A 57,671-nucleotide genomic window follows, 5' to 3' on the forward strand; every position below is an offset into this window, starting at 1 on the left:
CCGCCGCCCGCTCGGCCTCCCCCCGGCGCGAGAACCCCAACCGCGCCCGCTCATGACCCAGATAGATGTTCTCGGCCACACTCAACCCGTCCACCAGGTCGAGCTCCTGATAGATCGTGGCGATGCCGAGGGCCATGGCCGCGGTGGGCGGCGCCAGCCGTACGGGGGTGCCGTCGATGAGCACCTCGCCCTCGTCGGGCGCGTGCGCGCCGGAGAGGGTCTTGATGAGCGTTGACTTCCCGGCGCCGTTCTGGCCGAGCAGGCAGTGCACCTCGCCGGCTCTCACTTCCAGATCGACGCCGTCCAGCGCACGCACGCCGGGGAACTGCTTGACGATCCCCCTCATTTTGAGCAGGGGGTGCTCGTCTCCCATGGGGTCTCCCAACGATGTCAGTTGGCGGAGTAGACGTGATCGCTGATCAGTCGGGTGGCGCCGATGACACCCGCGGTCTCTCCGAGTTCGGAAAGCACGATCGGCAGGTTGCCGGTGGCGAGCGGCAGCGAGCGACGGTAGACGACGCTCCTGATCTCCGCGAGCAGCACGTGGCCCAGCTTGGCCACGCCACCCGCGATGATCACCAGTCCCGGGTTGAAGAAGCTGACCAGGCTGGCCAGGACCTGGCCCACCCGTCGTCCGCCGTCGCGGATCAGCCCGATCGCCCCGGGGTCGCCCTGCGCCGCCGCGGCGCCCACGTCCTCGGCCGTCAGCGTGCCCGCGGCCGCGAGCCGTTCGGCCAGGTACGGCGAGCCGCCCGAGCGGGCCACCTCGACCGCCTCCCTGGCCAGCGCCGCTCCGCCGAAGTAGGCCTCCAGGCAGCCGGAGTTGCCGCAGGAGCAGACCGGGCCGAGGTCGTCCACCCGGATGTGGCCGATGTCGCCGGCGCTGCCGGACACACCGCGGTAGATCTTGCCGTCCACCACGATGCCGCAGCCGATGCCGGTGCCGATCTTCACGAGCAGGAAGTCGCCGACACTCCGGGCGAGACCGGTGTGCAGCTCTCCCAGCGCCATGATGTTGACGTCGTTGTCCACCATCGCGGGACAGCACAGTGCCTGGCCGATCGTCTCCCGCACCGGGTAACGGTCCCAGCCGGGCATGATCGGCGGCACTACCGGGACGCCCTCGGCGAAGCTCACCGGCCCGGGGACACCGATCCCCGCTCCGGTCAGATCGTCGTACAGGCCGTCCCTGCGCAGCTTGCCGAGCAGGTCGATCGCCCGGTCAAGCACCGCCGCGGGGCCCTCCCTGATGTCGCAGGGCTCGCTGAGGTGGCCGAGCACCTTCAGCTCACCGTCGGTCACCGCGACGTCGATCGAGGTGGCGCCGACGTCGATACCGGCGAAGCGGGTGGACTGCGACAGCCGTACGCGGCCCGAACGCCGGCCGCCGCGTGAGGCGGCGAGCCCGTCCGGTTCGGCCAGACCCAGCTCGACGAGCCGGTCCAGCTCCACGTTGAGCTTCGATCGCGACAGATCCACCACGTCGCCGAGCTCGGCGCGGGAGCGCCCGCCGTCCCTCAGCAAGCGCAGAAGCGCGGCCTGATGGACGTTCTCCGGCCTGATGGTCGTCCGTTTCACCTACGCCTCCGCGTCCACGTGATTGGCTGGAAACGTACCCCTTTTCCCCACGACAAGGAAGACCTTTTACCGATCTGATGCAATCTTTCGCTGAATTCAACAAAAGTCAGGACGAAGGGCAGAGCAGGGTAGGAGAGGAAACAGGACTTCTTGGAGGGCGGATGCTGGGGTTGCCGGAGCGGGTACGCGGCTGCCTGTTCGACATGGACGGGGTGCTCACGCGTACGGCGGGGGTCCACGCGGCGGCGTGGAAGGAGATGTTCGACGCCTTCCTCCGCGACCGGGCGGTCGCCACCGGCACGCCGTTCGTCCCCTTCGACGCGACCGGCGACTACGACCGGTACGTCGACGGCAGGAAGCGCCTGGACGGCACGCGGGAGTTCCTCCGGTCCCGGGACATCACCCTGCCGGAGGGCGAGCCGGACGACCCGCCGGGCATGCCCACGCTCAACGGCCTGAGCAACCGCAAGAACGCACTGGTCCAGGCGGTCCTCGACCGGCAGGGCGTCGAGGTCTTCGAAGGCTCGGTGCGTTATCTGCGCGAGGTCGGCGAGGCCGGTCTGCGCCGGGCGGTCGTCTCCTCCAGCGCCAACACCGCCCGCGTGCTGTCCGCCGCGGGGCTCTCCGAGATGTTCGACGCGCGGATCGACGGTGCGGTGGCGGCCGAGCGCGGCCTGGCCGGCAAGCCGGCCCCCGACATGTTCCTCGCCGCCGCCGAGGCCCTGGGCATCCAGCCGGCCGCCGCGGCGGTCTTCGAGGACGCGCTGGCGGGGGTCGCCGCCGGGCGCGCGGGCGGCTTCGCCTGGGTGGTGGGCGTGGACCGCGCGAACCAGGCCCAGGCCCTGCGCGACAACGGCGCCGACGTGGTGGTGAACGACCTCGCCGACCTGCTGGACGAACGATGATCAGGCATCCCGCCTTCACCACCGAGCCCTGGACGGTCCGCGAGTGCCGCCTGCACACCGACGTGCTCGCCCAGACGGAGTCGGTCTTCGCACTGTCCAACGGGCACATCGGGCTGCGCGGCAACCTCGACGAGGGCGAGCCGTACGGGCTGCCCGGCACCTACCTCAACTCCTTCTACGAACTGCGCCCCCTGCCGTACGCCGAGGCGGGCTACGGCTACCCCGAGTCGGGGCAGACGGTGGTCAACGTCACCAACGGCAAGCTGATCCGGCTGCTGGTGGACGACGAGCCGTTCGACGTCCGGTACGGCACCCTGCACTCACACGAGCGGCTCCTCGATCTGCGCGCCGGGACGCTCATCCGCACGGTCCACTGGAGCTCGCCCACGGGGGTGGAGATCCGGATGCGCTCCACCCGGCTCGTGTCGTACACCCACCGGGCCGTGGCCGCGATCCGCTACGAGGTGGAGCCGGTGGACCAGCCGGTCAACGTGGTCGTCCAGTCGGAGCTGGTGGCCAACGAGACCGTCCCCACGTCGGCCGCCGACCCCCGCGCCGCCGCCGCGCTGGAGGCGCCGCTGGTGCTGGAGGAGAACGCGCCAGGCCGCGACGGCGTGTGCGTCATGGTGCACTCCACCCGCGCCAGCCGCCTGCGGGTCGCCGCCGCCATGCGCCACGAGGTCGACGGCCCCGAGGGCACCCGGGTCGACGGCGACGGCGGCGGCGACGTCAGCCGCGTGACCGTCGCCACCCGCCTGAGACCCGGAGAACGGCTGCGGCTGGACAAGTTCTTCGCCTACGGCTGGTCGGCCAAGCGCTCCCGGCCCGCGATGCACGACCAGGTGGTGGCCGCGCTGGCCGCGGCCCGGCTCACCGGGTGGGACGGCCTGTGCGCCGAGCAGCGCGCCTTCCTCGACGACTACTGGGCGGGCGCGGACGTCGAGGTCGAGGGCGACGCCGAGGTGCAGCAGGCCGTACGCTTCGGGCTCTTCCACCTGCTCCAGGCGGGCGCCCGGCTGGAGCGGCGGCCCATTCCCGGCAAGGGACTGACCGGCTCCGGCTACGACGGGCACGCGTTCTGGGACACCGAGAGCTTCGTGCTGCCCGTCGCCACCTACACCTATCCCAGGGCCGCCCGCGACGCGCTGGAGTGGCGCGCGTCGATCCTCCCGCTCGCCGAGGCGCGGGCGGAGCTGCTCGGGCTGGGCGGGGCGGCGTTCCCCTGGCGCACGATCAACGGCGAGGAGTGCTCGGGATACTGGCCCGCCGGCACCGCGGCCTTCCACGTCAACGCCGACATCGCCGACGCGGTGACGCGGTACGTCGACGCGACCGAGGACACCGCGTTCGAGGGGGACGTCGGCCTGCCGCTGCTGGTCGCGACCGCGCGCCTGTGGTGCGCGCTCGGCCACCACGACGCCGAGGGCCGCTACCGCATCGACGGGGTGACCGGCCCGGACGAGTACAGCGCGGTCTCCGACAACAACCTCTACACCAACCTCATGGCCCGCAGGAACCTGCTGGCCGCCGCCGCGACGGCCGTACGCCATCTCGACCGGGCCGGGCGGCTCGGCGTCACTCTGGAGGAGATCGCGGTGTGGCGCGACGCCGCCTCCGCCATGTACCTCCCGTACGACGAGCGCGTGGGGGTCCACGCGCAGAGCGAGGGCTACACCGGGCACGCGGTGTGGGACTTCGAGAACACCCGGCCCGACCAGTACCCGCTGCTGCTCCACTTCCCCTACTTCGACCTCTACCGCAAGCAGGTGGTCAAGCAGGCCGACCTCGTACTGGCCATGCACCTGTGCGGCGAGGCGTTCACACCCGAGCAGAAGGCCCGCAACTTCGCCTACTACGAGGCGCTGACGGTGCGGGACTCCTCGCTGTCCGCGGCCACCCAGGCCGTGCTCGCCGCCGAGGTCGGTCAGCTCGGGCTCGCCTACGCCTACCTCGGGGAGGCGGCGCTCATCGACCTGCGCGACCTGCAGCACAACACCCGTGACGGCGTCCACATGGCCTCGCTGGCCGGGGCGTGGATCGCGCTGGTGGCGGGGTTCGGCGGCCTGCGCGCGGGCCAGGGGCGGCTGTGCTTCGCCCCCCGCCTGCCCTCGGAGATCACCCGGCTCACCTTCCGGGTGCGCTACCGCGGGCGCCTGCTGAGGGTCGACGTCACGTCCCAGGACACGACGTACCGGCTGCTGCACGGCTCGCCGGTCTCGCTGGCGCACCACGGTGAGACCCTGACGCTCGGCGCGCGGCCGCAGTCCCGGAGCAACCCGTCGCCGCCCTTCCCCGAACTGCGGATCACGCAGCCCCCCGGCCGCGAGCCGCCCGCCCGCCGCCCGGCGATCCCCTGAGGCGATATCACCATTCGGGCAGGCCAAGGCGGCGCGGCGTCGTACAGTGAGCGTGCTCGTGAACGTTCCTCAGTTCCTGTCCCGAACTGGGCGCGGATCGGCGACTCCCCTCTCACCGCGCGGTCACGCCCGAGCGAACCCGCTGGAGGCACGCATGTCCTCGACCGCTCCCCTGCGCGTGATCCAATGGGCGACGGGCGCGGTCGGCGGGCGTGCCCTGCGCAGCGTGATCGCCCGTCCGGAGTTCGAGCTCGCCGGGGTGCTCGTCTACGACCGGGAGAAGGTGGGCCGGGACGCTGGCGAACTGGTGGGGCTCGGGCCCGTCGGGGTCGCCTGCACCGACGACGCCGAACGGATACTCGCCACCGAGGCCGACTGCGTGCTGCACATGCCGCTGCCCGCGTCCTACTTCGGCGGCGATCCCGGGACCGACGCCGAGACGATCTGCGCGCTGCTCGCCTCGGGCAAGAACGTCGTCACCACCACCGGATTCGTCTACCCCCGCGCGTACGGCCCGGGGCTGGTGGACCGCCTGGAGGCCGCCTGCGCCCGAGGCGGGGCGTCCCTGCACGGGACGGGCATCAACCCGGGCTTCATGAGCGACCTGCTGCCTCTGGCGCTGACCGGGCTGTCGGACCGGCTCGACCACATCTACGTGCGGGAGTGCTCGGACTACCGGGGTCATCCCTCCCGGCACGTGACCGCCGACCTGATGGGCTTCGGCCGGGAGCCCGACGACTACAGCACGTCCGTCCGGCCGTTCCGCGCCTTCCAGCGCGCGCTGTTCGGCGAGAGCGTCGAGCTTGTCGCCGCCGCGCTCGGCGTGCCGCTGGACGAGGTGGAGGAGACCGACGAGTACCTGCTCGCGACCGAGGACTTCGGCATCGCGGCGGGTGAGGTGCGCAAGGGCACGATCTCCGCGTCCCGCTGGGTGTTCACCGGACTGGCGCGCGGCCGGCCGTTCATCACGGTCGAGTGCGTCTACAAGGCCGACGGCCGCCGGGTGCCGCAGTGGGGCGACCTCGGCTTCACCATGCACGTGCAGGGACGGCCCGGCATGGCGGTGACGATCGACGACATGACCCAGGGGCTGGCCGGGGCGGCGGCCCACGCGGTCAACTCGATCGCCGCCGTGTGCGCGGCCCCGCCGGGCATCCGCACGCTCCTCGACCTCCCCCTCGCCACCGGCCGGGGAGCCGTGCGGCTGGCCTGACGGACAGCGCGCGGCGCGGGAGCAGTGGGGTGTTCCCGTACGGCCTGGCTCAGCCGGCGGGGTACCAGCGGTCGGGTTCGCCGGGCACTCGGGTGACCTGGCCGCGATGCTCCAGCCAGACCAGGTGCGCGAGGGTCTCGCCGTTGGCCGTCCTGCGCATGTGCGCGGGGATCGTCTCCCACGGGCGCGACCAGCTCAGCCGGGTGGCGATGTCCCAGCACGCCGGGCCGTCGCCGTCCGCGAGGACCCGCCGTATCTCCGCGAGCCGCTCCTCGTGGTGCGCGATGACGTGGTCGGCTCGGGCGGCCAGTTCCAGGAAGCGGTACTCGTGGGCGGGCAGCACCTCTTCCACGTCGAGCCCGCCCACCAGGCGCAGCGCGTCGAGATAGTCGGCCAGCGGGTTGGGCGCCGACTGCGGGTGCACCGCGACCATCGGCGTGATCCTGGCCAGCACGTGGTCGCCGGAGAACAGCAGCCTGCGCTCCGGCTCGGCGAAGCACAGGTGGCCGGGCGAGTGGCCGGGGGTCCACACCGCCCGGAGGTCCCAGCCGGGCAGGCCGAGCCGGTCGCCGTCCTCGATGAGCCGGTCGGGCACCGCCATCGTCACGAACTGGCGCAGCATGACCGACGCGCCCGCCAGTTCCTGTGCCGTGAGGTCCGGCACGCCGCAGCGGAGCAGCAGCGCGCGCTCCTGCTCGACGAGATCGTCGATCGCCGAGTCGTCGTAGCGGCCGCGGAGGAGGCGCGCGTCGGCCGGATGGAGCCCGATCCACGCGCCCGAGACCTCCCGTACGCGCCCGGCCAGACCGTAGTGGTCGGGGTGGATGTGCGTGACCAGCACGGCCTTCACGTCCGTGATGTCGTATCCGGCCGTTCCGAGCCCCGCCACGAGCGCGTCGTACGCCTCGCCGGTGTTCCATCCCGCGTCGACGAGGACCACTCCATCGGGGATCTCCAGGGCGTAGACCAGGACGTAGCGCAACGGGTTGATCGGGATCGGGACGGGGATCGACCACAGCCCCGGGCGCACCCGCTCGACCTCCGGCAGCCCGCCGCCCCGCCACGCCGCGCGCTGCGCCTCGTTCGCCGCCGTCACGCTCCCCTTGCTCACCGGTCCACGCCCCTCTCGCAGCTTCGCTGCCTGATTGTGCCGCCCTGAACCGAATGTCGTTCTACCGGGCCCCCGGGCGCCGCACATCGCGGCGAACCACCGTCACTCGCGCCCGCCTCCCCGGGGACCGCTGCGCGGATGGGCGGCGAGCAGGACCGTGACGCCGCGCGCGTCGGGGTCGTCGCGGTCCCGCTCCTCGGCCTCCAGCAGCAGGGCCGACACCCGCTCGTACAGGGACGCGACCGTCGCCGGCGACAGCCGCACCACCAGGTCGGACATGCCGGCCGCCTCGGCCCACGCCTCGCTCCACAGGTCGCGGTCGCGCTCGAAGCTCTCCACGTCGGCGGTGAGCCGCTCCAGCTGACGCCGGCGCAGGCCGGCGGCGGCCTCCCGGCCCTCGGCGCCCGCGGCCGTCGCCACGTCGCTCCACGACGTGAACCGGTGGATCGCCCGCCAGCGCCGCTCACGCCGGTCGCGCTGCTCGGCGTCGGGCTCCACGAACCCGTACCGCGCGAGTTGCCGCAGGTGATAGCTCGTGGAGCCGGAGCTCTCCGCGAGGCGCGCGGCCAGTTCCGTGGCGGTCGCGGGACCATCGGTGCGCAGCTCCGCCAGCAGGCGCGACCGCAGCGGATGCGCGACCGCCTTCAGCGCGCGCGGGTCCCGTACGTGGTAGACCTCCTGATCCATGCCGGGGACGCTAACAACCCCCGCGCTTCGCAAAGGTTTCTTTGCGAAAATGAAAGTTTCAGCCGCGCGCTCCCCCAACCACCGGTCACGTGGGCCGGAGCACGGCCGTCGTTGACGCCCCTGGAAACCCGGCGGAAACATCGGTGCCGCTCCCCTTTGGGAGCGCTCCCACACCACCATTCCCACACCGCCTTTCCCCACCAGCCCCTCGCGGACACCCCGAGGACCACCCCGAGGACCACTGTGCTCAGAAGAATCGGCATTCTCGCCGTGGCGGCGTTAGCCACGGCCTGCCTGACCGGCGCGCCTCCCGTCACGGCGGACGAGGGCCCGGAGCAGATCCCCAACGGCACGTTCGACACCACCGCCGACCCGTGGTGGCACACCTCGAACCTGGACTTCGAACTGTCCGGCGGCCGGCTCTGCACGAACGTCCCCGGCGGGACGGTCAACCCCTGGGACGCGATCATCGGCGTCAACGACATCCCGCTGGTGAAGGACGAGACCTACGCGTTCAGCTTCTTCGCCACCGCCGACCCGTCGAAGGTCGCCAGGGCGTACGTCCAGCTGCCGACGGATCCCTACACCCAGTACGTGGCGGCGGCTCCCGAGGTCAGCGTCTCGGGCAACACCTACAGCTACACGTTCACCTCGCCGGTCGACCTGCCCAACGCCCAGGTCGTCTTCCAGATCGGCGGCAGCGCGACGCCGTGGCGCTTCTGCGTCGACAACGTCTCGCTCAAGGGCGGGGCGCCGCCGGACGTCTACAAGCCCGACACCGGTCCCCGGGTGCGGGTGAACCAGGTGGCCTACCTGCCCAAGGGCCCCAAGAACGCCACCGTGGTCACCGACGCCACCGCCGCGCTGCCCTGGCAGCTCAAGAACTCCGCCGGGACCGTGGTCGCGCACGGCACGACGACCCCGCGCGGCGTGGACGCCAGCTCGGGCCAGAACGTCCACTCGATCGACTTCGGCTCGTACGTCAAGGCGGGGACGGGCTACACGCTCACCGCCGACGGTGAGACCAGCCGGCCCTTCGACATCAAGCCGGACGCCTACGCCGACCTCAAGCTCGACGCGCTGAAGTTCTACTACACCCAGCGCAGCGGCATCGCGATCGACGACGCGCTGCGGCCCGGGTACGGCCGTCCCGCCGGTCACGTGGACGTGGCTCCGAACCAGGGCGACAAGAACGTCCCCTGCCAGCCGGGCGTGTGCGACTACCGTCTCGACGTGTCCGGCGGCTGGTACGACGCGGGCGACCACGGCAAGTACGTGGTCAACGGCGGCATCTCGGTCGCCCAGATCATGAGCGAGTTCGAGCGGACCAAGAACGCCCCGACCGCCAAGCCCATCGGCAGCCTGAACATCCCCGAGAGCGGCGACGCCGTTCCCGACGTGCTCGACGAGGCCCGCTGGGAGCAGGAGTTCCTGCTGAAGATGCAGCGGTCCGACGGCATGGTCCACCACAAGATCCACGACGAGAACTGGACCGGCCTGCCGCTGCTGCCGAACCTGGACCCGCAGAAGCGCGAACTGCACCCGGTCAGCACGGCCGCGACGCTGAACCTCGCCGCGACCGCCGCCCAGGCGGCCCGGATCTTCGCGCCGTACGACGCCGCGTTCGCCGCGAAGAACCTGGCGGCGGCGAAGAAGGCGTGGACGGCGGCCAAGGCGAACCCGAACGTGCTCGCCTCCGCCTCCGACGGCATCGGCGGGGGCACCTACGACGACGCCAAGGTCAGCGACGAGTTCTACTGGGCGGCGGCCGAGCTCTACATCACCACGGGCGACAAGGAGTTCGAGAACTACCTCCTCGCCTCGCCGCTGCACACCGCCGACATCTGGAACACGGGCGCCATGGACTGGGGCAACGTCGCGGCGCTCGGCCGGCTCGACCTGGCGACCGTGCCCAACGCCCTGCCCGGCCGCAGCGAGGTGCGCGCCTCGGTGGTGGCCGGCGCGGACAAGTACCTCGCCAAGCTGACGGCCCACCCGTACGGCCTGCCGTACGACGCGGCGTCCTACGACTGGGGATCGAACAGCATCGTCCTCAACAACATGGTGGTCATGGCCACGGCCTACGACATCACCGGCGACCTGAAGTATCGCGACGGCGTGCTGCAGGGCGTCGACTACATCCTCGGCCGCAACGCGCTCAACCAGTCGTACGTGACCGGTTACGGTGAGGTGGCGTCGAAGAACCAGCACAGCAGGTGGTACGCCCACTCGCTGGACACCTCGCTGCCGAACCCGCCGCGCGGCACGCTCGCCGGTGGCCCCAACTCCAGCATCCAGGACCCGGTGGCCCAGGCGAAGCTGAGGGGCTGCGTGGCGCAGTTCTGCTACATCGACGACATCGGCTCCTGGGCGACCAACGAGCTGACGATCAACTGGAACTCGCCGATGTCGTGGATCTCGGCGTTCATCGCCGACCAGGGCGACGGCACGGTCAAGGCGCCCGGCGCGTGCAAGGTCACCTACACCACGCACGGTTCCTGGCCGACCGGCTTCACCACCCAGATCACGATCGTGAACACCGGCACGAAGGCCGTCGACGGCTGGAAGCTGAAGTGGTCGTTCCTGGGCGGCCAGAAGATCGACCACGGCTGGAGCGCCAACTTCTCGCAGGAGGGGGCGACCGCCACCGCCGAGAACGAGACGTGGAACAAGACCATCAGGCCCGGCCAGACGGTCGTCATCGGCTACAACGGCGTGTCGTCTCCCGGCGCCAACCCCACGCCCGACCTGATCACCCTCAACGGCGCCGCCTGCTCCTCCTGACCCGGCCGATCGGCCCGACCGGCCCGATCAGCCTGATCAGAACGTCGCCGTGACCCCCGACCCCGGCCGCCGCCTCAGCAGAGGCGGCGGCCGGTTCCATTCCGGCGGGGCCGGCTCACCCGGGCACTACGCTGTGGGGCGTGATCGACGACATCTGGGTGGACGACGCCGTCACGGCGCTGCGTCCGGACTTCGCCGTCCTGGTCGTCTGCGCGTACGGCCTGCGCAACGGCCCTTCGGACGACCGTTCGCGGGAGTGGCTGGCCGACGCGGCGGCCAGGGCCGTGCCGCAGGACGACGAGAGGATCGAGGCGTGGCGCGCGGCGTACCGCGCCTTCGGGGCCAAGCCCCAGCGGACCCGCCCGTCGGTGGACGCGCTGGTCCGCCGCCTGCCGCTGCCCGAGATCAACCTGGTGGTGGACGCCTACAACGCCGTGTCCGTACGGCACGGCCTGCCGATCGGCGGCGAGGACCTGCGCCGCTACCGCGGCACCGCCCGGCTGGTCCGCGCGGCGGGCGACGAGCCGTCGGAGGAGGCGCTGGGCGAGCCCGCGATCGGCGAGGTGGTGTGGCGCGACGACGAGGGCGTCACCTGCCGGAGGTGGAACTGGCGGCAGTGCGTCAGGACGAGGATCACCGAGGAGACGGTCGACGCGCTGTTCCTCCTCGAACGGCTCGAACCGCTCTCCATTCCCGCACTGCACGCGGCCGGTGAGGACCTCGCGGGTATGCTGTCCGCTATAGCTCCGGATATCCGGATCGAGTCGCGGCTCCTCGGGTGAGCCAGTCGTGATGACCAGGTGGTGAGGGACACCTCACCACCCAGACGGGCTATCCGCGCGTGACCTGTTTGATCGATCCTGGGAGGATGGGCCGGGACCGGTGACCCGCGCGGGCGCACCTCGGTGTGTGAGGCGAGTAGCCTTGGACAGGTTCACCAAACATCAACGCCGATCTGCGGAAGAGGGCGATTTCCGCCGTGTCGTCAGAGTCGTCGCGGACAAACCCGCTGGCAAGCTTCGGGCAAAATGAGTGGCTTGTCGACGAGTTGTACCAGAAGTATCTCGAAGATCCCGAGTCTGTGGACCAGGCCTGGTGGCACTTCTTCGCTGACTACAACGGAACGGGCAAGCCCGCTCCACCCAAGGCCGCCGACGCCGCGAACGGCGCGACCACGACGGCGGCTCCCGAGGCTCCCGCCCCGGTGAGCCCGGCTCCGCAGACGACGCAGCCCCAGCCTCAGGCCACGGCGCCCGCGCCGGTCAAGCAGCCTGCCCCACAGCCGGCGAAGCAGCCCGCCAAGCAGGCCGCCACCCCGGTTCCGGCCGGTGCGGCCGAGGAGAAGCTGCGCGGCGCCGCGGCGCGCACCGCCGCCAACATGGAGGCCTCGCTGGCGGTCCCGACCGCCACCAGCGTCCGTGCGGTGCCCGCCAAGCTGCTGATCGACAACCGCATCGTCATCAACAACCACCTGTCCCGCGGACGCGGCGGCAAGATCTCCTTTACCCACCTCATCGGCTACGCGATCGTCCGGGCGCTGGAGTCCATGCCCGAGATGAACCACTCGTACGCCGAGGTGGACGGCAAGCCGGTCCTGGTGAAGCCGGAGCACGTCGGGCTCGGCCTCGCCATCGACGTGCAGAAGAGCGACGGCACCCGCCAGCTCCTGGTGCCCTCGATCAAGCGGGCCGAGACGCTCGACTTCCGCCAGTTCTGGACGGCGTACGAGGAGATCGTCCGCAAGGCCCGCTCGGGCAAGCTCGGCGTGGACGACTTCCAGAACACCACGATCTCCCTGACGAACCCCGGCACGATCGGCACGGTCCACTCGGTGCCGCGTCTCATGCCCGGCCAGGGCACGATCATCGGCGTCGGCGCGATGGAGTACCCGGCGGAGTACCAGGGCGCCTCGGCGGACACCCTGTCCCGCCTGGCCATCAGCAAGGTGATGACGATCACCTCGACCTACGACCACCGGATCATCCAGGGCGCCCAGTCGGGCGACTTCCTGCGCCGCATCCACCAGCTCCTGCTCGGCTCCGACGGCTTCTACGACGAGATCTTCGAGTCGCTGCGCATCCCGTACGAGCCGGTCCGCTGGGTCCAGGACATCTCGGCCACCCACGACGACGACGTGGCCAAGTCCGCCCGCGTGCTGGAGCTGATCCACGCCTACCGGGTCCGCGGCCACCTCATGGCCGACACCGACCCGCTGGAGTACCGCCAGCGCAAGCACCCCGACCTCGACATCCAGTCGCACGGCCTGACGCTGTGGGACCTGGAGCGCGAGTTCCCGACGGGCGGCTTCGGCGGGAAGCCGCTGATGAAGCTGCGCGACGTCCTCGGCGTGCTGCGCGACTCGTACTGCCGGACGGTCGGCATCGAGTACATGCACATCCAGAACCCCGAGGAGCGGGCCTGGATCCAGGCGCGGGTGGAGCGGCCGCACGCCAAGCCCGACCGTGAGGAGCAGCTGCACATCCTGCGCAGGCTCAACACCGCCGAGGCGTTCGAGACGTTCCTGCAGACCAAGTACGTCGGCCAGAAGCGGTTCTCGCTGGAGGGCGGCGAGTCGCTGATCCCGCTGCTCGACTCGGTGATCTGCTCCGCCGCCGGCGAGCGCCTCGACGAGGTCGTCATCGGCATGGCCCACCGCGGTCGGCTCAACGTGCTGGCCAACATCGTGGGCAAGTCGTACGCCCAGGTGTTCGGCGAGTTCGAGGGCAACATCGACCCGCGCAGCGCGCACGGCTCGGGCGACGTGAAGTACCACCTCGGCGCGAGCGGCGACTTCGTCGACCCCGACGGCAACAAGATCAGCACGTCGGTGGTGGCCAACCCCTCGCACCTGGAGGCCGTCGACCCCGTCCTGGAGGGCGTGGTCCGGGCCAAGCAGGACCTGCTGGAGCGCGGCGAGGAGGGCTTCACCGTCCTGCCCGTGCTCGTCCACGGCGACGCGGCGTTCGCCGGGCAGGGCGTGGTCGCCGAGACCCTGCACCTGTCCCAGCTGCGCGGCTACCGCACCGGCGGCACCGTGCACATCGTGGTCAACAACCAGGTCGGCTTCACCACCTCCCCCGCCTCCTCGCGGTCGAGCGTGTACGCGACCGACGTCGCCCGGATGATCCAGGCGCCGATCTTCCACGTGAACGGCGACGACCCCGAGGCCGTCGTACGCGTCGGGCGGCTCGCCTACGAGTACCGCCAGGCGTTCCGCAAGGACGTGGTCATCGACCTGATCTGCTACCGGCGGCGCGGCCACAACGAGACCGACAACCCGGCCTTCACCCAGCCGCTGATGTACGACCTGATCGACGCCAAGCGCTCGACCCGCAAGCTGTACACCGAGGCGCTGATCGGCCGCGGCGACATCACGGTCGAGGAGGCCGAGCAGGCCCTGCGCGACTACCAGGAGCAGCTGGAGCGGGCCTTCACCGAGACCCGGGAGGCGACCAGGCAGCCGCTCGAACCGGGCTCGGTCGTGGTCCCCGAGCCGGACGAGGTGTTCCAGTGGTCGCACGAGGACACCAAGACGGCGATCTCGGAGGAGGTCGTCAAGCGGGTCGTCGACACGCAGCTCAACCTGCCCGACGGCTTCACCGTCCACCCGCGTCTCGCGCCGGTCATCCAGCGTCGCGGCGCGATGATCGCCGAGGACTCGATCGACTGGGCGACCGGTGAGATGCTCGCGTTCGGCTCGCTGCTCATCGACGACCACCCGGTGCGGCTCGTCGGCCAGGACTCCCGCCGCGGCACCTTCGGCCAGCGCCACGCCGTGCTGGTCGACCGCGTCACCGGCGAGGAGCACACCCCGCTCAAGACGTTCAACCAGGGCACCACGAAGTTCTACGTGTACGACTCGCTGCTCAGCGAGTTCGCCGCGATGGGCTTCGAGTACGGCTACAGCGTGGTCCGCCCGGACGCCCTGGTCGCCTGGGAGGCGCAGTTCGGCGACTTCGCCAACGGCGCCCAGTCGATCATCGACGAGTTCATCTCGTCGGGCGAGCAGAAGTGGGGTCAGCGCTCCTCGGTCGTGCTGCTGCTGCCGCACGGCTACGAGGGCCAGGGCCCGGACCACTCCTCCGCCCGCATCGAGCGCTACCTGCAGATGTGCGCCCAGGACAACATGACGGTGGCGCAGCCGAGCACCCCGGCGAACTACTTCCACCTGCTGCGCTGGCAGGTGCTGTCGGAGCGGCGCAAGCCGCTGGTCGTGTTCACGCCCAAGTCGCTGCTGCGGCTCAAGGCGGCGGCCTCGGCCACGTCGGAGTTCACCTCCGGCGCCTTCCGCCCGGTCATCGGCGACGCGACGGTCGACCCGGCGGAGGTCCGGAAGGTCGTGGTCTGCTCCGGCAGGATCTACTACGACCTGCTCGCCCGGCGCGAGAAGGACGGCAGGAAGGACGTGGCGCTCGTCCGGCTCGAACGCATCTACCCCTTCCCGGAGAACCCGCTCAAGGCCGAGCTGTCCCGCTACGGCGCCGACGCGGAGCTGCTCTGGGCACAGGACGAGCCGGTCAACATGGGCCCGTGGCCGTACCTGGCGCTGAAGCTGACGGAACGGCCCGACCTGCTCGGCGGCCGCGCCCTCCGCAGGGTCTCGCGTACGCCGAACTCGTCGCCGGCCGTCGGCTCCCACTCCAAGCACGACGCGGAGCTGCGCGGCATGCTCGACGAGATCTTCGGCTGACCGGCGATCCCGCAGGATTGAGGAGGTCCCCCGCGACGCGTGGGGGACCTCTCCTCATGATCAGGTAATTGCACTGGAGCGAGGCATGTACTTCACCGACAAGGGGATCGAGGAGCTCGTCGAGCGGCGCGGCGAGGAGGAGGTCGGCATCACCTGGCTGGCCGAGCGGCTGCGCGAGTTCGTGGATCTCAATCCCGAGTTCGAGGTGCCCGTGGAGCGGCTGGCCACCTGGCTCGCGCGCCTGGACGACGACGAGGACTGAGAGCGCCGGACCGAACGCGATACATCTTGACTTTCCACAGACGCGATATATCGTGTTTGTGGACGGCAGGACTTCGCGTGGAAGGGCTTGGCGATGCCCCAATGGACGATCGACTCCCCCGGGCAGCTCACGTTCGGCAAGGTGACCGCGCTGAACGTGCGGATCGTGGCCGGTCGGCTGGCCGTGCTGGCCAGTGACGGCCCGCCCACCCTGGAGGTGACGGAGGTGGAGGGGGCGCCGCTGCTGGTGACCCATGACGAGGCGGACGGCCGCCTGACGGTCACGTACAAGGACCTGACATGGGACGGCATCCTCGGGTGGTTACGCCCGGGCTCACGGCGGACCACCTTGACGCTCACCGTGCCGAGCAGCTGCCCGGTGCAGGCCGGGGTCGTCTCGGCCTCCGCCCTGGTGACCGGCATGGAGGGGACCACCGGCGTGAAGAGCGTCTCGGGGGAGATCGTCCTCGACGGCGTCAGCGGCGAGGTGCAGGCCGAGACGGTGTCGGGTTCGGTGGAGAGCCGGGGCATGGCCGGCGACCTGTCGTTCGGCAGCGTCTCCGGTGAGCTGACCGTCGCCGGGGGCAGGCCGCGGCGGCTGCGCGCGAACACGGTGTCCGGCCGGATCACCGCCGACCTGGAGCTCGCGCCCACCGGCCACGTCACGATGCACAGCGTGTCCGGTCCCGTCGTCGTACGGCTCCCGCGCTCCGTGGACGCCGACGTGACCGTCCGCTCGACCTCCGGCAGGGTCGAGTCGGCGTTCCCCGGGCTGGAGTCCACCGCGATGCCCGGCGTCCGTTCGCTCGGCGGCCGGTTGGGCGGCGGCATGGCCTCGCTCTCCGCGACCACCATGTCGGGCGACGTCACCCTGCTGAGCGGCCCCCCCACCGGCCGCCGGGAAGAGGAGCAGAAGGCATGAGCGAGCGAATCAGTAGGCACAGCGTCTGGCTCAGGCCACTCCGAGCCGAAGGCGAGGAGGTGGCATGAGCGAGCGAAGCGAGCGAATCAGTAGGCACAGCGTCTGGCTCAGGCCACTCCGAGCCGAAGGCGAGGAGGTGGCATGAGTCCGGTCTTCGGGCATGGGCGGCTGCGGCTGTACCTGCTGAAGCTGCTGGAGGAGAGCCCGCGGCACGGATACGAGGTCATCCGGCTGCTGCAGGATCGCTTCCTCGGCGTCTACTCCCCCTCCCCCGGCACCATCTATCCCCGGCTGGCCCGCCTGGAGGACGAGGGCCTGGTCACCCATGAGGTCGTGGACGGCAAGAAGGTCTTCACGCTGACCGACAAGGGACGGGCCGAGCTGGCCGACCGGATGGACGAGCTGGCCGATCTGGAGCAGGAGATCACCGCCTCGGTCCAGGACATCGCCCGGGAGGTGAAGGAGGACGTGCGGCAGACGGTGCGGTCCCTGCGCGACGAGCTCACCCAGATGGCCCGGGACATCGGCGACGACGGCCGGGAGCTGGGCCGGACCCAGAAGGAGGAGTGGCAGCGGCACCGCGACCAGGCCAGGGAGGAGTGGCGCAGGCAGAAGGAGGAGTGGCGCCGCCACAAGCACGAGTGGCAGGAGGAGCGCGACCGCTGGCAGCAGGAGTGGCGCCGCGTCTGGGAGGAGACCTGGGGGTTCGGCGGGAGCCGGTACGAGGGCACCCCCCGCACCGGCCCCGACCCCGCCCTCAGCCGGATGCTGGCGGACTTCGTCACCGACCTCCACCGTTCTCTCGCCGAGTCCCCCGCAGAGACTTCCGGAGGGGCTTCCGGGGAGGGCACACCGCGTGAGGAGGCGCTGGCGGAGTGCCGGGCCGCTCTCGACGAGGCCGCGGAGCGGATCCGCCGCGCCATGCGCTCCTGACCGCGCCCACCGGGATCGGGGCCGCGGTCAGGACCGCCGTCAGAGTGTGAAGACCACCTTGCCGAAGACGTCGCCCCGGTGCACGGCCGCGAAGCCCTCCTCCGCCTCGGTGAGCGGCAGCACCCGGTCGATCACCGGCCGTACGCCCGTCTGCTCGAGGAAGACCGCGAGCCGCGCGAGCTGCTCGCGCGTCCCCATGGTCGACCCGATGATCGACTTCTGCAGGAAGTAGACCTGCACGAGTTGCGTCGCGGCGACCATCCCGCTCGTCGCGCCGCAGGTGACGATCCGGCCACCGGGGCGCAGGGAGTTGAGCGAGTGCTTCCAGGTGGCCTCGCCGACCGTCTCCATGACGGCGTCGACCCGCTCGGGCAGGCGGGCGTTCGTCTCGAAGACCTGGTCGGCGCCGAGGCCGAGGGCCCGCTCCCGCTTGTGCTCCGACCGGCTCGTCGCCCAGACCCGGTATCCGGCGGCCCGGCCGAGCACGATCAGCGCGGTCGCCACGCCGCCGCCGGCGCCCTGGACGAGGATGGTGGAGCCCGGCTCCAGCCCGGCCTTGTCGAACAGCATGCGGTACGCCGTCAGCCAGGCCGTGGGCAGGCAGGCGGCCTCCTCGAAGGAGAGCGCGGCGGGCTTGGGCACCAGGTTGCGCCGGGGCACCACGACCTTCTCGGCGAACGTGCCGTCGTACTTCTCCGACAGCAGCGAGCGGGCCGGGTCGAGGGTCTCGTCGCCGTTCACCGGCGTGCCGATCACGGCGTGGACGACGACCTCCTCGCCGTCCTCGTCCACCCCCGCGGCGTCGCAGCCGAGGACGATCGGCAACCGGTCCTGGCTGATACCCACCCCCCGGAGCGTCCACAGGTCGTGGTGGTTGAGCGAGGCGGCCCGGACCGTGACGGTGGTCCAGCCGTCCGGTACGGCGGGCTCGGGATGCTCACCCAGCGTCAGGCCCTTCAGCGGGTCGTCCGGATCGGTCTGCGTGGCGGTGACGGCGAACATGCCAGCACACTACCGCGCGCGCCGGGCCTGTCCGTTTTGATAATCGAGGGAATTACCGGGACCAGAGCGCCGGAAATCAATCAAGACCGGTCGAGAATGGTTGTGAACCCTCCGTCCGGTAAGACGACGTACTCCGCAGCACCCCCTCTGAGCTGCGCAGATACCTACCATAACCAGCCGCTATCGATAACAGATAGGGCAATCTGCTGATTGTTCTGGTTATAAGCACGGCAGCCGGTCGGATCCGGTCGTTAATCTTCGGAGCGTTTTCCTGCTGAATGGGACGCACCCTCATCCGTCCCAGGGAAAGGAGCTTCATGATCCCCCGAGCACGACGCCTGACCATCCCCCTCACCGGCGCGCTCGTCGCGGCCGGCGTGGTCGGCGTGGTCGGCGTCACCCAACCGGCGGCCTCGGCGCAGACCGGCCCCGGCGACGTGACCGTCAAGGCGGCACCCCAGACGCCCGCCCAGGCGGTCTCCTTCTGGTCGCCGCAACGGCTGCGGGCGGCCAAGGACTACAGCGAGGAACTCGGCAACTCCGTCAAGGGCTTCGGCAAGGTCAGCAAGACCACCCCGGACGGCAAGCCGGGCACGGTCCCGCCGATCGGCGCGGAGAAGACCAAGGCGGGCGTGTCCCGGCAGGTCAACCTGCCGAACACGGTCGGCCGGGTGTTCTTCACGCTGCCCGGCCAGAATCCGCTCGACCCCCGGAGCTGGAAGTACTGCTCCGGCACGTCCGTTCAGGGCAGGTACCGCAACGTGGTCGCCACCTCGGCACACTGCGTCTACGACCCGGTGTCGAACCAGTTCTACGACAACTGGATCTTCATTCCCTCCTACTGGGACGGCAACCAGGTGTGGGAGGGCAAGGCGCCGTACGGCATCTATCCCGCCAAGTGGTTCCAGGCGCACGACGACTTCGTGGTCAAGGAGGACTACGACTACGACTACGCGTTCGTGAACGTGTCGTCGGGCTTCCGGCTGACCCCGAAGAAGGTCGGCTCGGCCACGCAGTACACGACCACCCCGGCCGGCCGCCTGGGCGACAACGTGGGCGGCCAGGGCTTCACCTGGAACCGCAGCACGAAGGTCAAGGTGTTCTCGTTCGGCTACCCGGCGGGCCCGCACCCGGACGGCGACCGGCCGTTCACCGGGCGGACGATGAAGTGGTGCTACGGCCAGACGACTCCCATGCCGGCCGCGTTGAAGTACAACATCCAGGAGCACATCGGGTTCAAGTGCGGCATGACCGCCGGTGCGAGCGGCGGCCCGTGGCTCCTCGACTACAGGAGCAGAACGCGCAAGGGCTACCTGAACGGCATCAACAGCGTCGCCTGGGACAGCGACGGCAACGACCGGTACGACCGGATCTCCTCGCCGTACTTCAACAGCGAGACCTACGACGTCTACGCGGCGGCCGCCAACCGGTGGACGCAGTGAGGCGGGCGGCCTGACCGCACGGCCATTCGGTCAGGCGCGTACGTCCAGGTGGACGAGGGCCCGGCGGGCGACCGCCGGGCCCTTCGCATGTCTCCGTTCGCATGTCTCCGTGCGTGCCGCACCGAAGGCGGCTTACGTCCCGCCTACGCCGGATGCGGTGGAATGCCGGAAGCGTCGGACGTCCGCATCAGAACTCGGCCAGCGCACCGGTGACCGACCGCATCTCGCAGTCGTTGCCGAAGGTGTGCCGGAGCTGGAAGTACTTCCCGTCCCAGATACCGCTGGCGGTGACCGTCACAGGTGAGTAGAGCATCGTGCAGGGCCCCGTGCCGGGCCGCTTCAGCACCGCGGGATCGAGGACCGCTCTTCTCAGCCGCGCACACGCCTCGGCCGGGTGGGGATGCGAACCCCCCACCGGGGAGCAGTTCAGGAAGGCCGAGCGGGCCGGCGGATCCGCCTGCGCGCCGTTCGCCACGGTCAGGATCGCCACGCGTACGCGGGCGGCCGGGGACGGGGGCGCCTGTCGCCCGATATCGAGTGACGGCGGCGCGGGCAGGCCCCTCACCCCTCCGTTCACCCCTCTGTGGTCGGACGCCGACGCGTGGCCGGACGGGCCGGCGGCCAGGGTCGCACCGGCCAGCAGGACAAGCAGTGTTCTCATTCGATCCCCCCGTTTGCGCTGGTGCCAGCGTTCCCGTGGGGGGGTCTCCGAGCAAGCGCACACTCCGCGCCACAAGGAAATCTGACGTACCACAGACCGCATCGGTTCCGCCGGTTTCATAACGAGCTGGGCAAGAAGGTGTGCCTGAACCGTGTGGATCTGGAAAAATCACCCCTTACTATCCATATCTCCCATCTGAGGGGTCCACGGTGACCAGGAAGCTCGCACTCGCCGGTGGCGTCGCCGCCGCCGCGGGCCTGGCCGCCGTGCTCTGGAGCCAGGGACCGGCGACACCCGCGACGGCCTCGCCCCAACTCGCCGCGGCCCCGGTCTCCGTCGTGAGCGGCCTCGGCAGGAGTGTGGCCGGCGACAGCGGGGTCAGCAGGGACGGCGTCAGCAGCTTCGCCCTCGCACCGACGCAGGCCGACAAGGAGCGGGTGGCGGCGTACTGGAGCCCCGATCGGCTCAAGCAGGCGAGCAGTTACGTGCCGAGCACCAAGCCGTCGCCGTCGGTGAAGAGCACCACCTCCGCGCTGGAGATGGTCCCCACGGAGGCGAGCCGGGGCGCGGCCCCGCCCCGGCGGGCGGCCGCGTCGGCCCCCGGCGACGCCCCGCCGATGGTGGGCAAGGTCTTCTTCAAGGTGGGCGACAAGCAGTACTGGTGCTCCGCCTCCGCGGTCCACTCGGCCCACCGCAACCTCGTCGCCACCGCAGGACACTGCGCGTACGCGCTGGCCCAGGACAAGCCGGTGGAGAACTGGATCTTCATCCCGTCCTACCACGACGGCGTGGCCCCCAAGGGGATCTTCGTCGGCCACACGCTCTACATGCACGAGGACTTCGCCGGGCAGGGCGACTTCGACCGCGACTACGCCTTCGTGACCGTGCACCGGGGCTTCACCTGGCAGCCGTACACGCAGCAGGGCAGGTTCCGGTATCGGGCGGTGGACGTCGGGCGCCTGGAGGACAAGGTCGGCGCCTTCCTGTTCACCTCCGCCAAGCCGCTCGCCCGGCGCGTCAGCGCCTTCGGCTACCCCGCGGGGGCCCACCCCGACGGCACCCGCCCGTACGACGGCCAGACGGTGCGGACCTGCTCCGGCACGACGGAGAAGAAGATCGTCAGCGCGCCGACCTGGCAACTGGAGCACGGAGTGCGCCTGCCCGGCTGCACTTTCACCGCAGGCGCGAGCGGCGGCCCCTGGGTCGTCGGCTACAACCCCGCCAAGCGGACCGGCCACCTGACCGGGGTCACCAGCCTGACCTGGAACCTCAGCGGTGGCGGGCGTCTCGACGCGGTCTCCACGCCGTACTTCAACACGCTCACCCGGCGGGTGTACACACAGGCGGGCCGGCAGGGCACCGGCTGACTCCGCCCCCCGGGATCGCGAATGTGATTTAGCTCACACCAGGACGTGCCTGGTAGTCGCGCTGCGTACCGGTCTTTACACGCACCGCTCTCGATCAGACCTGCGCCGATGCCGAGTTGTGATCGATCACTTGACAGTGCCTGTTGAAGATAACCGTCAAGTAACGGGCGATGTCACACGGAAAGCACCTAAAACATGGGTTAAGAGCGCAGGTACTGTCTTTACTAGCCCTTTACACACGGGTGGGACGCATGAGGCGTCCCACACGACAGCACCTGGAGTTTCATGAACACCCGAGTCAGGCGCCTGATCCTCCCCATCGGAGGCATCGCCGCCGCCGGCCTCGTCGGGGCCACCCTGGCAGTGCCGGCTCAGGCCGCTCCCGACACGGCCTCGGACACCCTGGCCGCGAGCGGAGTCGCCGCGAAGAACATCGTCGCCTACTGGCTGACCGAGAAGGCCGCCAACCTGGTCAACGCCACCCCGTACGGGTACGAGACCCAGGTCCCCGCCAAGCACATCTCCAAGGGCGGGCCGTCCGCGGACAGCAAGCCGGGCACCGTCGCCCCCACCGGCGGCGGCACCAAGGCCAGCGGCGCTTCCAAGAACGTGAACCTGCCGCGTACCACCGGCAAGGTCTTCTTCGTCGGCGCCGACCACAGGCCGCACTGGTGCACCGCCACCTCGCTGCAGTCGAAGTACCACAACGTGGTCGCCACCGCCGGCCACTGCGTGTACGACACCGAGTCGAACAAGGCCACCATGAAGTACTGGGTCTTCGTGCCCGGTTACTACCAGGGCAAGGCTCCGTGGGGCATCTACGTCGGCAAGACGGCCTACACCCACTACGACTTCGACGTGTACGAGGACGGCGACCGCGACTACGCGTTCGTGACCGTCTACAACGGCATCAAGGCCGGTCGCGGCGGCGACCTGCGCAACGTCGCCGAGTGGAACTGGAAGCAGGTCGACAAGAAGGAGTACAACAAGTACGACCGCTTCATCCGCAGGGCCAAGGGCGGCAAGTACTACGTGGTGAAGTTCACCGACGCCGGTCGCCTCGGCGACAACGTCGGCGGCCAGGGCTTCGCCTACAACCAGAAGATCGGCAAGTACGTCTACGTGTTCGGCTACCCGAGCGGGTCGCACCCGGACGGCAACCACGCCTTCTCCGGCCAGACCCTCAAGTGGTCGTACGGCAAGACCTTCGCCGCCAAGGCCCCGGCCGTGAAGGCCGAGGAGCTCCAGGGCGTGAAGTCCTCCTTCACCGGTGAGGGCTCCTCGGGCTCCGCGTGGCTGCTCAACTACTCGAGCAGCCGTCGCCTGGGCTACCTGAACGGCGTCACCAGCGGTGTCTCCGACACCGACGGCAACGACCGGATCGACACCAGCGTCTCCCCGTACTTCGACGGCGAGACCTACGGCGTCTACAAGGCCGCCGCCAACGTCTGGTCCGGCTCCATCGCCTGATCCGCCTGATCGCCGCACGCGGCGACACCCCCCACGGAAGGCCCGGCTGTCCTCAGCCGGGCCTTCCGGCGTACCGACGGAAATTCTGCGACCGGGACGTAAACCCAGGGGCGGGGAGGCGCGACGCCGCCCGATGCGAAGACCCAGGTCAGGCGGCGTCGCTACCCCCCGTTCCACTCATGTGCTGTGATTTGCATCACATCGCGAAGCGGTCGCCGACGTCACGTCCTTCCACAGGATTCGGTCAGAAAACTCCCAGGGAACTCCCAGGCTGCGGAAACGATCGGCGGGACGGGTCGACAGCAAGGTTTTCACTCCGTCAGTCAGGTCACGCGAAGATCACGGCGCGCGGCGGGGCCAGAGGCCCGTCCTGTTCGCCTGTTTCGGTCCAAATCGGGGCTGTAAGGTCTGGCCATCCCTCTTCTGACGGATGGGACGCAAGAGGCGTCTCACGACAGACCAAGGAGTTCCCATGAAGCGCACTCTGGCTTTCGGTGGCCTCGTCGCCACCGCCGGCCTCCTGGCCGCGGGCCTCGCCGCCCCGGCTCAGGCCGCCAACGACGTCGCCAGCGACGCACTCGCCACCAACGGCATCGCGGCTTGGGCCACGGCCGCCTACTGGTGGAACAACGAGTACGCGAACCTGGTCAACGCGACGCCCTACAACGTCGAGACCAAGGTCGTCGCCAAGCACATCAGCAAGGGCGGTCCGGCTGCGGACAGCAAGCCCGGTGTGGTTCCGGCGATCGGCGACGAGAAGAAGTCGGCCGCGAAGTCGAAGAACGTGAACCTGCCCAAGACCACGGGCAAGGTCTTCTTCGACGGCGCCGACGGCAGGCCGCACTGGTGCTCCGCCACCTCCGTGCAGTCCGCCTACCACAACATGGTCGCGACCGCCGGACACTGTGTCTACGACACCGAGTCCAACGCGGCCACCCTGAAGAACTGGGTGTTCGTTCCGGGTTACTACCAGAGCAAGACCCCGTGGGGCATCTACGTCGGCAAGACGGCCTACACGCACTACGACTACGACGTGTACGAGGACGGCGACCGCGACTACGCGTTCGTCACCGTGTACAACGGCCTCAAGTTCAACCACGACGGGGTCATCCCGTTCACGCCGGCGAACCCGGGCTCGTGGAAGAAGGTTTCCTACGAGACCTACAGCAAGTTCCCGGTGTGGTTCCGTGGCTCGAAGTGGGTCTGCCACGTCGGCAACACCTACTACGTGTGGGCGTTCGAGGACGCGGGTCGCCTGGGCGACAACGTGGGTGGTCAGGGTCTGGCCTACAACCAGAAGATCGGCCAGCCGGTCTTCGTGTTCGGCTACCCCAGCGGCAAGCACCCCGACGGCAACCAGGCCTTCACCGGCAAGACCCTCAAGTGGACCTACGGCAAGACCTTCGCCGCGACCGCTCCGTCGGTCAAGGCCGAGGAGCTGCAGGCCGTCAAGTCGTCCTTCACCGGTGAGGGCGCGCTCGGCTCGTCCTGGCTGCTGAAGTACAACAACGGCCGTCGTCTCGGCTACCTGAACGGCGTGACCATCGGCGTCTCCGACACCGACGGCAACGACCGGTACGACACCTCCGTCTCCCCGTACTTCGACGGCGAGACCTACGGCGTCTACAGCGCGGCCAAGAACAACTGGTCCGGCTCCATCGCGGTGCCGTGGGAGAACCCGCTGAACCACTGATCCCAGCGGTTCAGGCTTGACGAAGAGCCCGGCCTCCGGCCGGGCTCTTTCGTTTTCTCCAATACGCCACGACGGCCGCATTCTCTGCCCGGGAGAGGTAAACCAAGAGAGAGCCTCGCGCGACGTGGCCGGAAACGTGCCTTTCTCCGTTCGCGGTGTCGCGCCATCATTCGGCCACCCTAGGTGAGGCCCGGGCGCGTTAGACGGATCAGCCGCCCGACCAGTGCCGTCACAGCGGTGTGATTCGCGTCACAGCCATTCCTGACGCCACGGCACAAGGATTTCCACGACCGCCGGTGAAGACCCGGAAAGGAAGATTCTCTAGCTGCGGCAATGGCCCGCCCGGAACGATCCATCCCCCATGGTGACGACATCACGAATTGGTCACAAGCGGGCGGAGTCGGATTAGACGTCAAAAGCTGCCATACGTCCGCAAGATCTGCGCTGTATGGTTCTGCCTATCCCTTTACTGACGCATGGGACGCATGAGGCGTTCCACGACAGAGCAAGGAGTTCCTGTGAAGCGCACTCTCGCCTTCGGTGGCCTCGTCGCCACCGCCGGGCTCCTGGCCGCGGGGCTCGCCGCCCCGGCCCAGGCCGGCAGTGACGTCGCCAGCGCCCCGCTGGCCGCCACCGGCATCCAGGCCAAGAACATCGCCGCCTTCTGGCTGGCGGAGAACGCGGCCAACCTGATCAACGCCACGCCGTACAACGTCGAGACCAAGGTCGTCGCCAAGCACATCTCCAAGGGTGGCCCGGCGGCCGACAGCAAGCCCGGCGTCGTTCCGGCGATCGGCGACGAGAAGAAGACCGCCGCCAAGTCGAAGAACGTGAACCTCCCCAAGACCACCGGCAAGGTGTTCTTCGCGGACGGGTTCAAGTGGGTCCACGGTCGGGGCAACCACTGGTACCCGCAGGCCGTCAACCCGCACTGGTGCACGGCGACCTCGATCCAGTCGGCGTACCGCAACCTGGTCGCCACCGCTGGCCACTGCGTCTACGACACGGTGTCCAACAAGGCGACGCTGAACTACTGGGTCTTCATCCCGGGTTACTACCAGGGCAAGACCCCGTGGGGCGTGTACGTGGGCAAGACGGCCTACACGCACTACGACTACGACGTGTACGAGGACGGCGACCGCGACTACGCGTTCGTCACCGTGTACAACGGCATCAAGTTCCCCCACGACGGCTTCGCCGGCATCTGGCAGCTGATCAAGGACCGCAAGTGGGACGAGCTGAAGTCGTACGCCGGCTTCCAGGAGGTGGACTTCAACACCTTCAAGGCGTACCACGACGAGGACGCTCTGCCCCACTACGCCGCCAACGGCAAGTTCTACGTCTGGAAGTTCGCTGACGCCGGTCGCCTCGGCGACAACGTCGGCGGGCAGGGCCTGGCCTACAACCAGAAGATCGGCCAGCCGGTCTTCGTGTTCGGCTACCCCAGCGGCAAGCACCCCGACGGCAACCAGGCCTTCACCGGCAAGACCCTCAAGTGGACCTACGGCAAGACCTTCGCCGCGACCGCTCCGTCGGTCAAGGCCGAGGAGCTGCAGGGCGTGAAGTCCTCCTTCACCGGTGAGGGCTCGCTGGGTTCGGCGTGGCTGCTGAAGTACAACAACGGCCGTCGTCTCGGCTACCTGAACGGTGTGACCATCGGCGTCTCCGACACCGACGGCAACGACCGGTACGACACCTCCGTCTCCCCGTACTTCGACGGCGAGACCTACGGCGTCTACAGCGCGGCCAAGAACAACTGGTCCGGCTCGATCGCCTAACTCTCCTCGAGAGCGCAAGCGGTCACCCGTCAGGGGTCCAAACCCTGACACGGTCCACCCGAAGGGCCCGGCTTCCGAGCCGGGCCCTTTCGGCGTCTCCGGGCGCCGGAGGCGGCGATCCGGGTGCCCGGAGGCGGCGATCCGGGTGCCCGGAGACGGGGATCGGGGCGTGCTTAGACGGTTCGGCCGCCGATTCCGCTCCCTCCGGTCACTGTGATTTGGCTCACACAGACGAGAGCTGCACCCTTCCCGCGCCCCCTCACAGCAAGGACTCAGCCTTCCGCTCCACCTGCGCACTCGGCTCCGTTTCGGCTACCCCAAACCGAAGCCGAATCCGGTAACGGAACGGTAACGCGCCGACGGCTCCTCTCCGAGGCGCCGCGAACGCTTTCTGTCGTGAAGATCTGCCCGGTATGTTCCTTGGCGATCCCTTTACTGACGCATGGGACGCATGAGGCGTCTCACGACAGAGCAAGGAGCACACCCTCAATGAAGCGCACTCTGGCTTTCGGTGGCCTCGTCGCCACCGCCGGCCTCCTCGCCGCCGGTCTCGCCGCCCCCGCCCAGGCGGCCGGCCGGACCTGGGCCAACGACAACCTGGCCTCCACGAACTCGGCCGCCCTCCAGGTCATCAAGTACTGGCGGGGCGAGCGGGCGTCGAACTTCGAGAACGCCACGCCGTACTCCGTCGAGACCAAGGTCGCCGCCAAGCACCTCTCCAAGGGCGGGCCCGCGGCCGACAGCAAGCCCGGCGTCGTGCCGGCCATCGGTGACGAGAAGAAGTCGAGCAGCACCTCGAAGAACGTGAACCTGCCCAAGACCACGGGCAAGGTGTTCTTCCGCGGCGCCGACGGCAGGCCGCACTGGTGCTCGGCCACCTCCGTGCAGTCGACCTACCACAACCTGGTCGCGACCGCGGGTCACTGCGTGTACGACACCGTGTCCAACAAGGCCACGATGGACTACTGGGTGTTCGTCCCGGGTTACTACCAGGGCAAGACCCCGTGGGGCATCTACGTCGGCAAGACGGCCTACACCCACTACGACTACGACGTGTACGAGGACGGCGACCGCGACTACGCGTTCGTCACCGTGTACAACGGCGTGCTCCCGTCGTGGGAGAAGCGCCGGCTCGTCATCAAGGACGTCGGCCGTCTCGGCGACAACGTGGGCGGGCAGGGCCTGGCCTACAACCAGAAGATCGGCAGCTCGGTCTACGTCTTCGGTTACCCGAGCGGGTCGCACCCGGACGGCAACCACGCCTTCTCCGGCAAGACCCTCAAGTGGTCGTACGGCAAGACCTTCGCCGCGACCGCTCCGGCCATCAAGGCCGAGGAGCTCCAGGGCGTGAAGTCCTCCTTCACCGGTGAGGGCTCGCTCGGCTCGGCGTGGCTGCTGCAGTACAAGAGCGCCCGTCGTCTCGGCTACCTGAACGGCGTGACCATCGGCGTCTCCGACACCGACGGCAACGACCGGTACGACACCTCCGTCTCCCCGTACTTCGACGGCGAGACCTACGGCGTCTACAACGCGGCCAAGAACAACTGGTCCGGCAAGATCACCGCGCAGTAGTCCTCACGCGAGTCCCACTCGCGCGGACGACCGCACGACCGCGGGCCGGTGGTGAACCCACCGGCCCGCACCCGTACCACCCTCGTCCGGCCGGCGGAGAACCCCTCGGCGACGAGCGAACAGGTTCCATCCCACCCGGAGCCCCGGCCGTACTACGCCGGGGCTCGGGGCGTTCAAGGGCGCCCTTAGACGCGCCGCGGGCCGATCCGGTGGCATTCGTTTCATGTGATTCGCATCACACCGCCGTTTTTGTGGACCGAAACAAACGCCCCAGGCGCCTCTTGCTCCCCACGCTCGCACTTGACCGACTATCTGGGCAAATGTCTGCCTAGATCGTAAAAAAGCACTCCTTGGCGTGAAGATTACGGATTGATCTCGCCGCTCCGGCGGCCTGAGACGGCACGGCAACCGCTACCGCATCTCAAGATCGTCCCTGTATGGTCCAGCCATCCCTTCACTGACGGATGGGGCGCATGAGGCGTCTCACGCCAGACCAAGGAGTTTCCCCATGAAGCGCACTCTTGCTTTCGGTGGCCTCGTGGCCACCGCCGGCCTGCTCGCCGCCGGGCTCGTCACCCCCGCCCAGGCGGCCGGCGACGTCGCCAGCGACCCGCTGGCGTCGACCGGCATCCAGGCCAAGAACATCGCCGCCTTCTGGCTGGCGGAGGACGCGGCCAACCTGATCGCCGCCACGCCGTACAACGTCGAGACCAAGGTCGTCGCCAAGCACCTCTCCAAGGGTGGCCCGGCGGCCGACAGCAAGCCCGGCATCGTCCCGGCGATCGGCGACGAGAAGAAGACCGCCGCCAAGTCGAAGAACGTGAACCTCCCCAAGACCACCGGCAAGGTGTTCTTCGCGGACGGGTTCAAGAACGTCGGCACCTGGCAGAAGCCCAAGTTCGTCGCGGTCAACCCCCACTGGTGCACCGCGACCTCGGTGCAGTCGTCGTACCACAACCTGGTCGCCACGGCCGGTCACTGCGTCTACGACACGGTGTCCAACAAGGCGACCATGAACTACTGGGTGTTCGTCCCGGGTTACTACCAGGGCAAGACCCCGTGGGGCATCTACGTCGGCAAGACGGCCTACACCCACTACGACTACGACGTCTACGAGGACGGCGACCGCGACTACGCGTTCGTCACCGTCTACAACGGCCTCAAGGTCAACGGTGGCACGGCGGACCGCTCGGCGCCCGTGAACCGCACCGAGGTTCCGAAGGCGACCTGGGACGCCTACGTCAAGAACTACCCGTTCCTGCTCGCGGGGACCGAGGGCGGCAAGTACTACGTCTGGAAGTTCGTCGACGCGGGTCGCCTGGGCGACAACGTCGGCGGGCAGGGTCTGGCCTACAACCAGAAGATCGGCCAGCCGGTCTTCGTGTTCGGCTACCCGAGCGGGTCGCACCCGGACGGCAACTACGCCTTCTCCGGCAAGACCCTCAAGTGGAGCTACGGCAAGACCTTCCCCGCGACCGCTCCGGCGATCAAGGCGGAGGAGCTGCAGGGCGTCAAGTCCTCCTTCACCGGTGAGGGCTCGCTCGGCTCGGCGTGGCTGCTCAAGTACAACAACGGCCGTCGTCTCGGCTACCTGAACGGCGTGACCATCGGCGTCTCCGACACCGACGGCAACGACCGTTACGACACCTCCGTCTCCCCGTACTTCGACGGCGAGACCTACGGCGTCTACAGCGCGGCCAAGAACAACTGGTCCGGCTCGATCGCCTGAGTGCGTACGCGCTCTGACCGATCCGCTTGACACACAGGGCCCGGCTCCGGCTGGGCCCTGTTCCTTTTTTCGCGGTTGTTTCCGACGCGAGGCCTATGCGCTGTATGTTCCTTCGCATCGCGTCGACGAGTGCCGCGCGGGAGACGTTCCACGGCAAGGAGATCGGGTGAAGCGCATCCTCGCCCCGCTGTCAGGGGCGGTGGCGACGTCCGCGTTGCTCGCCGCGGTCGTTCCCGCGCCCGCGCGGGCCTACGACATCACGGTGACGAGCCCGCTGGTTCCCCAGGCGGAGGTCTCCTCCGCACTCGCCTACTGGCTCGGGCAGGGCGCGCGTGCGCTCACCGTCGCGACGCCCTATCTCCTGCCGGCGACGATCGCCGCCACCCGCGCACCGCGCGGCGACGCGGAGCCCGGCGGCGACCGGGGCGTGGTGCCCGCCGTCGCCGGGGCCAGGCGGGTGCCCGGCACCACACGGAACGTCAACCTGCCGAGAACCGCGGGCAGGGTCTTCTTCGTCGGCGCCGACCACCGCCCGCACTGGTGCGCGGGCACCTCGGTCCAGGCCGACCACCGCAACCTCGTCGCGACCGCCGGCCACTGCGTGTACGAGCCCGTACGGCGGGGCCCGGGGGCGGCCCGGACCTACCGCTACTGGGTCTTCGTGCCCGGTTTCGCCCGGGGCTCGGCGCCCCTCGGTATCTATCCCGGAAAGCAGGCCTTCGCCCACCAGGACTTCACCCGCTACGGCGACCTCGACCGCGACTACGCCTTCGTCGGCGTCCACGACGGCGTGCTGCCCCGGCGGGTCGCGCTTTCCGGCGCCGCGCGGTACGCCGCGTTCACCGGTCCGAAGTACCGCACGCGTACGGGTTACACCGGCGTGCTGCTGACCCGCGCGGGCCGCCTCGGGGACAAGGTGGGCGAGCAGGGCCTGGCCTACAACCTCCCGGTCGGCGGATCCCTCGCCGTCTTCGGCTATCCCGTCGGGCGTGCCGCCGGTGCCGCCCCCACCGGCTTGAGCCGATCGTACGGAAGACCGTTTCGCGTCTGGGACCTGACCCAAAAGGCGGACGAACTGGTGGCCGTACGCGCGCCCTTCGTGTCCGCCGGCGGATCGCCGTGGCTGGCCGCCTACCGGGGCGCGCGCGGGCTCGGCTACCTCAACGGCCTGACCATCGGCACGTCCGGCCAGTCCATCGCCCTTTCGCCCTATTTCGACGGGGAGTTGTTCCACGTGTACGACGCCGCCCGGCACGAGCGCGTCACTTCTCCCGCCTGACGGCGTTTCGACCGGTGACCCGCCGCGAAACATACCGCACACAAAACGGGCTTAATTCCGGACACGTCTTCTTATCTACGACTTATGACAACAAGCTCCTGTGCTGTAAGTTCCTTGACATCCCTTTACTGACGCATGGGGCGTAAGTGACGTCCCACGTACAGCGCGAGGAGCGACCCCCCTATGAAGAAGCACGTGCTTCTCCCGATCGGCGCGATCGCCGCCGCGGGACTCGCGGCAACGGCCCTGACCGCTCCGGCCCAGGCCGGCCGGGTCCTGTCCAGCGCCAAGCTGGCCGGCCCCGCCCAGGCCGGCCCGACCGTCAAGTTCTGGCTCGACGGCGGCGGCTCGAAGCTCAAGGCGGCCGACCCGTACGGCATGGAGCACAACACGGTCCCCAAGCACATCTCCAAGGGGGCCCCCGCCGCCGACGGCAAGCCGGGCATCGTGCCGGCGATCGGCGACGAGAAGAAGACCACCGCGAAGTCCAAGAACGTCAACCTGCCGAAGACCGTCGGCCGGGTCTTCTTCTCCATCGGCAGTGGCCTCTACTCCTGCTCCGCGTCCTCGGTGCAGTCCGCGTACCACAACCTGGTCGCCACGGCCGGGCACTGCGTCTACGACATCGAGAGCAACCACCAGGTCGTCGACAACTGGGTGTTCATCCCGGGTTACTACGACGGCAAGGCCCCGTGGGGCGTGTACGTCGGCAAGCAGGCGTTCACGCACTACGACTTCGACGTGTACGAGGACGCCGACCGGGACTACTCGTTCGTCACCGTCTACAGCGGCATCGGCTGGGACTACCAGAAGAACGTGTACAAGGACCTCGGCCCGCTGGGCAACAACGTCGGCGGCCAGGGCCTCGCCTACAACCAGAAGGTCGGCGCGCCGGTCTTCGTGTTCGGCTACCCCGCGGCGCCGCACGGAGACGGCAACTACGTCTGGACCGGCGAGAAGCTCAAGTGGTGCTACGGCAAGCCGTACTTCCCGGTCAAGGAGGCCTCGGTCAAGGCCGAGGAGCAGGTGGGCCTCAAGTGCTCGATGACCGGCGGCTCGTCCGGCGGCCCCTGGATCCTCAAGTACAGCAGCGCCCGCCGTCTCGGCTACATCAACGGTGTGACCAGCCTCGGCGGGGACACCGACGACAACGGCCGTAGCGACATGATCAGCTCTCCGTACTTCGACGGCGAGACCTACGGCGTCTACAAGGCGGCCTACTCGCTGTGGTCCGGCTCGCTGGTCCGCAAGGACGGCACGCTCGGCATCACCGAGGCCAAGTCCGAGTGACGCCCGCCTCCGGTGGGGTCCGGTCCGTCGCGGCCGGCCCCACCGTGGGCACCCGTCCGGTCAGGGCGCGGCGGCGTCACACGCCGACCGCCGCCCTGCCCGCACGCCGGCCGCGCTCCAGCAGCGCGGCCACCCGCGGATCCGCGGCGTACGGCGCCAGACGCCGGCGCAGGTCCGCGACGTAGGTCCGGGTGCGGGCCGACTGGATGCCCTCGGCCACGTCGAGCGCCGAGGACGCGACCTGGCACGCCTCCTCCAGTTCGCCCTCCTGGATCAGGGCCGAGGCGAGCAGCGCGAGGTTGAACATCCTCCCCCGCACATACCGCCCGTCCATCACCAGCGACCGCCTGGCCTGCCGTACGGCTCCTCCGCCGTCGCCGAGGTCGCGCAGGCAGTGGGCCGACTTCGCGGCCAGGTAGGCCTCGTCGAAGTAGCCGATCCAGCGGGGCTCGCTCTGCGGAGAGCGCCGGTCGAAGGCGATCTCGGCCTCGTGCAGCGCGTTCCCGCACCCCGCCCGGTCCCCCAGCAGCGCGAGGGCGTGCGCCTCCAGCACACGCGTCTCGGCGAGCAGGGTGAGGACCCCCGAGCGCCGGGCCGCCTCGACCCCCGCCCGGGCCAGTTCCAGCCCGTGCCGGGCGTGCCCGATGTAGACGGCCTGGTGGCTCATCCCGGCCAGGATCTCGCCGCTCAGCGCATGGTCGCCCGCGCCCCGCGCCAGGCCGAGCGCCTGGATGAGGTAGCGCTGGGCGAGCCCGTGCTGTTCGAGGTCGTAGGCCATCCACCCGGCGAGCCGGGTGAGCTCGGCCGCCGCGGTCGCGAGTGACCGCCCGGTGACCTCGCCGTACGCGCCCTCGCGCAGCAGCGGCGTCACGGCGGTGTGCAGGTAGCGCACGACCGGCCCGCGCACGCTGCCGCCGCCGAACCGGTTGTCCAGTTCCCCGAAGGATCGGGTGACCTCCCGGATCGCGGCCACGTCCGAGGCCCCGACCCGGCGCGGCCCGGCCGCGGCGAGCCGCGTCGCGTCCGGTGCCGCCAGCCAGTGAGCGAGTCCCGCCGAGCCCGCTCCCAGGGCGAAGGTGGAGTCGAGCAGGAACCTGCGCCGCTCGACGTCGGCCCTCCACAGTGCTGTCACGCTTGCCACACCCTCCTCCCACGAATGGGGGAACCGCTGTCCCACGCCGAGGCCGCCGAGCCGTCGGGTCAGGCCCTTGATGCGGTCGAGGTCACGTCGCATCGCTCTTCCAACCGGGACAGGCATCAGCCGATGAGGTTACGGAGAGCTCTCTTTATAGCACCTACCGTGACGAGGTAAAGGGATTCCCAAGTGCCCGGTGGAGAAAAAAGGGCCGGACGCCACGGCGTCCGGCCCTTCGGCCCCAGGCGGGGCGTGGCGTCACTTACGCGCGACGCCGTCCTCGCGGGCCTGCCGCGCGACGGCGGCGATCACCGCGGGGGCGACCCGGGCGTCGAACGGCGAGGGGATCACGTAGTTCTCCGACAGGTCGTCCCCGACCACGGCCGCGAGGGCCTCGGCCGCCGCCACCTTCATGTTCTCGGTGATGGTCCTGGCGCGGACGTCGAGAGCACCCCGGAAGACCCCCGGGAAGGCCAGCACGTTGTTGATCTGGTTGGGGTGGTCGGACCGGCCGGTGGCGACCACGCGGGCGTACCGCGCCGCCACCGAGGGCTCGACCTCGGGGGTGGGGTTGGACAGCGCGAACACGATCGCGTCCCGCGCCATGCCGGCGACGGCCCGCTCGGAGATCGTGGAGCCGGAGAGCCCGACGAACACGTCGGCGCCGGCGAGGGCCCCCTCGGTCGAGCCGGTCAGGCCCGCCTTGTTGGTGTCCCTGGCCAGTGCCCACTTGACCTGGTTCAGGTCGTCGCGGCCGGTGTGGATGATGCCCTTGGAGTCGGCGACCGCGATGTCGCCGATCCCGGCGTTCAGCAGGATGCGCGAGACGGCGACGCCGGAGGCGCCCGCGCCGGCCACGACGGCGCGCAGGTCGCCGAGCGACCGCCCGGTGAGGCGGGCCGCGTTGCGCAGCGCGGCGAGGACCACGATCGCGGTGCCGTGCTGGTCGTCGTGGAAGACGGGGATGTCGAGAAGCGCCCGCAGGCGGTCCTCCACCTCGAAGCAGCGGGGGGCGCTGATGTCCTCCAGGTTGACGCCGCCGAACGAGGGCGCGAGCCGGACCACGGTCTCGACGATCGCGTCCACGTCCGTGCAGTCGATGCAGACGGGCACCGCGTCGACCCCGGCGAACTGCTTGAACAGCAGGGCCTTGCCCTCCATCACGGGCATCGCGGCGGCCGGCCCGATGTCGCCGAGCCCCAGCACCGCGGTGCCGTCGGAGACCACGGCCACGACGTTGGAGACCCAGGTGTAGTCGTTGACCAGGTCGGGGTTGTCGGCGATGGCGGTGCAGACGCGGGCGACACCCGGGGTGTACGCGAGCGACAGGTCCCCGGCGTCGCGGACCGGGACGGTGGAGCGGACCTCCAGCTTGCCGCCGCGGTGCAGCGCGAAAGCGGGATCCAGATCGAGAGAAGTCAAGGAATCAGGCGTAACGGTCACAGCGACCCCAGTGTCGAAAGGACGAGTTCCTTCGGTAGACGCCGACAAGAGAACGAGAGCCCAGGCTTCGGTAGCCGCCGGAGGCCGTCGTCGTTGACGGTCGTCTCTTGAGGGGGTACGGGGGTCACCCGTCTCCTGATTGTGCCACACGAACCACCGCCCGCCCCCGTCCCGGCGACCCCAGATCGTTGCCCCTATGGGTGTTCCCCCAGGCCACGAGGCGTGTAATACTCGGCTTTGCCAGTGATCTCTTACGTACATGGGCGCCCCAGTGGACTTGACGTCTTACGCCGAGCTGGCCGTTCAGCTGGTCAACATGGGCGACGAGCTCAAAAACCCCTTCTCCCTGCGGTCGCTGCTGGAGGAGACGGGCCGTACGGAGGCGGCCTCCCGCCTCACCCGACGGGACATCGACGCGCTCTGGGAGCTGCGTGAGGAGCTCGCGGGGGTGTTCGAGGCCGCGTCGGGAGGAGACGACGTCGACGTGGTCGACCGCCTCAACGGCCTGCTGGTCCGGCATCCCGTGCATCCGCAGATCTCCGGCCACGACGGCCAGCCCTGGCACCTGCACCTGACCGAGGGCGGCCGGGTCGCCGACGCCCTTGCGGTCGGGTCGGTCATGGGCCTCGCCAGCGTGGTCACCCGTCTCGGCGTCGACCGGCTCGGCCTCTGCCAGGCGTCGCCGTGCCGCAACGTCTACATCGACACCTCCTCCAACCGGTCGCGCCGCTACTGCTCGGAGCGGTGCGCCAGCCGGGCCAACGTGGCCGCGTACCGGGCCCGCAAGCGCGGCGCCTGATCCGGTGGGCCGGCACACCCGTCAGCCGGGCGGCGCGGGGAAGCGCAGCGCGGGCCGGGGCCAGTAGCGCAGCACGACCCTGCCCAGGACGTCGTCCTCGGGCACCGCGCCGAAGTCCCAGCTGTCGCGGCGCCCGGGGGCCGACTGGTTGTCGCTCTCCAGCCACCAGCCGTCGCCGGTCAGCCGGAAGGCCCGCTTGACGATCAGCCCGTGCGGCCGCCTGGCGACCACCACGTCACCCGGCCGCACGGCGGCGCCGAGCCGTACCAGCAGCCAGTCCCCGGGTCGCAGCGCGGGCCGCATCGAGTCGCCGGAGACACATACGGCGGTGAGCACATCCCCCTCCGCGTGGCGTTTTCGAGACGAGTAAGGTCGGTTCTGGAACGGTGCTGTCATCAGCATTCCTAAGGAAGGATTCCGATGCTCGCACGACTGCTGCGACCCCGGCACGAGGCGTCCGCTCACTGCGACCTGCCGTGCGGGGTCTACGACCCGGCGCAGGCCCGTATCGAGGCCGAGTCGGTGAAGGCGATCATTAAGAAGTACGCCGACAACGACGACCCGGTCTTCCGGACCCGCGCGCTGCTCATCAAGGAACAGCGGGCCGAGCTGGTCAAGCATCACCTCTGGGTGCTGTGGACCGACTACTTCAAGCCCCCGCACCTTGAGCAGTACCCCCAGCTCCACCAGCTCTTCTGGGACGCGACGAAGCTCGCGGGCGCGGCCGGTGCCAAGGGCACCGTCGACCCCGGGCTGGCGGACGACCTCCTGGCGAAGATCGAGGAGATTTCCAAGATCTTCTGGGAGACCAAGGCCGCCTGATCGGGCGGACCGAGGCCCCGCACGGCCATGCCGCGCGGGGCCGGGTCGCCCGGAAAGCGGCGGCCCAGGAAAGCGGCCCAGAGCACGCGACAAGGGCATGTACGCCAGGCGCGACCAAAACTCCATAGAAGCTTCGTATTCGGTACTACGGAATTTACGAGGAGTTACCTCCAAGGAACGCCATAATCGGCGCGTCTGGCCGGGGCAGCACCGTCCAAGTGGCGGTAAGTTGCAGTCAGCGGGCAGTGAGCCGGCTCGAAGGGGCGAGGAGGAACGTGACCGAGGAAACCGAGACGCCTGCGGTGGATCTGACCGGGATTCGCGATGCTGTGAGTGTCCGGCTGCCCGCCGTGAGCGCCTATCTGTCCGTGCTGCGCACAGCCACCGCCGGGCTCGCCGCACGGCTCGACTTCACCCTCGACCAGATCGAGGACCTGCGCATCGCGGTGGACGAGGCGTGCGCCATGCTGCTGCGCCACGCCGTACCCGGAACGGACCTCCTCGCGGAGTTCGAGCTCACCGGCCCTGAGATGACGGTGCGCGTCGAGGTGAACACCCTCGGCGTGAGCTCGCCCAACCGGGAGGACTTCGCCTGGATGGTGCTGACCGCACTGGCCGACGACGTGGACGCCATCTCCGACCACGCCGACCATCTGGCGATCATGCTGCGTAAGCGCCGGAGCGCGGCGAGGCCGTCGTGACGGAAAGGACGAGTGCGATGGCCTCCGGCGACTCGGCGGCGGTGCCGGACCGCGTACGCGCGCGCACGCTCTTCGCCGAGCTCTCGGAGCTGCCGCCGGACGACCCGAGGCGCCAGCGTATCCGCGACGAGCTGGTCGAGCTTCACCTGCCGCTCGTGGAGTACCTCGCCCGCCGTTTCCGGAACAGGGGCGAGTGGCTCGACGACCTGACGCAGGTCGCCACGATCGGTCTCATCAAGTCGATCGACCGCTTCGACCTCGGGCGCGGCGTGGAGTTCTCCACGTACGCCACCCCGACCATCGTCGGGGAGATCAAGCGGCACTTCCGCGACAAGGGCTGGGCGGTCCGCGTGCCGCGCCGGCTGCAGGAGCTCAAGCTCTCGCTCACCAAGGCGATAAGCGAGCTGTCCCAGCGTGAGAGCCGGGCGCCCACGGTCGCCGAGCTCGCCGTCCACCTGGGGATGACCGAGGAAGAGGTCCTGGAGGGCCTGGAGTCGGCCAACGCCTACTCCACCGTGTCGCTCGACGCGCCCGACTCGGGCGACGACGACGCTCCCGCGGTCTCCGACTCGCTCGGCATCGTGGACGAGTCGCTGGAGGGCGTGGAGTACCGCGAGTCGCTCAAGCCACTGCTGGAGCGCCTGCCGCCGCGGGAGAAGAGAATCCTCCTGCTGCGCTTCTTCGGCAACATGACGCAGTCCCAGATCGCCACCGAGCTGGGCATCTCGCAGATGCACGTGTCCCGGCTGCTCGCCCGGACCCTGGCCCAGCTCCGCGAGGGCCTGACCGCCGAGGACTGACGCCCCGGACGATCAGGGGAACCGATCACAGGAACGACTGGGACGCCGCACTCCCCCCGGCGGCGCTCGGTCACCCAGATCGGCCCACTGGGATCGGGCCCATCCGGATCAGACCCACCGGGATCAGGAGCCGCCCTCGCCCATCAGCGCGTGGGTCGACGCCGGGGCGAGCAGCGCGACCAGGGCCACGACGGCGGCGACGACGAGCGGCACGCCGAAGCCGTACTGCGCCGACTGGATCAGCGTGATCGCGACGGGCAGCGCGAAGATCTGGGTGACGACCGCCGGTCCCCTGCTCCAGCGCAGCACGTGCCACAGGCCCCAGGCGACCCAGATCAGGGCGGCCCCGCCGAGCACGCCGAACCCGGCCACCGCGAGGCCGGTCACCAGGTCGGTGGGCTTGCCGATCAAGGTCTCGACGCCGACGTAGCCGCCCATGACGACGGCGAGCAGGCCCTCGGCGGCCAGGACGGCAGCGGCCACGGCGAGCGTGGCGGGACGGCCGGCGGAACTGCTGATCACAACGCCCAACCCTACCCGCAGGGATGGTCGCCCTCCCCGGAGAGGCGTCACCCGGCGGAAGCGGTAAACGGTTCGTTAACCTTCAGGCATGCGGGCTCTCCTCCTCGTGAATCCCAAGGCCACCTCGACGCACCGGCGCACGCGGGACGTGCTGATCCGGGCGCTCGGCGCCGCCGTGGATCTGTCGGTCGAGGAGACCGCGTACCGTGGCCACGCGACCGCGCTCGCCGCGACGGCGCGGGCCAAGGGATTCGACGCGGTGGCGGTGCTCGGCGGCGACGGAACGATCAACGAGACCGTCAACGGGCTGCTCCAGGCTCATCCGGGCGGGCACGCGACCGAACGGCCGGCCCTCATCGTCATCCCCGGGGGCAGCGCCAACGTCTTCGCCCGCGCCCTCGGGCTGCCCAACAACCCGGTCGAGGCGACCGGAGCCGTCCTGGAGGCGCTGCGCGAGGACCGGCGCCGTGTCATCGGTCTGGGACAGGCGATTTGGCACGACGAGGTTTCGGGTCCCGATCCCGGGGCAGGAGCGGGCCCTGACCAACAAAGGTCCCGATATTTCACATTTTGTGCAGGACTGGGATACGACGCGGAGGTCATCCGGGCCGTGGAGGGTCTGCGGAGCGCGGGACACCGCGCGCTGCCCGCCCTCTACGTGAGCACGGCGGTGCGGCACTTCTTCGTGACCGACCGGCGGCGTCCGGCGATCCGGCTGGCGCGTCCCGGCCTGCCGACAGAGGATGGGATTTTCATGGCGATCGTGTCGAACACGGCGCCGTGGACATACGCCGGCGCACGTCCGATCAACCCGACACCATGGGCCGGCTTCGAGACGGGGCTCGATCTGCTCGGGCTCCGCAGGTTGAATTCACCCGCCGTGCTCTCCTTGGTCCGGCAGATCATCGGAGAACACCGGGGATTGCCGCGCGGTAAACACCTCATTCAGACGCATGACGAAGAGGAGTTCACCCTCCTCGCCTCCCGGCCGGTAGCCTTCCAGCTCGACGGCGACTACCTGGGAGAACACGAGTGGGTGATCTTTCGCGCTATCCCGGACGCGTTACAAGTCCTCGTCTAACCTGTTACATGTAGTCATAGTGTGACGCATCCGACAGCCACGACGGGCAAAACCTTGTCCCAAACCTCTTGTGTGGTGTTGGTACGGCTGAAAAGCTGAATCACGACGTCGGAACGTAGGACCTTTACGGAGACCACAGCCTCCGCAAGGGCCCCCGGCGATCGCGTGGACGCTTCCCGGCCCCTAACCCTGGATCCGGGTAAACGTCCGGCCTAGTTAGTGAAAGAGTTCACAAAGTTGACGGCCAGCGGAGCCACGAAGGCTCCATCTGACGAAGGAGTGGAACGCATGGACTGGCGCCACCGCGCTGCCTGCCGTGACGTGGACCCCGAACTGTTCTTCCCGATCGGGAACACCGGTCCCGCGCTCATGCAGATCGACGAGGCCAAGCAGGTGTGCCGGCGATGCACGGTCGCCGACTCCTGCCTGAAGTGGGCCCTGGAGTCCGGCCAGGACGCCGGAGTCTGGGGCGGACTGAGCGAGGACGAGCGCCGCGCGCTCAAGCGCCGCACGGCTCGTGCCCGCGCCCGCGCCGCCGTCTGACCCCCGGCCGTCCGGCCGCCGTACGCGACCGTCCTCGGTGAATGCCCTCGCGGCGTTCACCGGACGGCGGCGCACCCTCGTCGCGGTCATCACGTCGTTCGCTGCAGGCGAGTCACGCTTCATCTGAGTCACGTGGGTCGCATCACGTCGATCGCAGCATGTCGGTCGTCGCGGTCGTCATTGCGGTCGGTCATCGCGTCCACTATGGCATCCCCCACACCGCCACGGCGAAGCGGGGTGCCCCTCACGCGCGCCTCAGGCGGGCTGCACCGGGATGCTGATGCTCACCTCGGTCCCCCCGCCGTCCCTCCCGGCCACGCCCAGGCGGCCCGACAGTTCGCCGACGACCAGCGTGCGGACGATCTGGAGCCCGAGACTTCCGGTCGCCTCCAGGTCGAAGTCCGCGGGCAGGCCCCTGCCGTCGTCGGCCACCACCACCTCCAGGCGGTCGGCGTCCCGCCTGACGACGACCTGCACGTTCCCTGAGGAATGCGCGAAGCCGTGCTCGACCGCGTTCTGGAGCAGCTCCGTCAGCACCATCGCGATCGGGGTCGCGACCGCCGCGGGAAGCACGCCGAAGCCGCCCGTCCGCTTGATCGCCACGTGCGCGACCGACACCTCCGCCGTCATCGCGATGACCCGGTCGGCGATGTCGTCGAACTCCACCATCTCCTCCGGCATCTGCGCGAGGATCTCGTGGACGATCGCGATCGAGCCGACCCGCCGCACGGCCTCGTTCAGGGCCTCCTGCCCCTCCGGGTTGTTCAGGCGGCGCGCCTGGAGCCGCAGCAACGCCGCCACGGTCTGCAGGTTGTTCTTCACCCGGTGATGGATCTCCCGGATCGTCGCGTCCTTGGTCAGCAGCTCGCGCTCACGCCGCCGCAGCTCGGTCACGTCGCGGATCAGCACCAGCGCGCCGATGCGGCCGCCCCCGACGATCAGCGGGATCGCCCGTAGCTGCACGACCGTGCCGCCGTTCTCCACCTCGGTCTCCCGGGGCGCCCGGCCGCTGGCGACGAGCATCAGATCCTCGTTGATCGGCTCGTCGGAGTAGCACAGGCCGGCGGTCGTCTTCCCGAGGTCCGCGCCCACGAGGTCGGCGTGCAGGCCGAGACGGCGGTACGCCGACAGGGCGTTCGGCGAGGCGTAGGTGACCCGGCCTGCCTTGTCCAGCCGGAGCAGGCCGTCGCCCACGCGGGGCGACCTGACCAGGAGCGGCTCCTCCTCCGTGAACGGGAACCTGCCCTCCGCCACCATCTGCGCGAGGTCGGAGGCGCTCTGCAGGTACGTCAGCTCCAGGCGGGAGGGGGTGCGCGCCGACGACAGGTTGGTGGACCGCTGGATCACCCCGATGATCGGGCCCTCCCTGCCCCGCCGTACGGGGATGGTCTCCTCACGCACCGGCACGCCGCTCGACCAGTCGGGGTCGCCCTCCCGGCAGATGCGGCGCTCGGCCCACGCCACGTCGATCAGCGGCCGCTCTCCCGCCGCCACGGACATCCCCACCACGTCGTCGTGGTAGACGGTGGGACCGGTCGTGGGACGCATCTGGGCCACCGCCAGCCACCTCGTGCCGCCCTGGTCGGGAACCCAGAGGATCAGATCGGCGAACGACAGGTCGGCGAGCAGCTGCCAGTCCGAGACCAGTGAGTGAATCCAGTCGAGGTCGGCGGATTCGAGTGCGGTGTGACGAGACACCAGGTCGCTGAGAGTCGGCACGTGTGCATGATGCGCCGCCTTCCGGGCCGAAAGCGAATCGACCTTCGTCACCTGGCAGTATGCACCTCATGACAGGGCCGCATGACGGGGCCGGCAGCACAGGGCCGATGGACAGACTGCGCGCGGCCGCGGCGCGCCGGGAGGCGGCGGGCCTGCGGCGCGCCCTGCGCCCGCGCACGCCCGACCACGACGGGCTGCTCGACCTCGCCTCCAACGACTACCTCGGCCTCGCCCGGCACGAGCGGATCGTCGAGGCGGCCGTCCGCGCCACCCGCGAATGGGGGGCGGGCTCCACCGGGTCGCGCCTGGTGACGGGCTCGACCCGGCTGCACGCCGAGCTGGAGGACCGGCTCGCCGCCTTCACGGGGGCGTCCCGCGCCCTGGTGTTCTCGTCGGGGTACCTCGCCAACCTCGCCGCCGTCGCCGCCCTCGGCCGGGACGGGCTCATCGTCTCCGACGCCGGCAACCACGCCTCGATCGTGGACGCCTGCCGGCTGTCGCGGTCGCGGGTCGTGGTCACGCCGCACGGCGACGCCGAGGCGGTGGCCAAGGTCCTGGCCGAACGGGACGAGGAGCACGCCCTCGTCGTCACCGACGCCGTGTTCTCCGTCGACGGAGACGTCGCGCCGCTGCGCGCCCTGTACGAGGCCGCCGTGCGGCACGGCGCGCTGCTCGTGGTCGACGAGGCCCACGCGCTCGGCGTCGTCGGCGACCACGGCAGGGGCGCGGCTCACGCGGCCGGTCTCGCCGGCCGGCCTGACGTCGTGCGGACCGTCACGCTGTCGAAGTCGCTGGGCTCCCAGGGCGGCGCGGTCCTGGGCGCCCCCGAGGTGATCGGCACGCTGGTCGACACGGGCCGGCCGTTCATCTTCGACACCGGCCTCGCGCCCGGGTGCGCGGGGGCCGCCCTGGCCGCCCTCGACCTGCTGGAGGCGTCTCCCGGCCTGCCCGCCCGCGCCCGCGAGACGGCGCGCGAGCTGGCCGCGCTGGCCCGCGGGCTCGGCCTGGAGACGGCCGACCCCGCCGCCGCCGTGGTGCCGGTCGTGCTCGGCCCGCCCCGGCTCGCGCTCGCCGCGGCGGCCCTGTGTGCGGATCACGGGGTGCGCGTGGGATGCTTCCGCCCACCGTCGGTGCCCCAGGGCCGCGCATGTCTGCGGTTGACCGCACGTGCCGATCTGCGGTCCGATGATCTCGTGGTGGTCCGGGGTGCGCTCACCGCTGTGGCCGAGATGACGAAAGGGCCGGGTCGAGGGTGGGACAGGTGACGGAGCACAGCGAGGACTCTCCGCGGGTGCCGAAGTACTACGACGTGAAGCGGAGTCTCCTGGAGCTGACCAAGAGCCTCCCCGCGGGCAGCGCGCTCCCGCCCGAGCGCGCCCTGGCCGTACGTTTCGAGACCTCGCGGACGACGGTCCGGCAGGCGCTGTCGGAGCTGGTGGTCGAGGGCAGGCTGCTGCGCATCCAGGGCAAGGGCACGTTCGTCGCGCAGCCCAAGGTCGCGCAGGTGCTCCAGCTCACCTCTTATACGGGCGACCTGCGCACGGTCGGCCTGGAGCCGGACACCAAGATCCTCGACATCAGCTACGTCACCGCCGACGAGACGCTCGGCCGGCGGCTGGCCGTCAACCCCGGCAGCCGGGTGCTGCGCATCCACCGCCTCCGCCTGGCCAACGGCGAGCCGATGTCGATCGACACCACGCACCTTTCCGCCCGCCGCTTCCCCCGGCTGCGGCGCGAGCTGGAGGTGCACGCCTCGCTGTACGAGACGCTGCACAACGCCTACAACGTGCGGCTGACCGACGCGGAGGAGGTCATCGAGACCGTGCTCGCCACGCCGTACGACGCGCAGGTGCTCGGGGTGGACGTCGGCCTGCCGATGCTGCTGCTGACCCGGCACGCCTTCGACGCCGACGGCAACCCGGTCGAGTACGCCCAGTCGCTCTACCGCGGCGACCGCTACAAGTTCGTCACCCGCCTCCGCAGGCCCTGACTGTGTTTCCCGCTTCGCTCATCGGGGCGCTCACTTCCGCCGGGTCGCGCCGGAGGCGCGCCAAGAACACAGCCCTCGTCGCGCTCTGGTCGCTTCGCTCCCGCGCGCTCCTCAGTCCAGATCGGCGGCGCGCCCCTCCGGCTCGCTCGGGCTTTAGCCTGCCGGCATGAGCATTCTCGTGGTGACCGGGACGGACACCGGGGTGGGGAAGACGGTGGTGACGGCCGCGCTCGCGGCGCTGGCGGTGGCGCGGGGCGCGACGGCCGCCGTGGTGAAGCCGGCGCAGACGGGGGTCGCGGCCGGGGAGCCCGGGGACCTCGACGAGGTGATCCGCCTGTCGGGGGTGACCTCGACCTTCGAGATGGCGCGGTATCCCGACCCCCTCTCCCCCGCGGCCGCCGCCCGCCTCTCCGGCCTGCCGCCGCTGTCGATCGAGGCCGCGACGGCCCGGATCGGGGAACTGGCCGAGTCGCACCGGCTGGTGCTCGTCGAGGGCGCCGGGGGACTGCTCGTCCGGTACGACGAGGAGGGCGGCACGCTCGCGGACCTCGCCCGGCGCCTGAACGCCTCGGTGCTCGTGGTGGCCCGCGCCGGGCTGGGCACCCTCAACCACACCGCTCTGACGCTTGAGGCGATGGCGGGCCGGGGCCTCGACCTCGCGGGCGTGGTGATCGGCTCCTGGCCCGCCGTCCCGGGCCTCGCGGACCGCTCGAACGTCGCCGACCTGGAGATGCTCGCCGCCCGCCCGTTGTCCGGCGCGCTGCCGGAGGGCGCGGGGTCGCTCGGCCCCGAGGCGTTCGCCCGCGTGGCGCGGGCGGGCCTGGCTCCCGCGTTCGGCGGCAGTTTCAACCCGGCCGCGTTCCGTTCGACCTTTAAGCTGCCCCTGTGACAGCAGTGCCCCAACGGACCGACGGGAGTGCCGCGTGAAGACCGACATCCTGGAGATCGCCCGCGTCCAGGTTCTCGACGAGGGCAGAGGACTCGACGCGGCGCAGGCGCTGGAGTGCCTGACGCTTCCCGGCGACCGCCTGCCGGACCTGCTCGCCCTGGCGCACGAGGTGCGGATGAAGTGGTGTGGTCCCGAGGTCGAGGTGGAGGGGATCGTCTCGCTCAAGACCGGAGGCTGCCCGGAGGACTGCCACTTCTGCTCGCAGTCCGGGCAGTTCTCCTCACCGGTCCGCGCGGCCTGGCTCGACATCCCCTCCCTCGTCCAGGCGGCCGTCGAGACGGCGCGGACCGGGGCGACCGAGTTCTGCATCGTGGCCGCCGTGCACGGGCCGGACCGGCGGCTGATGGACCAGGTCCGCGAGGGCGTCCGGGCGATCCGGGAGGCCGTCGAGATCAACGTCGCCTGCTCGCTCGGGATGCTCACCCAGGCGCAGGTGGACGAACTGGCCGAGATGGGGGTGCACCGCTACAACCACAACCTGGAGACCGCCCGGTCGCACTTCCCCCGCGTCGTCACCACCCACACCTGGGAGGAGCGGTGGGAGACCTGCCTCATGGTCCGGGAGGCGGGCATGGAGCTGTGCTGCGGCGGCATCGTGGGCATGGGTGAGACGCCGGAGCAGCGGGCCGAGTTCGCCGCCCAGCTCGGCGAGCTGGCGCCGGACGAGGTGCCGCTCAACTTCCTCAACCCCCGGCCGGGCACGCCGTTCGCCGATCACCCGCTGGTCGACGGCGCCGAGGCGCTGAAGACGATCGCCGCCTTCCGCCTCGCCCTGCCGCGCACCATCCTGCGGTACGCCGGAGGCCGTGAGCTGACCCTCGGCGACCTCGGTACGAGGGAGGGCATGCTGGGCGGCGTCAACGCCGTCATCGTCGGAAACTACCTCACCACACTGGGCCGGGCGCCCGAACGTGACCTGGAGCTGCTCGCCGATCTCAAGATGCCCATCAAGGCGCTCTCCCAGACCCTCTGACTGGCTTATCCCGGGCGGCAACGGGCATCAGCGGAGGTGACCGACGTTCTCCTGTGGCGGGAGGGCATTGGCCGTCCGTCTGTTGGCAAAAGTGACCGACTGGTAGGTTTCACCCTATGGAGTCCCCCAAACACGCAGGCGACATCGCCGTCGCCGTCTCCCAGGCCTACGGCGTGGACACCATGTTCACGCTCTCCGGCGGGCACGTCTTCCCCCTTTACGACGGGGCCGTCCATCAGAACATGCGCATCCTCGACGTGCGCCACGAGCAGAGCGCGGTGTTCGCCGCCGAGGCGACGGCCCGGCTGACGCGCAGGCCCGGCCTCGCGGTGCTCACCGCCGGTCCCGGCGTCACCAACGGCGTCTCGGGGGTCGCGACCGCCCACTTCAACGGCTCCCCCGTCGTCGTCCTCGGCGGGCGCGCCCCGCGCTCTCGCTGGGGCTCCGGGGCGTTGCAGGAGATGGACCATCCCCCGCTGTTCGAGCCCATCACCAAGCTCGCCTTCACCGGCTCGGGCGCGGACTCCATCGGGCAGGACGTGGAGATGGCCTTCCGGACCGCGCTCGCCCCGCACCGCGGACCGGTGTTCCTGGACGTCCACATGGACGACCTGTTCTCGCCGTCGGCCGAGTACGACTCGGAGACGCTGACCCCGTCGCCGCTGGAGCCCGACCCCGAGGCGCTCGCCGGAATCGCCCGGCTGATCGCCGAGGCCGAGCGGCCGCTGCTCGTGCTGGGCTCGGACGTGTGGATGGACCGCGCGGAGGAGGCGGCGCGGGACTTCGCCGAGGAGTGGCGCCTGCCGGTCGTGCCCAACGGGCAGGGGCGGGGCATCCTGCCCGCCGGGCACGAACTGCTCGTCACCCGTGCCCGCGGCCTCGCGTTCAGCCAAGCCGACCTGGTCGTCGTCGTCGGCACCCCGCTCGACTTCCGCCTCGCGTACGGCTGGTTCGGCGGCAAGGAGGGCGCGCCGCTGGCCCGGGTCGTGCACATCGTCGACGCGCCCTCCCAGCTCGCGACCCACACCGGCCTGTCGGGCTCGGCGTCCGGCGACCTGTCCCTCCTCTTCTGGGGCCTCGGCGCCGCGTGCGGCACGGCCGGGGTGAACCCCAAGGCGTACGCGCCCTGGGTGACCCGGCTGGGCGAGACGGCGGCGGCGGCGATCGCCGAGGACGTGCCGCTGCTGGAGTCCGACTCCGACCCGATCCATCCCATGCGCATCTACGGCGAGCTGAACAAGGTGCTCGCCGACGACGCGGTGGTGATCGGCGACGGCGGCGACTTCGTCTCCTACGCCGGCAAGTACGTCGAGCCGCGCCGCCCGGGCAGCTGGCTCGACCCCGGGCCGTACGGCTGCCTCGGCACCGGGCTCGGCTACTCCATCGCGGCCCGGCTGGCCCGGCCGTCGTCGCAGGTCGTGCTGCTGCTCGGCGACGGCGCCGCGGGCTTCTCGCTGATGGACGTGGACACGCTGGTCAGGCACCGGCTGCCGGTCGTGATGATCTGCGGCAACAACGGCATGTGGGGGCTGGAGAAGCACCCCATGCAGATGCTGTACGGCTACGACGTGGCGGCCGAGCTCCAGCCGCAGTGCCGCTACGACCAGGTCGTCACCGCGCTCGGCGGCGGCGGGGAACTGGTCACGTCGCCGGACGAGATCGGCCCGGCGCTGCGCCGCGCCTTCGACTCCGGCGTGCCGTACATGGTGAACATCGCGACCGACCCGGCCGTCGCCTACCCGCGCACCACCTCGGGCGTCTGACGAGGGCGCCTGACGGGCAGGAGCGCCCCGCCCGCTCCGGCGGGCGGGGCGTGACCGTCAGGGGGCCGGCGTGCGGGCCGGGGACGGGCTCGGCGTGGCGCTGGGCGAGGCGGACGGGCAGGGCTTCAGCTGCACGACGAACTTGACCACAGAGCCCTCGGGCTTCCTCGTCCCGGCGGCCGGGCTCTGGCTGACGACGAGCCCCCGGCACTTGCCCTCACCCGTCGTGGTGCCGGCGGGCTTGAGGCCCATCTTGTTGATCCGCGCCAGCGCGACGCTCTCGGTCACCTTCACCACGGACGGGACCTCGACGAGATCCTCGGCCGGGCTCGGCGAGGGAGAGGGCGAGGGTGAGGCGGACGGGCTCGGCGACGGAGTGGGCGTCGGGCTCGGCTTCGGCCTGGGCGAACTGGGCCGCACCGACGGCACGGCCGCCGTCGGGGTCGGCGTCCTGCGGGGGCGGGAACGGGACGGCGACGGACTGGGCGTGGGGGTCTCCACGATGAGGGGCCCCGTGTTCGAGGGTTCGGGCGTGCCGGACCCGGCCGAGGCCATGTTGATCCCCAGGGCGGCCAGGGCCCCGACGACGGCGACTCCCGCCACTCCGGCCGCGAGCGGCAGCCCGCGACCCCGTCTGGACCGCTGGGCGGCGTCTCTCGCCGCCGCGCGCCGCGACACCCGCGTGCCCTGCTGCGGCGTCGCCACGGTCGCCGGCGGCACGGCGGGGGCGTCGTCCCACGACTCGCGGGTGACGCGGTAGGTGTGACCGGTGGAGGGGACCGGCTCGGGCCCGCCCGGGTAGGGACCGGTCTGGGTCGCCGCGACCGGCGGAGGGGGGACGGCCATCGCCCGGGAGACCGCGCCGGACATGCCCGCGCCGGGTATCTGGGCCCCGGGTATCTGAGCATTGGGTGTCTGGGCACCGGGCTGCACCGCCTGCCGGGCCGCCTGGCTCATCGTGGCGGCCGACGGCCAGCGGAGCGCCGGGTCCTTGGACATGGCCCGCTCGACGACGGCCCGCACGGCGGGCGGCACGTCCGGCGGCAGCGGCGGCGGCTCCTCGCGGATGTGCTTGAGCGCGATCGTCACCGGCGAGTCGCCGTCGAAGGGGCGCCGGCCCGCCAGGCACTCGTACGCCACCACGCCAAGGGCGTAGATGTCGACGGCGGGCGTGACCGGCGCACCCTCGGCCTGCTCGGGTGCGCAGTAGGCCGCGGTGCCGAGCACCATGCCCGCGTCGGTGAGGCGGCTGCCCGAGTCGGCGCGGGCGATGCCGAAGTCGGTGAGCACCAGCGTGCCGTCCGGGCGGACGAGCAGGTTGCCGGGCTTGATGTCCCGGTGCACGATCCCCCGCTCGTGCACGGCCTGCAGCGCGGAGGCGGCCTGCGCGATGAGCTCCATCGCGGGTTCGGGGCCGATGCGGCCGATCCGGGTCAGCAGGCGGTCGAGCGGCTCGCCGTCCACGAACCGCATCACGAGGTACGCGGTCGAGCCGTCGCCGGGGACGTCGGTCACGCCGTAGTCGTAGACGTCGACGACTCCGGGGTGGTTGACGGTCGCCATCGCCCGCGCCTCGCCCTGGAAGCGAACGGCGAATCCGGGGTCGTCGAGGCGGCCGGGGAGCAGCACCTTGACCGCGACCGTGCGCGCGAGGACCGTGTCCTCACCACGCCACACTTCGCCCATGCCCCCGGCGCCGAGCCGGGCGTCCAACCGGTAGCGCCCGGCCAGGGTCATCCCTTGGGCCACCATTTGCGCCCCGTACCCCCTAAGTCACTCGACCCCCGAAGGTGTCCAACAAAGCAGGCTCGCGTCGCGGGAAGATAACGACAGGATCACGGAACCCTGTAAGGCGAGGGATCCGGGCTCGGGGGCCGGATGTCGAGCTTACCTGTTATCCGCCGCTGGCACCGTGCACCGAGCACCGTGCCGACCAGCTCCTCGGCGTCACCTGGACGACCAGCCGCCGGCGGCACTGCGGGCAGTAGCGCGGTGGCTCCATCGTCCTCGCGGCCAGGCAGGCCGCGTGATCACCGTCCTCGGCCGGACGGCCGCAGTGATCGCAGAAGAGGTCCACGGTGCATCACCCTAGCCGGTGGCCGCCTGCTCTTCCCCCTTCTTGAGACACCACTGTTTCTTGAGACACCGCTGTCCACGACGCCGCTTCCTGCGACGCCCCTCTCTAAGACGTCTCCGCGCCGCGAAAAGTTGCGGCCGCTTCCAATCGGAAGCCGAACCAATAGGCTCACGGCATGAGTCTCGCTCCAGGTCTGCGCGCCGAGGTCCTCATCATGGTGGAGCGTGGGGACACGGCCATCCGGGTCGGCAGCGGTGACGTGCCGGTGCTGGGGACGCCCCGGCTGCTCTCGTTCGCCGAGGGCGCCACGGTCAAGGCCGTCCACCAGCACCTGGAGCCCGGGCAGACCTCGGTGGGGACCAGGGTGCTGATCGAGCACCGCCTGCCCAGCCCCGTCGGCATGCACGTCTGGATCGCCGCCGAACTCACGGAGGTCGACGGCAGGCGGCTCGTCTTCTCCGTCAGCGCCGTCGACAAGACCGGCGCCCAGGTGGCCACCGGCACGATCGAACGGGTCGTCGTCGACCGCGAGCGCTTCCTCGCCCGTCTCTAGTCGATCACGGCGATGAGGTCGCCCTCCTGGACGACGTCGCCCTCCTTGACCTGGAGCTTGGTGACGGTCCCCGCGTCCTCGGTGAGGACCGGGATCTCCATCTTCATCGACTCCAGGATCACCAGCGTGTCGCCCTCGTCGACGACGTCGCCCTCGCTCACGACGATCTTCCAGACGTTCGCCACCATCTCCGCGTGCACCTCGGCCACCCGGACACTCCCCTCAACATGGATTCAGCAGATCAGGATTTTCTCATCCGGGAGACCAGACCGGTGTCGTAGTCCCCGCTCACGAACTCGGGATGATCGAGCAGTTCGGCGCAGAAGGGCAGGTTGTGCTTGGGACCCTCGACGCGGAACGCCGCGACGGCCGCCCGTCCGCGTTCCAGCGCCTCCTCGCGGGTGGCGCCGGCGACGCAGAGCTTGGCCATCAGCGGGTCGTAGAACGGCGTGACCGTGTTGCCCGCCGTGTATCCCGAGTCGACGCGCACCCCCTCGCCCTCCGGCTCCTCCCACACACCGATCTTGCCAGGGCCGGGCAGGAACCGGCGGGGGTCCTCGGCGTACACCCGGAACTCGATCGCGTGGCCGCTGCTCCGCGGCTCCACGGAGTAGACCTCCCCGGCGGCGATCCGGATCTGGTGCTCCACCAGGTCGAGGCCGGTGACCAGCTCGGTGACGGGGTGCTCCACCTGGAGGCGGGTGTTCATCTCCAGGAAGACGAAGTCCTGGGCGTCGGCGTCCACCAGGCACTCGACCGTGCCCGCGCCGCGGTAGGCCACCGCCTCCCCCGCCCGTACGGCGGCCGCGAGCATCCGCTCACGCAGCTCCGGGGTGACGCCGGGAGACGGGCTCTCCTCCACGACCTTCTGGTGCCGCCGCTGGACCGAGCAGTCCCGCTCGCCCAGCGCGACCACCGTGCCGTCGGCGAGGCCGAGGATCTGCACCTCGACGTGCCTGGCCCGCTCGACGTACCGCTCCAGCAGGATGGCCGGCTCGCCGCCGAACCGGGCGGCCGCCCGGCAGGCCTGCTCGAACGCCTTCGCCAGCGAGTCGTCGTCGCGGGCGACGCCCATGCCGATTCCGCCGCCCCCGCCGGACGCCTTGACCATGACGGGGTAGCCGATCTCCTTGGCGGCCCGCTCGGCCTGCGCGAGGTCGGACACCGGTTCCCTGGTCCCGGCGGCGACCGGGACGCCCGCCGCCTCCATCAGGTTCCGGGCGTTGATCTTGTCGCCCATCCGCTCGATGGCCTTCGGGTCCGGGCCGATCCAGACGAGCCCGGCGTCGATCACCGCACGGGCGAACGCGGCGTTCTCCGCGAGGAACCCGTAACCGGGGTGGACCGCCCGCGCTCCCGTCGTGCGGGCGGCCTGGAGGACCTTGTCGATGTCGAGGTAGCTCTGGGCCGGGTTCGCCGGGCCGAGGAGCACGGCGTCGTCCGCCTCGCGGACGAACGGCAGGTCGGCGTCCGCCTCGGAGTGGACCGCGACCGCGCGCAGCCCCATCCCCCGGACCGTACGAATGATCCGCCGAGCGATTTCACCGCGATTGGCGATCAGAACTGAGTCGAGCACGTTGCCAACTCTAAGGGGATCACCCGCCAGGGCCCTCCGCCCGTTCCGACTGAACCCGGCGGGCGAATCTGTAGGGTCGCGACAACGATGATGTCGTCGGCGTGGCGCCGGCGGTGCCGCAGTGTTACGTCTGCTACAACCGGGTAACGAGCACGAGCCGGTCGACGACACGCGCCAGGGCCTCCACCACACCCGGATCGTAGGCCGAACCGCCGTCGAGCCGCAGCCGCTCCAGCGCCGCCGCCGCCCTGTCCCGGTCGGTCGACGCGCCCACCAGGTCGTCGTACGCGTTCGCGGCCCTGATGATCCGGCTGGCCATCGGGGGCGACTCGCCGAGCGTGTCGCACTGCCGCCGGACGATCTCCGCCACGCCGTGCAGCACGCCGGTCTTCCTGATCACCTCGGCGCCCAGGCCGGCGATCCGCCGGGCCTGGTCGGCGTCGGCCAGCACCGTGGCCCCGCCGGGGATCGGATCGCGCAGCGAGAGCTGGCCGATGTCGTGCATGAGCGCGGCGTACTCCAGCTCCAGCAGCTGGGGCTCCGACATGCCGAGCTCCCGTCCGACGCCGACGGACAGCCGGCTGACGCGGCGCGAGTGGCCCGGCTCCACGTATCCGCCGACCTCGGTGACCCGGCTCAGCGCGCGCACCGTCTGCAGGTAGGTCGCGCGGATGCCGGCGTACTTGCGGAAGGCCACCTGCGTGACGAGCAGCGGCGCGGCGAACGCGGGCAGGGCGGTCATGTCCATGCTGTGCGAGGCGAGCGCGAGCAGGATGCCCGACGCCGCGACGGCGGCGCCGAGCGGCGCGGCCATCCTGATCTCGTCGCGTACGGCGACACCGAACGCGGTCCTGACCTGGTTGGCCCGGAGCATGGCCGCGATCACCACGTCGGCCGCGAGCATGACCGTGACCAGCACGGCCATCACCCCGAGCGCCGGCCACCAGTTGCCGTGGCCGGCGCCGGTGTCCCGGGCGGTCGCCTCCAGCGAGCCGGTCAGCGGCCGGTAGGCGAACGCGAGCAGCGACCCGGCGAGCAGTCTCCGGGCCATCGCGTCGAGGCGCGGCGGCCGGCCGACCGCCAGATGCGGCAGCCCTCCGGCGATCATGCCGACCGACATCACCGCCACGACCTCCAGGGCCGAGTGGCCCGCGGGCCGCCCGCCCACGTCGAGCAGCAGGGCGTACCCGAGGGAGGCCGCGGTGGAGACCGGCGCGACCTCGCGGTTGCCCGGCATGGTGAGCCGGGCCAGCTCTCCGGCCGCGATGAGCGCGCCGAACCCGATGGCGACCCGCGGGTCGGTCAGTCCCCGCGCCGCCGTGTGGGCGATGCCCGCGACGGTCAGCATCCCGGCCGCGCAGATCAGCAGGAGCTGACCCGAGTCGAGTCCCAGTTGCGCGGTGGCCGACCGGCGTGTCCTCACCGCTCGGACACCACCTGGATCGGGGTGGTCGGGTCGTCGTGGTCCTTGGCCGTGGTCTCCACGGCGGCGTCGTCCGGCGGGACGGGCGCCGGCTGGGCCGGCTGCCACCCGTGCCGGTCGAGCGCCCTGACGAACCGGACCACCATGTCGGGGTCGAACTGCGTCCCCGCGTTCTTGCGCAGCTCCGCCACCGCGACCTCGATCGGTTTGGCCTTCCGGTACGAACGGTCGGAGGTCATGGAGTCGAAGGCGTCGGCCACCGCGATGATCCGGGCGAACTCCGGGATCTCGGACCCGGCGAGCCCCATCGGGTAGCCCTTGCCGTCGTGCCGTTCGTGGTGGTGCATGATCCCGGCGAACGCCTCGTCGAGGAAGTCGATGCCCCGCACGATCTCCAGCCCCCGCATGGGATGCAGCTGGATCGCGGCGTACTCCTCCTCGGTGAGCCGGCCCTCCTTCTGCAGCACCTTGGTCGGCACGCCGAGCTTGCCGACGTCGTGCAGCATGCCGGCGTACCGGATCGCGCGGAGCCGCTCGGTGCCCATGCCGATCTCCTCGGCGATCATCGACGACGCGGCGGAGACCCGTGTGCAGTGCCCGCGCGTGTAGTAGTCCTTGGTCTCCACCGCCTGGCACAGCGCCGCGATGGTCGCGTCGTACGCGCGCTGCTCGGCGTGGTAGTGCCCGAGCGCCCACCGGGCGACGAACAGCGGCAGCAGCACGAGCACGGCGGAGATCGACTGCACGGTCGACCACAGGGCCGCGATCAGCAGGCCGAAGGTGGCGAAGCCGACGTAGGAGCTGAGGAACTGCACCATCACGCGGAGCGAGACCTGATCGCGGTGCACCACGGCGGCGAGCCGCAGGATGACCGCGGTCAGCGCGAAGTTCATGGCCACGAAGGCCGCCGTCGCGGCGGCGTACGGCACGAGGACGCCCGGGAAGTCGGCCGGTTCCGGCAGCCCGGGCACCCCGCCCGCGCTCTCGTAGGCCCACCCGGCGGCGTATCCGCACAGCGCGTACTGCGCGCCGTTGAACAGCCGCTTCACCAGCGGCAGGCCGGGGCGCGCGCTCACCACCGCGGCCAGTCCGACCAGGGCGGCCCCCTCCGGGCCGACGAGCACCACGGCGGCCAGGGCGGCGGAGAAGCTCACCGACACCGCGACGTTCGGCACGCTGAGCAGCGTCGGCACCGACTCGCACAGCAGGAACAGCAGTGCGAGGACGAGGAGCGTGGACCAGTCCTCCGGCGTGAGCCCGTGACGGGCGAGCAGGCCACGCGCGATCACGACGCCGGCGGTCCCGACGAGCGCGGCGAAATAGACCCTGGCGGGCCATGGAAGTTCCCGCATTGGCGGCCACCTCGAATGCGGATCGGACCTGTGGGCCGGCCGTCCGTGACCGGCCCACAGGCAGTGACTACGTCCAGGAGATCCCCGGGGTGCCGGCAGCGAGGCCGACCAGAGCGACCACCGGAGTGAGCAGCGCCAGCGCCACTATCAGCCTGACGACGGTCTTCCCAAACATTGCGCCGCCTCCACGTCGATTGCGCCCTCAGGCTACAGAAGGGGCGCGGGCCGGTCCGGGATGTCGCGACCATCGCAGCCAAAACGTAACCAAGCAATCACACCGCGTGCAATTGCAGGGGTTCGCGTCAGGCCGGCGCCTCGCGGGCCCATTCGACGGTGGCCTTCAGGCCGGTGGCCAGATCGTGGCGGGGACGCCAGCCGAGGCCCTCCAGCGCGGGCGCCGGGTCGACGGCCATGTCGGGGAGGTCGCCGAGTCGCGCGGGCTCGAAGCGCGGCTCGTCGGGGACGCCCGCCGCCGCGGCGACCAGGGTGTGCAGCTCCCGGTCGCTGGTCCGCACGCCGGTGCCGAGGTTGAACCGGCGGCCGTCGCCGTCCGGGCCGCAGGCGCGGGCGAAGCCGTCCACCACGTCGTCCACGAACACGTAGTCGCGGGTCTGGGAGCCGTCGCCGTAGACGACCGTGGGTTTCCCGGTCAGCAGGGCGTCGGTGAAGATGGCGACCACCCCGGCCTCGCCCTCGGGCGACTGGCGCGGCCCGTAGACGTTCGACAGCACGAGCGTGGTGTATTCGAGGCCGTGCAGCGCGCGGTAGGTCGCGAGGTAGAGCTCCCCGCCGAGCTTGGAGGCGGCGTACGGCGAACGGGGATCGGCGGGCGCGTCGCCGGGGACCGGGATGACGGCCGGCCTGCCGTAGACGGCCACGGACGAGGCGTAGACGATCTTGCGGGCGCCGGCGCGGCGGGCGGCCTCCAGGACGTTCACGGTGCCCTCGACGTTGACCGCGGCGTCGGTCACCGGGTCGGCCACGCTCCGGCGCACGCTGATCTGCGCGGCGAGGTGACAGACGACCTCCGGCCGCCACCGGGCGACGACCTCCGCGAGCGCGGGGTCGCGCACGTCCATTGCGTGCAGGGGGGCGTCGGAGTCGCGCGGATGCCCGGACGACAGGTCGTCCACCACCGCGACCTCGTGTCCGTCCGCGAGCAACCGGTCGACGAGGGTCGACCCGATGAAGCCCGCTCCGCCCGTTACCAGCGCACGCATGCCCCGCCCCCTCCCGGCCCCGTACGGGGAAGATCCTAACGGGCCGCGCCGCGGCCCGGGCCTCGCACAGCCCGGTCCTCACTCTGCCCAGGGGACGCGGCCTATTCGGCCATCTCTGCGCGTACCTGCTGGATGCGGGTCAGGACCCTGGCGCGCAGGTCCTGCGGCACGGGATCGCACCCGCAGTGCTTGGCCACGAGGCGCTTGACGGCCTCCTCCAGGCCGTACTCCTCAAGACAGGGGCCGCACTCGTCGAGGTGCTTCCTGATCTCGGCGATCCGGTCGTTGTCGAGCTCGCCGTCCAGGTAGGTGTAGACCTTGTCGAGCACCTCGCCACACGGCGTGTCGTGGTGTTTCCCGCAGCTCATCGCTCCTCCTCGCCAACCGTCCCGCCCTGATCCGCACCGCGGGAGTCCGGCCGTACGAGGCCGCGCTCGCGCGCGTAGTCCTCGAGCTGGTTGCGGAGCTGCCGGCGGCCGCGGTGGAGGCGCGACATCACGGTCCCGATGGGCGTGCCCATGATCTCGGCGATCTCCTTGTACGGGAAGCCCTCCACGTCCGCCAGGTAGACGGCGATGCGGAACTCCTCGGGAAGTGCGGCGAGAGCATCCTTCACGTCACTGTCGGGAAGATGCTCAAGCGCCTCGATCTCGGCCGACTTCAGCCCGCTGGACGTGTGCGACTCCGCCCGCGCGAGCTGCCAGTCCTCGATCTCCTCGGTGCCCGCCTGCTTGGGCTCCCGCTGCTTCTTCCGATAGCTGTTGATGAAGGTGTTGGTGAGGATGCGGTAGAGCCAGGCCTTGAGGTTCGTCCCCTCCTGGAACTGGTGGAAGGAGGCGAAGGCCTTGGCGAAGGTCTCCTGCAGGAGATCCTCCGCATCCGCTGCGTTACGGGTCATCCGGAGCGCCGCGGAGTAGAGCTGGTCGAGAAACGGCATGACGTCGCGCTCGAACCGCTCGCTGCGCTGCTCCAGAGTCTCCTCGGCTGTCTTGGAGACCGGACCCACCCCCTTCAGGACGCCGTACCCAGCCGAGGATACCGGTCCGCCCAGGCCGGGCCAGTCGAGGCCTTCTGACAGCACCAACGTCTTCATGCACAACTGCAACAGGGCGGGCGTAGAGTCTGTTCCCGGTGCAGATTGAGGTGACGAACGACCCGGTGCGGGGAAAAAACCAGGCACCGGCGAGGGAGTGTCCGGCCGATGCCGTCCGTCGCGTGCGTGTGCCGGACACGACCGAGGTGGCCCGGAGACCGAGTTTCGCCGTTCCACGCGAGTGCGCGGGGACGGCCAGAGTGCAGGAGCCGCTCGTGCTGCCTATACCGGCCAACGAACTCAACGGCTCGGGCACACTCGGGCCGTACTGGACCTTTTATCACGCGGTGGTCGCCGAGCAGCTCCGGCGGTGGCTGCCCGCCCGTCCCTCCCTGCTGCTGGACCTGTCCGGCGGACGGGGGCGGTGGCCGGCCCAGGCGGCGCGCGCCGGGCACCGCGTGGTCGAGGTCGTC

The 57,671-nt window shown here is 70.4% G+C and carries 50 protein-coding genes (1 of these 50 running past the window's edge); 31 read left to right on the top strand and 19 right to left on the bottom strand.

The features are described 5' to 3' along the window. A partial coding sequence (locus HHX33_RS31195; protein WP_182877725.1) for an ATP-binding cassette domain-containing protein occupies positions 1-373 on the bottom strand: 373 nt, incomplete at its 3' end. Between the two features lie 17 nt (positions 374-390). After that, positions 391-1,578 (bottom strand): ROK family transcriptional regulator, encoded by a 1,188-nt coding sequence (locus HHX33_RS31200; RefSeq protein ID WP_111701052.1) that lies wholly within the window; start codon positions 1,576-1,578, stop codon positions 391-393. A gap of 161 nt (positions 1,579-1,739) precedes the next feature. On the opposite strand from HHX33_RS31200, the gene HHX33_RS31205 reads away from it, so the two are divergent. From HHX33_RS31205 to HHX33_RS31215, 3 genes are all read left to right on the top strand, one after another. Then, positions 1,740-2,483 (top strand): beta-phosphoglucomutase family hydrolase, encoded by a 744-nt coding sequence (locus HHX33_RS31205; RefSeq protein WP_182877726.1) that lies wholly within the window; start codon positions 1,740-1,742, stop codon positions 2,481-2,483. Then, the gene (locus HHX33_RS31210; protein ID WP_182877727.1) at positions 2,480-4,840 is read left to right on the top strand and encodes a glycoside hydrolase family 65 protein; all 2,361 of its coding nucleotides are present in this window, start codon (positions 2,480-2,482) and stop codon (positions 4,838-4,840) included. The genes HHX33_RS31205 and HHX33_RS31210 overlap by 4 nt, the downstream gene beginning before the upstream one ends. 154 nt (positions 4,841-4,994) lie before the next feature. Beyond that, a complete protein-coding gene (locus HHX33_RS31215) occupies positions 4,995-6,053 on the top strand; it encodes a dihydrodipicolinate reductase (protein WP_182877728.1) in 1,059 nt (352 codons plus the stop codon). Between the two features lie 49 nt (positions 6,054-6,102). Here the strand turns inward: HHX33_RS31215 and HHX33_RS31220 are convergent, their stop codons facing one another. Further along, a complete protein-coding gene (locus HHX33_RS31220) occupies positions 6,103-7,164 on the bottom strand; it encodes an MBL fold metallo-hydrolase (RefSeq protein ID WP_310740669.1) in 1,062 nt (353 codons plus the stop codon). Between the two features lie 102 nt (positions 7,165-7,266). Continuing rightward, positions 7,267-7,851, bottom strand: a complete 585-nt coding sequence (locus HHX33_RS31225; RefSeq protein ID WP_182877730.1) for a winged helix-turn-helix domain-containing protein — start codon at positions 7,849-7,851, stop codon at positions 7,267-7,269. 243 nt (positions 7,852-8,094) lie between these two features. On the opposite strand from HHX33_RS31225, the gene HHX33_RS31230 reads away from it, so the two are divergent. From HHX33_RS31230 to HHX33_RS31255, 6 genes are all read left to right on the top strand, one after another. After that, positions 8,095-10,635, top strand: a complete 2,541-nt coding sequence (locus tag HHX33_RS31230; protein ID WP_310740670.1) for a glycoside hydrolase family 9 protein — start codon at positions 8,095-8,097, stop codon at positions 10,633-10,635. 140 nt (positions 10,636-10,775) lie between these two features. Continuing rightward, a complete protein-coding gene (locus HHX33_RS31235; RefSeq protein ID WP_182877732.1) occupies positions 10,776-11,417 on the top strand; it encodes a B3/4 domain-containing protein in 642 nt (213 codons plus the stop codon). A gap of 197 nt (positions 11,418-11,614) precedes the next feature. Next, on the top strand, positions 11,615-15,325 hold the full coding sequence (locus HHX33_RS31240) for a multifunctional oxoglutarate decarboxylase/oxoglutarate dehydrogenase thiamine pyrophosphate-binding subunit/dihydrolipoyllysine-residue succinyltransferase subunit (protein ID WP_182877733.1): 3,711 nt from the start codon (positions 11,615-11,617) through the stop codon (positions 15,323-15,325). Between the two features lie 85 nt (positions 15,326-15,410). Then, positions 15,411-15,587, top strand: coding sequence for a DUF6104 family protein (locus tag HHX33_RS31245; protein WP_165900678.1), 177 nt, complete (start codon positions 15,411-15,413; stop codon positions 15,585-15,587). A 93-nt stretch (positions 15,588-15,680) separates the two neighbouring features. Then, a complete protein-coding gene (locus tag HHX33_RS31250; RefSeq protein ID WP_182877734.1) occupies positions 15,681-16,508 on the top strand; it encodes a DUF4097 family beta strand repeat-containing protein in 828 nt (275 codons plus the stop codon). A gap of 141 nt (positions 16,509-16,649) precedes the next feature. Further along, positions 16,650-17,441 carry a PadR family transcriptional regulator gene (locus HHX33_RS31255; protein ID WP_182877735.1) on the top strand — a complete coding sequence of 264 codons (792 nt, stop codon included), beginning with the start codon at positions 16,650-16,652 and terminating at the stop codon, positions 17,439-17,441. 39 nt (positions 17,442-17,480) lie between these two features. Here the strand turns inward: HHX33_RS31255 and HHX33_RS31260 are convergent, their stop codons facing one another. After that, positions 17,481-18,443 carry a zinc-binding dehydrogenase gene (locus HHX33_RS31260; RefSeq protein ID WP_182877736.1) on the bottom strand — a complete coding sequence of 321 codons (963 nt, stop codon included), beginning with the start codon at positions 18,441-18,443 and terminating at the stop codon, positions 17,481-17,483. A 317-nt stretch (positions 18,444-18,760) separates the two neighbouring features. Between HHX33_RS31260 and HHX33_RS31265 the strand changes: the two genes are divergently transcribed. Beyond that, a complete protein-coding gene (locus HHX33_RS31265) occupies positions 18,761-19,885 on the top strand; it encodes a trypsin-like serine peptidase (RefSeq protein WP_182877737.1) in 1,125 nt (374 codons plus the stop codon). A 187-nt stretch (positions 19,886-20,072) separates the two neighbouring features. Here HHX33_RS31265 and HHX33_RS31270 read toward each other — a convergent pair whose 3' ends face one another. Then, a complete protein-coding gene (locus HHX33_RS31270; RefSeq protein WP_182877738.1) occupies positions 20,073-20,546 on the bottom strand; it encodes an SSI family serine proteinase inhibitor in 474 nt (157 codons plus the stop codon). Positions 20,547-20,755: 209 nt separating this feature from the next. Between HHX33_RS31270 and HHX33_RS31275 the strand changes: the two genes are divergently transcribed. The 8 genes from HHX33_RS31275 (at position 20,756) to HHX33_RS31310 (ending at position 32,724) form a co-directional block, all read left to right on the top strand. After that, a complete protein-coding gene (locus HHX33_RS31275) occupies positions 20,756-21,913 on the top strand; it encodes a trypsin-like serine peptidase (protein WP_182877739.1) in 1,158 nt (385 codons plus the stop codon). 285 nt (positions 21,914-22,198) lie between these two features. Further along, complete coding sequence (locus HHX33_RS31280; RefSeq protein WP_182877740.1) at positions 22,199-23,383, top strand: trypsin-like serine peptidase; 1,185 nt, start codon at positions 22,199-22,201, stop codon at positions 23,381-23,383. Positions 23,384-23,855: 472 nt separating this feature from the next. Beyond that, positions 23,856-25,076 carry a trypsin-like serine peptidase gene (locus HHX33_RS31285; protein WP_182877741.1) on the top strand — a complete coding sequence of 407 codons (1,221 nt, stop codon included), beginning with the start codon at positions 23,856-23,858 and terminating at the stop codon, positions 25,074-25,076. 518 nt (positions 25,077-25,594) lie between these two features. Continuing rightward, a complete protein-coding gene (locus HHX33_RS31290; protein ID WP_111700794.1) occupies positions 25,595-26,854 on the top strand; it encodes a trypsin-like serine peptidase in 1,260 nt (419 codons plus the stop codon). A gap of 489 nt (positions 26,855-27,343) precedes the next feature. Further along, a complete protein-coding gene (locus tag HHX33_RS31295; RefSeq protein ID WP_182877742.1) occupies positions 27,344-28,426 on the top strand; it encodes a trypsin-like serine peptidase in 1,083 nt (360 codons plus the stop codon). A gap of 508 nt (positions 28,427-28,934) precedes the next feature. Further along, a complete protein-coding gene (locus HHX33_RS31300) occupies positions 28,935-30,155 on the top strand; it encodes a trypsin-like serine peptidase (protein ID WP_182877743.1) in 1,221 nt (406 codons plus the stop codon). 166 nt (positions 30,156-30,321) lie between these two features. Further along, positions 30,322-31,434: a trypsin-like serine peptidase gene (locus HHX33_RS31305; protein WP_182877744.1), complete on the top strand. Its 1,113-nt coding sequence runs from the start codon at positions 30,322-30,324 to the stop codon at positions 31,432-31,434. Positions 31,435-31,617: 183 nt separating this feature from the next. Continuing rightward, positions 31,618-32,724 (top strand): trypsin-like serine peptidase, encoded by a 1,107-nt coding sequence (locus HHX33_RS31310; RefSeq protein ID WP_182877745.1) that lies wholly within the window; start codon positions 31,618-31,620, stop codon positions 32,722-32,724. Positions 32,725-32,800: 76 nt separating this feature from the next. Here the strand turns inward: HHX33_RS31310 and HHX33_RS31315 are convergent, their stop codons facing one another. Both HHX33_RS31315 and HHX33_RS31320 read right to left on the bottom strand, forming a co-directional pair. Beyond that, positions 32,801-33,958, bottom strand: a complete 1,158-nt coding sequence (locus HHX33_RS31315) for a hypothetical protein (protein ID WP_182877746.1) — start codon at positions 33,956-33,958, stop codon at positions 32,801-32,803. Positions 33,959-34,117: 159 nt separating this feature from the next. After that, positions 34,118-35,281 (bottom strand): NAD(P)-dependent malic enzyme, encoded by a 1,164-nt coding sequence (locus tag HHX33_RS31320; protein ID WP_244302494.1) that lies wholly within the window; start codon positions 35,279-35,281, stop codon positions 34,118-34,120. A gap of 292 nt (positions 35,282-35,573) precedes the next feature. On the opposite strand from HHX33_RS31320, the gene HHX33_RS31325 reads away from it, so the two are divergent. Beyond that, a complete protein-coding gene (locus tag HHX33_RS31325) occupies positions 35,574-36,101 on the top strand; it encodes a CGNR zinc finger domain-containing protein (protein ID WP_244302492.1) in 528 nt (175 codons plus the stop codon). A 21-nt stretch (positions 36,102-36,122) separates the two neighbouring features. Here the strand turns inward: HHX33_RS31325 and HHX33_RS31330 are convergent, their stop codons facing one another. Next, positions 36,123-36,437, bottom strand: coding sequence for a S24 family peptidase (locus HHX33_RS31330; RefSeq protein WP_244302491.1), 315 nt, complete (start codon positions 36,435-36,437; stop codon positions 36,123-36,125). Between the two features lie 84 nt (positions 36,438-36,521). Between HHX33_RS31330 and sodN the strand changes: the two genes are divergently transcribed. The 3 genes from sodN to HHX33_RS31345 all read left to right on the top strand — a co-directional run bounded on the left by sodN (position 36,522) and on the right by HHX33_RS31345 (position 38,424). Continuing rightward, the gene (gene sodN / locus HHX33_RS31335) at positions 36,522-36,923 is read left to right on the top strand and encodes a superoxide dismutase, Ni (RefSeq protein ID WP_111700802.1); all 402 of its coding nucleotides are present in this window, start codon (positions 36,522-36,524) and stop codon (positions 36,921-36,923) included. A gap of 275 nt (positions 36,924-37,198) precedes the next feature. Beyond that, the gene (locus HHX33_RS31340; RefSeq protein WP_111700803.1) at positions 37,199-37,624 is read left to right on the top strand and encodes an anti-sigma factor; all 426 of its coding nucleotides are present in this window, start codon (positions 37,199-37,201) and stop codon (positions 37,622-37,624) included. 17 nt (positions 37,625-37,641) lie between these two features. Next, positions 37,642-38,424, top strand: coding sequence for an RNA polymerase sigma factor SigF (locus HHX33_RS31345; RefSeq protein WP_220499890.1), 783 nt, complete (start codon positions 37,642-37,644; stop codon positions 38,422-38,424). 123 nt (positions 38,425-38,547) lie between these two features. On the opposite strand, the gene HHX33_RS31350 is transcribed toward HHX33_RS31345, so the two are convergent. After that, on the bottom strand, positions 38,548-38,946 hold the full coding sequence (locus HHX33_RS31350; RefSeq protein WP_310741607.1) for a hypothetical protein: 399 nt from the start codon (positions 38,944-38,946) through the stop codon (positions 38,548-38,550). Between the two features lie 88 nt (positions 38,947-39,034). On the opposite strand from HHX33_RS31350, the gene HHX33_RS31355 reads away from it, so the two are divergent. Both HHX33_RS31355 and HHX33_RS31360 read left to right on the top strand, forming a co-directional pair. Beyond that, positions 39,035-40,027 (top strand): diacylglycerol/lipid kinase family protein, encoded by a 993-nt coding sequence (locus HHX33_RS31355; protein ID WP_111700804.1) that lies wholly within the window; start codon positions 39,035-39,037, stop codon positions 40,025-40,027. A gap of 288 nt (positions 40,028-40,315) precedes the next feature. Then, a complete protein-coding gene (locus tag HHX33_RS31360) occupies positions 40,316-40,570 on the top strand; it encodes a WhiB family transcriptional regulator (RefSeq protein ID WP_111700805.1) in 255 nt (84 codons plus the stop codon). A gap of 255 nt (positions 40,571-40,825) precedes the next feature. On the opposite strand, the gene HHX33_RS31365 is transcribed toward HHX33_RS31360, so the two are convergent. Beyond that, complete coding sequence (locus HHX33_RS31365) at positions 40,826-42,289, bottom strand: PAS domain-containing sensor histidine kinase (RefSeq protein WP_182877749.1); 1,464 nt, start codon at positions 42,287-42,289, stop codon at positions 40,826-40,828. Between the two features lie 107 nt (positions 42,290-42,396). Here HHX33_RS31365 and HHX33_RS31370 point away from each other — a divergent pair, with 107 nt between their 5' ends. From HHX33_RS31370 to HHX33_RS31390, 5 genes are all read left to right on the top strand, one after another. Then, entirely contained in the window at positions 42,397-43,554 is a 1,158-nt protein-coding gene (locus HHX33_RS31370; protein WP_259403060.1) for an 8-amino-7-oxononanoate synthase, read from the top strand. Then, positions 43,551-44,279, top strand: coding sequence for a GntR family transcriptional regulator (locus tag HHX33_RS31375; protein WP_208759319.1), 729 nt, complete (start codon positions 43,551-43,553; stop codon positions 44,277-44,279). The genes HHX33_RS31370 and HHX33_RS31375 overlap by 4 nt, the downstream gene beginning before the upstream one ends. 166 nt (positions 44,280-44,445) lie before the next feature. Further along, the gene (gene bioD, locus HHX33_RS31380; protein ID WP_182877751.1) at positions 44,446-45,168 is read left to right on the top strand and encodes a dethiobiotin synthase; all 723 of its coding nucleotides are present in this window, start codon (positions 44,446-44,448) and stop codon (positions 45,166-45,168) included. Between the two features lie 34 nt (positions 45,169-45,202). After that, positions 45,203-46,201 carry a biotin synthase BioB gene (gene bioB, locus HHX33_RS31385; protein WP_182877752.1) on the top strand — a complete coding sequence of 333 codons (999 nt, stop codon included), beginning with the start codon at positions 45,203-45,205 and terminating at the stop codon, positions 46,199-46,201. A 116-nt stretch (positions 46,202-46,317) separates the two neighbouring features. After that, positions 46,318-47,964: an acetolactate synthase gene (locus HHX33_RS31390; RefSeq protein WP_182877753.1), complete on the top strand. Its 1,647-nt coding sequence runs from the start codon at positions 46,318-46,320 to the stop codon at positions 47,962-47,964. 57 nt (positions 47,965-48,021) lie between these two features. On the opposite strand, the gene HHX33_RS31395 is transcribed toward HHX33_RS31390, so the two are convergent. Beyond that, a complete protein-coding gene (locus tag HHX33_RS31395) occupies positions 48,022-49,716 on the bottom strand; it encodes a serine/threonine protein kinase (RefSeq protein WP_182877754.1) in 1,695 nt (564 codons plus the stop codon). A 500-nt stretch (positions 49,717-50,216) separates the two neighbouring features. Between HHX33_RS31395 and HHX33_RS31400 the strand changes: the two genes are divergently transcribed. Further along, positions 50,217-50,594, top strand: a complete 378-nt coding sequence (locus HHX33_RS31400) for a thioesterase family protein (protein ID WP_117408811.1) — start codon at positions 50,217-50,219, stop codon at positions 50,592-50,594. Here HHX33_RS31400 and HHX33_RS31405 read toward each other — a convergent pair. The 7 genes from HHX33_RS31405 to HHX33_RS31435 form a co-directional block, all read right to left on the bottom strand. Next, a complete protein-coding gene (locus tag HHX33_RS31405; protein WP_117408812.1) occupies positions 50,591-50,803 on the bottom strand; it encodes a biotin/lipoyl-binding carrier protein in 213 nt (70 codons plus the stop codon). The two genes, HHX33_RS31400 and HHX33_RS31405, sit on opposite strands and share 4 nt — an antisense overlap. 32 nt (positions 50,804-50,835) lie before the next feature. Then, the gene (locus HHX33_RS31410; RefSeq protein WP_182877755.1) at positions 50,836-52,170 is read right to left on the bottom strand and encodes an acetyl-CoA carboxylase biotin carboxylase subunit; all 1,335 of its coding nucleotides are present in this window, start codon (positions 52,168-52,170) and stop codon (positions 50,836-50,838) included. A 133-nt stretch (positions 52,171-52,303) separates the two neighbouring features. Then, positions 52,304-53,593 carry an HD-GYP domain-containing protein gene (locus HHX33_RS31415; protein ID WP_182877756.1) on the bottom strand — a complete coding sequence of 430 codons (1,290 nt, stop codon included), beginning with the start codon at positions 53,591-53,593 and terminating at the stop codon, positions 52,304-52,306. Then, on the bottom strand, positions 53,590-54,945 hold the full coding sequence (locus HHX33_RS31420) for an HD-GYP domain-containing protein (protein WP_182877757.1): 1,356 nt from the start codon (positions 54,943-54,945) through the stop codon (positions 53,590-53,592). The genes HHX33_RS31415 and HHX33_RS31420 overlap by 4 nt, the downstream gene beginning before the upstream one ends. Positions 54,946-55,247: 302 nt before the next feature. Continuing rightward, positions 55,248-56,165 (bottom strand): NAD-dependent epimerase/dehydratase family protein, encoded by a 918-nt coding sequence (locus HHX33_RS31425; RefSeq protein WP_182877758.1) that lies wholly within the window; start codon positions 56,163-56,165, stop codon positions 55,248-55,250. Between the two features lie 101 nt (positions 56,166-56,266). Continuing rightward, the gene (gene rsrA / locus HHX33_RS31430; protein ID WP_117408816.1) at positions 56,267-56,533 is read right to left on the bottom strand and encodes a mycothiol system anti-sigma-R factor; all 267 of its coding nucleotides are present in this window, start codon (positions 56,531-56,533) and stop codon (positions 56,267-56,269) included. Next, positions 56,530-57,171, bottom strand: a complete 642-nt coding sequence (locus HHX33_RS31435) for a sigma-70 family RNA polymerase sigma factor (protein WP_117408844.1) — start codon at positions 57,169-57,171, stop codon at positions 56,530-56,532. Before HHX33_RS31435 ends, rsrA begins: the two co-directional genes overlap by 4 nt. Positions 57,172-57,473: 302 nt before the next feature. Here HHX33_RS31435 and HHX33_RS31440 point away from each other — a divergent pair, with 302 nt between their 5' ends. Next, positions 57,474-57,671, top strand: the start of a protein-coding gene (locus HHX33_RS31440) for a class I SAM-dependent methyltransferase (protein ID WP_182877759.1). It continues 543 nt past the right edge of the window; the window shows 198 of its 741 coding nt (coding positions 1-198); it begins with the start codon at positions 57,474-57,476; its stop codon lies off the right edge, out of view.

The sequence above is a fragment of the Microbispora sp. H10670 genome (assembly GCF_014161385.1).
Lineage (GTDB): Bacteria > Actinomycetota > Actinomycetes > Streptosporangiales > Streptosporangiaceae > Microbispora > Microbispora triticiradicis.

Bases quoted from the DNA above. Each gene is read 5' to 3' on its own strand.
- HHX33_RS31205 (WP_182877726.1), top strand. From the start codon at position 1,740: ATGCTGGGGTTGCCGGAGCGGGTACGCGGCTGCCTGTTCGACATGGAC.
- HHX33_RS31210 (WP_182877727.1), top strand. From the start codon at position 2,480: ATGATCAGGCATCCCGCCTTCACCACCGAGCCCTGGACGGTCCGCGAG.
- HHX33_RS31215 (WP_182877728.1), top strand. From the start codon at position 4,995: ATGTCCTCGACCGCTCCCCTGCGCGTGATCCAATGGGCGACGGGCGCG.
- HHX33_RS31225 (WP_182877730.1), bottom strand. From the start codon at position 7,851: ATGGATCAGGAGGTCTACCACGTACGGGACCCGCGCGCGCTGAAGGCG.
- HHX33_RS31245 (WP_165900678.1), top strand. From the start codon at position 15,411: ATGTACTTCACCGACAAGGGGATCGAGGAGCTCGTCGAGCGGCGCGGC.
- HHX33_RS31250 (WP_182877734.1), top strand. From the start codon at position 15,681: ATGCCCCAATGGACGATCGACTCCCCCGGGCAGCTCACGTTCGGCAAG.
- HHX33_RS31255 (WP_182877735.1), top strand. From the start codon at position 16,650: ATGAGTCCGGTCTTCGGGCATGGGCGGCTGCGGCTGTACCTGCTGAAG.
- HHX33_RS31260 (WP_182877736.1), bottom strand. From the start codon at position 18,443: ATGTTCGCCGTCACCGCCACGCAGACCGATCCGGACGACCCGCTGAAG.
- HHX33_RS31265 (WP_182877737.1), top strand. From the start codon at position 18,761: ATGATCCCCCGAGCACGACGCCTGACCATCCCCCTCACCGGCGCGCTC.
- HHX33_RS31270 (WP_182877738.1), bottom strand. From the start codon at position 20,546: ATGAGAACACTGCTTGTCCTGCTGGCCGGTGCGACCCTGGCCGCCGGC.
- HHX33_RS31280 (WP_182877740.1), top strand. From the start codon at position 22,199: ATGAACACCCGAGTCAGGCGCCTGATCCTCCCCATCGGAGGCATCGCC.
- HHX33_RS31285 (WP_182877741.1), top strand. From the start codon at position 23,856: ATGAAGCGCACTCTGGCTTTCGGTGGCCTCGTCGCCACCGCCGGCCTC.
- HHX33_RS31295 (WP_182877742.1), top strand. From the start codon at position 27,344: ATGAAGCGCACTCTGGCTTTCGGTGGCCTCGTCGCCACCGCCGGCCTC.
- HHX33_RS31300 (WP_182877743.1), top strand. From the start codon at position 28,935: ATGAAGCGCACTCTTGCTTTCGGTGGCCTCGTGGCCACCGCCGGCCTG.
- HHX33_RS31310 (WP_182877745.1), top strand. From the start codon at position 31,618: ATGAAGAAGCACGTGCTTCTCCCGATCGGCGCGATCGCCGCCGCGGGA.
- HHX33_RS31315 (WP_182877746.1), bottom strand. From the start codon at position 33,958: ATGCGACGTGACCTCGACCGCATCAAGGGCCTGACCCGACGGCTCGGC.
- sodN (WP_111700802.1), top strand. From the start codon at position 36,522: ATGCTCGCACGACTGCTGCGACCCCGGCACGAGGCGTCCGCTCACTGC.
- HHX33_RS31345 (WP_220499890.1), top strand. From the start codon at position 37,642: ATGGCCTCCGGCGACTCGGCGGCGGTGCCGGACCGCGTACGCGCGCGC.
- HHX33_RS31355 (WP_111700804.1), top strand. From the start codon at position 39,035: ATGCGGGCTCTCCTCCTCGTGAATCCCAAGGCCACCTCGACGCACCGG.
- HHX33_RS31360 (WP_111700805.1), top strand. From the start codon at position 40,316: ATGGACTGGCGCCACCGCGCTGCCTGCCGTGACGTGGACCCCGAACTG.
- HHX33_RS31370 (WP_259403060.1), top strand. From the start codon at position 42,397: ATGGACAGACTGCGCGCGGCCGCGGCGCGCCGGGAGGCGGCGGGCCTG.
- bioD (WP_182877751.1), top strand. From the start codon at position 44,446: ATGAGCATTCTCGTGGTGACCGGGACGGACACCGGGGTGGGGAAGACG.
- HHX33_RS31390 (WP_182877753.1), top strand. From the start codon at position 46,318: ATGGAGTCCCCCAAACACGCAGGCGACATCGCCGTCGCCGTCTCCCAG.
- HHX33_RS31395 (WP_182877754.1), bottom strand. From the start codon at position 49,716: ATGGTGGCCCAAGGGATGACCCTGGCCGGGCGCTACCGGTTGGACGCC.
- HHX33_RS31400 (WP_117408811.1), top strand. From the start codon at position 50,217: ATGAGTCTCGCTCCAGGTCTGCGCGCCGAGGTCCTCATCATGGTGGAG.
- HHX33_RS31420 (WP_182877757.1), bottom strand. From the start codon at position 54,945: ATGCGGGAACTTCCATGGCCCGCCAGGGTCTATTTCGCCGCGCTCGTC.
- HHX33_RS31425 (WP_182877758.1), bottom strand. From the start codon at position 56,165: ATGCGTGCGCTGGTAACGGGCGGAGCGGGCTTCATCGGGTCGACCCTC.
- rsrA (WP_117408816.1), bottom strand. From the start codon at position 56,533: ATGAGCTGCGGGAAACACCACGACACGCCGTGTGGCGAGGTGCTCGAC.